Annotated in this window: 54 protein-coding genes; 14 read left to right on the plus strand and 40 right to left on the minus strand. The window is 42.6% G+C overall.

All coding sequences use genetic code 11. The features are described 5' to 3' along the window. Positions 1-418 precede the first annotated feature (418 nt). The 23 genes from J8M00_RS26260 to mioC all read right to left on the minus strand — a co-directional run bounded on the left by J8M00_RS26260 (position 419) and on the right by mioC (position 20,254). Positions 419-1,756 (minus strand): radical SAM/SPASM domain-containing protein, encoded by a 1,338-nt coding sequence (locus J8M00_RS26260; protein WP_211013353.1) that lies wholly within the window; start codon positions 1,754-1,756, stop codon positions 419-421. 46 nt (positions 1,757-1,802) lie between these two features. After that, entirely contained in the window at positions 1,803-1,982 is a 180-nt protein-coding gene (locus tag J8M00_RS26265; protein ID WP_211013354.1) for a hypothetical protein, read from the minus strand. Positions 1,983-2,078: 96 nt separating this feature from the next. Next, complete coding sequence (locus tag J8M00_RS28550) at positions 2,079-2,762, minus strand: helix-turn-helix transcriptional regulator (RefSeq protein WP_211013355.1); 684 nt, start codon at positions 2,760-2,762, stop codon at positions 2,079-2,081. Positions 2,763-3,533: 771 nt separating this feature from the next. Further along, complete coding sequence (locus tag J8M00_RS26275) at positions 3,534-4,085, minus strand: hypothetical protein (RefSeq protein ID WP_211013356.1); 552 nt, start codon at positions 4,083-4,085, stop codon at positions 3,534-3,536. A gap of 226 nt (positions 4,086-4,311) precedes the next feature. Beyond that, entirely contained in the window at positions 4,312-4,458 is a 147-nt protein-coding gene (locus tag J8M00_RS26280) for a hypothetical protein (protein WP_211013357.1), read from the minus strand. Positions 4,459-4,507: 49 nt separating this feature from the next. Then, positions 4,508-4,648 (minus strand): hypothetical protein, encoded by a 141-nt coding sequence (locus J8M00_RS26285; protein WP_211013358.1) that lies wholly within the window; start codon positions 4,646-4,648, stop codon positions 4,508-4,510. A gap of 39 nt (positions 4,649-4,687) precedes the next feature. Next, positions 4,688-4,819, minus strand: a complete 132-nt coding sequence (locus J8M00_RS28555; RefSeq protein WP_282099845.1) for a hypothetical protein — start codon at positions 4,817-4,819, stop codon at positions 4,688-4,690. A gap of 35 nt (positions 4,820-4,854) precedes the next feature. After that, positions 4,855-5,004 carry a hypothetical protein gene (locus J8M00_RS26290; RefSeq protein ID WP_211013359.1) on the minus strand — a complete coding sequence of 50 codons (150 nt, stop codon included), beginning with the start codon at positions 5,002-5,004 and terminating at the stop codon, positions 4,855-4,857. Between the two features lie 477 nt (positions 5,005-5,481). After that, complete coding sequence (locus J8M00_RS26295) at positions 5,482-7,653, minus strand: winged helix-turn-helix domain-containing protein (RefSeq protein WP_211013360.1); 2,172 nt, start codon at positions 7,651-7,653, stop codon at positions 5,482-5,484. Positions 7,654-8,026: 373 nt separating this feature from the next. Continuing rightward, positions 8,027-8,443, minus strand: a complete 417-nt coding sequence (locus J8M00_RS26300; protein WP_211013361.1) for a F0F1 ATP synthase subunit epsilon — start codon at positions 8,441-8,443, stop codon at positions 8,027-8,029. Between the two features lie 13 nt (positions 8,444-8,456). Beyond that, positions 8,457-9,842 (minus strand): F0F1 ATP synthase subunit beta, encoded by a 1,386-nt coding sequence (gene atpD, locus J8M00_RS26305; protein ID WP_023400934.1) that lies wholly within the window; start codon positions 9,840-9,842, stop codon positions 8,457-8,459. A gap of 32 nt (positions 9,843-9,874) precedes the next feature. Further along, the gene (gene atpG, locus J8M00_RS26310) at positions 9,875-10,735 is read right to left on the minus strand and encodes a F0F1 ATP synthase subunit gamma (protein ID WP_023400935.1); all 861 of its coding nucleotides are present in this window, start codon (positions 10,733-10,735) and stop codon (positions 9,875-9,877) included. Positions 10,736-10,784: 49 nt separating this feature from the next. Next, entirely contained in the window at positions 10,785-12,326 is a 1,542-nt protein-coding gene (gene atpA, locus J8M00_RS26315) for a F0F1 ATP synthase subunit alpha (RefSeq protein WP_023400936.1), read from the minus strand. 14 nt (positions 12,327-12,340) lie between these two features. Continuing rightward, positions 12,341-12,874: a F0F1 ATP synthase subunit delta gene (gene atpH, locus J8M00_RS26320; RefSeq protein WP_211013362.1), complete on the minus strand. Its 534-nt coding sequence runs from the start codon at positions 12,872-12,874 to the stop codon at positions 12,341-12,343. A gap of 16 nt (positions 12,875-12,890) precedes the next feature. After that, positions 12,891-13,361 (minus strand): F0F1 ATP synthase subunit B, encoded by a 471-nt coding sequence (atpF, locus tag J8M00_RS26325; protein ID WP_023400938.1) that lies wholly within the window; start codon positions 13,359-13,361, stop codon positions 12,891-12,893. 51 nt (positions 13,362-13,412) lie between these two features. Then, positions 13,413-13,646, minus strand: coding sequence for a F0F1 ATP synthase subunit C (gene atpE / locus J8M00_RS26330; RefSeq protein WP_023400939.1), 234 nt, complete (start codon positions 13,644-13,646; stop codon positions 13,413-13,415). Between the two features lie 66 nt (positions 13,647-13,712). Then, positions 13,713-14,573 (minus strand): F0F1 ATP synthase subunit A, encoded by an 861-nt coding sequence (gene atpB / locus J8M00_RS26335; protein ID WP_023400940.1) that lies wholly within the window; start codon positions 14,571-14,573, stop codon positions 13,713-13,715. Positions 14,574-14,588: 15 nt separating this feature from the next. After that, positions 14,589-14,969 carry an ATP synthase subunit I gene (locus tag J8M00_RS26340; protein ID WP_211013363.1) on the minus strand — a complete coding sequence of 127 codons (381 nt, stop codon included), beginning with the start codon at positions 14,967-14,969 and terminating at the stop codon, positions 14,589-14,591. Positions 14,970-15,107: 138 nt separating this feature from the next. Continuing rightward, complete coding sequence (locus J8M00_RS26345; RefSeq protein ID WP_211013364.1) at positions 15,108-16,052, minus strand: ParB/RepB/Spo0J family partition protein; 945 nt, start codon at positions 16,050-16,052, stop codon at positions 15,108-15,110. 16 nt (positions 16,053-16,068) lie between these two features. Continuing rightward, positions 16,069-16,854 (minus strand): ParA family protein, encoded by a 786-nt coding sequence (locus J8M00_RS26350; RefSeq protein ID WP_023400943.1) that lies wholly within the window; start codon positions 16,852-16,854, stop codon positions 16,069-16,071. Positions 16,855-16,867: 13 nt separating this feature from the next. Next, complete coding sequence (gene rsmG / locus J8M00_RS26355; protein ID WP_211013365.1) at positions 16,868-17,488, minus strand: 16S rRNA (guanine(527)-N(7))-methyltransferase RsmG; 621 nt, start codon at positions 17,486-17,488, stop codon at positions 16,868-16,870. Between the two features lie 15 nt (positions 17,489-17,503). Further along, positions 17,504-19,393, minus strand: a complete 1,890-nt coding sequence (mnmG, locus tag J8M00_RS26360; protein ID WP_211013366.1) for a tRNA uridine-5-carboxymethylaminomethyl(34) synthesis enzyme MnmG — start codon at positions 19,391-19,393, stop codon at positions 17,504-17,506. A gap of 417 nt (positions 19,394-19,810) precedes the next feature. Further along, positions 19,811-20,254: an FMN-binding protein MioC gene (gene mioC, locus J8M00_RS26365; RefSeq protein WP_211013367.1), complete on the minus strand. Its 444-nt coding sequence runs from the start codon at positions 20,252-20,254 to the stop codon at positions 19,811-19,813. Positions 20,255-20,914: 660 nt separating this feature from the next. Between mioC and J8M00_RS26370 the strand changes: the two genes are divergently transcribed. Next, complete coding sequence (locus tag J8M00_RS26370) at positions 20,915-22,474, plus strand: serine hydrolase domain-containing protein (protein WP_211013368.1); 1,560 nt, start codon at positions 20,915-20,917, stop codon at positions 22,472-22,474. A gap of 46 nt (positions 22,475-22,520) precedes the next feature. Here J8M00_RS26370 and mnmE read toward each other — a convergent pair whose 3' ends face one another. After that, the gene (gene mnmE, locus J8M00_RS26375; RefSeq protein WP_211013369.1) at positions 22,521-23,885 is read right to left on the minus strand and encodes a tRNA uridine-5-carboxymethylaminomethyl(34) synthesis GTPase MnmE; all 1,365 of its coding nucleotides are present in this window, start codon (positions 23,883-23,885) and stop codon (positions 22,521-22,523) included. A 126-nt stretch (positions 23,886-24,011) separates the two neighbouring features. Here mnmE and J8M00_RS26380 point away from each other — a divergent pair, with 126 nt between their 5' ends. Beyond that, positions 24,012-26,183, plus strand: a complete 2,172-nt coding sequence (locus J8M00_RS26380; protein WP_211013370.1) for a winged helix-turn-helix domain-containing protein — start codon at positions 24,012-24,014, stop codon at positions 26,181-26,183. On the opposite strand, the gene J8M00_RS26385 is transcribed toward J8M00_RS26380, so the two are convergent. From J8M00_RS26385 to rpmH, 7 genes are all read right to left on the minus strand, one after another. Continuing rightward, positions 26,175-26,927 (minus strand): TlpA family protein disulfide reductase, encoded by a 753-nt coding sequence (locus J8M00_RS26385; protein ID WP_211013371.1) that lies wholly within the window; start codon positions 26,925-26,927, stop codon positions 26,175-26,177. The genes J8M00_RS26380 and J8M00_RS26385 overlap by 9 nt on opposite strands. Continuing rightward, positions 26,927-27,388, minus strand: coding sequence for a TlpA family protein disulfide reductase (locus J8M00_RS26390; protein WP_211013372.1), 462 nt, complete (start codon positions 27,386-27,388; stop codon positions 26,927-26,929). The genes J8M00_RS26385 and J8M00_RS26390 overlap by 1 nt, the downstream gene beginning before the upstream one ends. A gap of 18 nt (positions 27,389-27,406) precedes the next feature. Further along, positions 27,407-28,141, minus strand: coding sequence for a cytochrome c biogenesis protein CcdA (locus J8M00_RS26395; RefSeq protein WP_247687583.1), 735 nt, complete (start codon positions 28,139-28,141; stop codon positions 27,407-27,409). 385 nt (positions 28,142-28,526) lie between these two features. After that, the gene (yidC, locus tag J8M00_RS26400; protein WP_211013373.1) at positions 28,527-30,158 is read right to left on the minus strand and encodes a membrane protein insertase YidC; all 1,632 of its coding nucleotides are present in this window, start codon (positions 30,156-30,158) and stop codon (positions 28,527-28,529) included. 8 nt (positions 30,159-30,166) lie between these two features. Next, positions 30,167-30,430 (minus strand): membrane protein insertion efficiency factor YidD, encoded by a 264-nt coding sequence (gene yidD, locus J8M00_RS26405; RefSeq protein WP_046357238.1) that lies wholly within the window; start codon positions 30,428-30,430, stop codon positions 30,167-30,169. Between the two features lie 149 nt (positions 30,431-30,579). Beyond that, positions 30,580-30,993 (minus strand): ribonuclease P protein component, encoded by a 414-nt coding sequence (gene rnpA, locus J8M00_RS26410; protein WP_211013374.1) that lies wholly within the window; start codon positions 30,991-30,993, stop codon positions 30,580-30,582. Between the two features lie 5 nt (positions 30,994-30,998). Next, positions 30,999-31,133, minus strand: a complete 135-nt coding sequence (gene rpmH, locus J8M00_RS26415; protein ID WP_005492430.1) for a 50S ribosomal protein L34 — start codon at positions 31,131-31,133, stop codon at positions 30,999-31,001. A gap of 693 nt (positions 31,134-31,826) precedes the next feature. Here rpmH and dnaA point away from each other — a divergent pair. The 7 genes from dnaA (at position 31,827) to J8M00_RS26450 (ending at position 41,557) form a co-directional block, all read left to right on the plus strand. Continuing rightward, positions 31,827-33,236, plus strand: a complete 1,410-nt coding sequence (gene dnaA / locus J8M00_RS26420; protein WP_211013375.1) for a chromosomal replication initiator protein DnaA — start codon at positions 31,827-31,829, stop codon at positions 33,234-33,236. 10 nt (positions 33,237-33,246) lie between these two features. Then, positions 33,247-34,350 carry a DNA polymerase III subunit beta gene (gene dnaN, locus J8M00_RS26425; RefSeq protein ID WP_211013376.1) on the plus strand — a complete coding sequence of 368 codons (1,104 nt, stop codon included), beginning with the start codon at positions 33,247-33,249 and terminating at the stop codon, positions 34,348-34,350. A gap of 10 nt (positions 34,351-34,360) precedes the next feature. After that, the gene (gene recF, locus J8M00_RS26430) at positions 34,361-35,449 is read left to right on the plus strand and encodes a DNA replication/repair protein RecF (protein WP_211013377.1); all 1,089 of its coding nucleotides are present in this window, start codon (positions 34,361-34,363) and stop codon (positions 35,447-35,449) included. A 12-nt stretch (positions 35,450-35,461) separates the two neighbouring features. Then, positions 35,462-37,879 (plus strand): DNA topoisomerase (ATP-hydrolyzing) subunit B, encoded by a 2,418-nt coding sequence (gyrB, locus tag J8M00_RS26435; protein ID WP_211013378.1) that lies wholly within the window; start codon positions 35,462-35,464, stop codon positions 37,877-37,879. Positions 37,880-38,063: 184 nt separating this feature from the next. Continuing rightward, a complete protein-coding gene (gene glyQ, locus J8M00_RS26440; RefSeq protein ID WP_211013379.1) occupies positions 38,064-38,963 on the plus strand; it encodes a glycine--tRNA ligase subunit alpha in 900 nt (299 codons plus the stop codon). Positions 38,964-38,965: 2 nt separating this feature from the next. Then, complete coding sequence (gene glyS / locus J8M00_RS26445; protein ID WP_211013380.1) at positions 38,966-41,035, plus strand: glycine--tRNA ligase subunit beta; 2,070 nt, start codon at positions 38,966-38,968, stop codon at positions 41,033-41,035. 60 nt (positions 41,036-41,095) lie between these two features. After that, complete coding sequence (locus J8M00_RS26450) at positions 41,096-41,557, plus strand: hypothetical protein (RefSeq protein ID WP_284138494.1); 462 nt, start codon at positions 41,096-41,098, stop codon at positions 41,555-41,557. A gap of 145 nt (positions 41,558-41,702) precedes the next feature. Here the strand turns inward: J8M00_RS26450 and J8M00_RS26455 are convergent, their stop codons facing one another. From J8M00_RS26455 to fadB, 5 genes are all read right to left on the minus strand, one after another. Next, positions 41,703-41,855: a hypothetical protein gene (locus J8M00_RS26455; RefSeq protein ID WP_211013381.1), complete on the minus strand. Its 153-nt coding sequence runs from the start codon at positions 41,853-41,855 to the stop codon at positions 41,703-41,705. Between the two features lie 555 nt (positions 41,856-42,410). Beyond that, entirely contained in the window at positions 42,411-42,566 is a 156-nt protein-coding gene (locus J8M00_RS26460) for a hypothetical protein (protein WP_211013382.1), read from the minus strand. Positions 42,567-42,747: 181 nt separating this feature from the next. After that, a complete protein-coding gene (gene tusA, locus J8M00_RS26465) occupies positions 42,748-42,987 on the minus strand; it encodes a sulfurtransferase TusA (RefSeq protein ID WP_211013383.1) in 240 nt (79 codons plus the stop codon). 180 nt (positions 42,988-43,167) lie between these two features. Then, entirely contained in the window at positions 43,168-44,334 is a 1,167-nt protein-coding gene (gene fadA / locus J8M00_RS26470) for an acetyl-CoA C-acyltransferase FadA (protein ID WP_211013384.1), read from the minus strand. Between the two features lies 1 nt (position 44,335). Further along, complete coding sequence (fadB, locus tag J8M00_RS26475) at positions 44,336-46,498, minus strand: fatty acid oxidation complex subunit alpha FadB (protein ID WP_211013385.1); 2,163 nt, start codon at positions 46,496-46,498, stop codon at positions 44,336-44,338. Positions 46,499-46,882: 384 nt separating this feature from the next. Here fadB and J8M00_RS26480 point away from each other — a divergent pair, with 384 nt between their 5' ends. The 5 genes from J8M00_RS26480 to J8M00_RS26500 all read left to right on the plus strand — a co-directional run bounded on the left by J8M00_RS26480 (position 46,883) and on the right by J8M00_RS26500 (position 53,352). After that, the gene (locus J8M00_RS26480) at positions 46,883-48,751 is read left to right on the plus strand and encodes a transglycosylase SLT domain-containing protein (protein ID WP_211013404.1); all 1,869 of its coding nucleotides are present in this window, start codon (positions 46,883-46,885) and stop codon (positions 48,749-48,751) included. 106 nt (positions 48,752-48,857) lie between these two features. Then, positions 48,858-50,180, plus strand: a complete 1,323-nt coding sequence (pepQ, locus tag J8M00_RS26485) for a Xaa-Pro dipeptidase (RefSeq protein ID WP_211013386.1) — start codon at positions 48,858-48,860, stop codon at positions 50,178-50,180. Positions 50,181-50,271: 91 nt separating this feature from the next. Then, positions 50,272-50,886, plus strand: a complete 615-nt coding sequence (locus tag J8M00_RS26490) for a YigZ family protein (protein WP_211013387.1) — start codon at positions 50,272-50,274, stop codon at positions 50,884-50,886. Between the two features lie 83 nt (positions 50,887-50,969). Next, positions 50,970-52,421, plus strand: coding sequence for a TrkH family potassium uptake protein (locus J8M00_RS26495; protein ID WP_023400970.1), 1,452 nt, complete (start codon positions 50,970-50,972; stop codon positions 52,419-52,421). A 253-nt stretch (positions 52,422-52,674) separates the two neighbouring features. Continuing rightward, positions 52,675-53,352: a PilZ domain-containing protein gene (locus tag J8M00_RS26500; protein WP_023400971.1), complete on the plus strand. Its 678-nt coding sequence runs from the start codon at positions 52,675-52,677 to the stop codon at positions 53,350-53,352. A gap of 55 nt (positions 53,353-53,407) precedes the next feature. Here J8M00_RS26500 and trkA read toward each other — a convergent pair whose 3' ends face one another. Genes trkA through def form a run of 4 tightly spaced genes read right to left on the minus strand, consistent with a single transcriptional unit; the run spans position 53,408 to position 57,570 of the window. Further along, positions 53,408-54,784 carry a Trk system potassium transporter TrkA gene (gene trkA / locus J8M00_RS26505; RefSeq protein WP_211013388.1) on the minus strand — a complete coding sequence of 459 codons (1,377 nt, stop codon included), beginning with the start codon at positions 54,782-54,784 and terminating at the stop codon, positions 53,408-53,410. Between the two features lie 18 nt (positions 54,785-54,802). After that, positions 54,803-56,086 carry a 16S rRNA (cytosine(967)-C(5))-methyltransferase RsmB gene (gene rsmB / locus J8M00_RS26510; protein WP_211013389.1) on the minus strand — a complete coding sequence of 428 codons (1,284 nt, stop codon included), beginning with the start codon at positions 56,084-56,086 and terminating at the stop codon, positions 54,803-54,805. Continuing rightward, complete coding sequence (gene fmt, locus J8M00_RS26515) at positions 56,086-57,030, minus strand: methionyl-tRNA formyltransferase (protein ID WP_211013390.1); 945 nt, start codon at positions 57,028-57,030, stop codon at positions 56,086-56,088. The genes rsmB and fmt overlap by 1 nt, the downstream gene beginning before the upstream one ends. A gap of 30 nt (positions 57,031-57,060) precedes the next feature. Beyond that, a complete protein-coding gene (def, locus tag J8M00_RS26520) occupies positions 57,061-57,570 on the minus strand; it encodes a peptide deformylase (protein ID WP_211013391.1) in 510 nt (169 codons plus the stop codon). Positions 57,571-57,671: the final 101 nt, after the last annotated feature.

Here is a 57,671-nt window from a genome sequence, read left to right on the forward strand (position 1 = left end):
ATGACAGCCTCCAAGTTATAATTTGTTTTAATATTCATTGTGTTAATCCTTTTTAGTACTGTTTGTACTTAGTCGATGATGATTACGCGTTCTACCATGACAGCCTCCAAGTTATGAGATTATTTATATTCATTATGATGTATCGATAAATCGACTTATCGTAAACATTAAACTACTTAAAAAACTGATAAATATAGCCAGATAATAAAAACAAGATATAAATAAACTTGTTTAAAACATGATAAAAAAATAGCAAACACTTTAACAAATTGTAACTGTAACAAATTACAGAGTTCAAAAAATAAACAATTGAAGCTTGATTATGCAAATAAAAAAACCCAGCCTATGGCTGGGTTTTTTAAAATAAACAACACCAATATAAATACCCATAAAAGGTAATTATATATATTTAGCAACATTATAAATTCAAGGATTTATAACTATTTATAGCACTGGTTTTTTCTTCATTTATCATTGCTATCAAGTCAAGCCCTTCCTCCATCCACCTAGCGGGGACAGAGACATCCTCAATTCTGAACTGCTCAGTATCATGATTGAAAACACACAACTCATCCTGAATGGCAAAAATACCATGATCGAATGCTTTTCCTGGTGCAGCTTGCTTAATGTAAAACCGCTCTCTTTGGTCCTTAGCAGCTTTTTTTAACGCTCTATGGTGGCAATAGGGGTTATTCCCTCGCTTGCCAAAGAAAACATGCGCAGTCCAATGACAACCAGCACGGCAGACTGAAGCAAATTCACACGAGCCACACTCTCCCCATAAATGCCGTGTAGCATCTTCGGGCTCATTAATATCATTTATCCGCATTTGAGGACTATTTTGATAAATATCCTGCAATGTACGCTCTCTAATATTACCTCCGACATATTCGTCAGACGGCAAAGAAGGACACCCTTTAATACTTCCGTCAGCTTCAATTCCGATGGCATTTTGCCCCGCACTACAGCCGCGAGAAAACGCCCATTTGGGATCGATCGCAATCGGTTCTCGTAGCAACCGCTCATATGGACCAAAATATCCGATGTTATTACCCATATGCACCCGGACCCCTTCACTATTACCGCGTTTAGATAGATAAGCCAGTAACGGAAAAACATCGAGCAGCTCATATGGTTGCAATAAGATATGAGAGTTTTCAACTGCATTGCCCATAGGCACAGTTAAAGCAAGCTGCCATGCTGTTACACCAGCATCTCGCAGTACTTCGTACAACATTGGCAGCTCGGCAACGGATTCCCTGTTGACCTGAGAATTACAGGCAACGGGGATCCCAACTTCACGTAAATGCGAGATAGTTTTAAAGCACTGTTGATATGCCCCCTCTCGCCCACGCAGCAAGTCATGACTTTGTTCCAATCCGTCAATGGACAATGAAACAGATGCAATACCGGCTGCTTTCATACGCTTAGCAGTACCAAGAGAAATACCATAACCACCTGTCGTCATGGTGGCCTTCATTCCTTTTTTGGTGATTTCGGCTGCAATAAGCAGCCAGTCAGGTCGCATAAACGCTTCACCTCCAATCAGGGTAACTTCTTTAATACCTAGCTCAGCCATTTGGCAGACTAAGTCAAGCGCCTCACTCGTGGACAATTCATTGACTCTGGCATCCCCTGCTCTCGAGCCACAATGGCTACAAGCAAGGTTGCACTTTAATGTAATTTCCCAAACAGCATATGTTTGCCGAAATTTAGCATTAACCCTAAGGTCTGAACGTTGGTTTAAGTCCGTCATAAGTTGCCCCTAATCAGATGTGAATTAATACGAGTCTGTTTCGTTTTTAGTCGTTGTTAGGTGTGCCGTAAATTTGAACACCAGGGCCACTCGCCTCCATACCGAGTTCATCTTGCTCTTTGCTTTGACTCGGGTAGTTATTGCTTAGAGATGAGCCACCTTCAATTTTTGCCAATAATTCTTCTGCTTGGATAACTGCTTTTTTGTTTTGTTTGCTAGTTTTCATAAAACACCTCGTTAGGTTTGTTGTAGTTAAAGTGAGTAGAAAGACATCCTTGCCCCTTTGCTACCAAATAATCGGTAGCAGTATTCCTAAATCAATCTAAATAAGGTTATTTATTAAACACTTAACGATAGCCTGCTGGCGGTTCGCGCTCTGTGTCTTTTCGATGCAGTTGGTCAAATGGAAATTGACTGTACGCTCTGTAATACCGAGTATTTGGCTAATTTCCCAAGACGTTTTACCTTCGGATGCCCAAAGAACACAATCGCGCTCTCTCTTTGTAATATTGAAGTGGTCTTTTCGACACCGTAATGCCGCATTAAGTAATGAAGGAGACAAGATAGTCCAATACCAGTCGACTTGCTCTACAGTCACTTTATAAGCAAGTTCACATGGAACATTAAACACTAAAGCTCCAATAATGCCTTTTATGCCCCTAAGCGGTAATACGTGTAAAGACTCGGCGATGTTTAGCGCACCAGTGAGCTTTGCAAGCGAACAAAGCCTAATTCCTGATTTTGAATGTGCGAGCACTTTATCGCTTTCAAATAACACCGCGAGCTCTTCTTGGTAGTGTCCATAAACTTGCACAGGCTGAATATGGTTCGGCAGTGGACTATAGTCTACGAATGCCAAACAATCGTACCCTACATCACGAGCGATAGTTTTAAGTGCCTCTTTTAAATCATCTGCATGATGAATTGAATCAAACAAGTCAATGATGCGTCTGATGGACTCTCCATCCTTAAATGGGTTGTAGCTATCTTGTTCGGTAGGTTTCATTTTTTCTTCCTCACATTCAAAGCAATGAGCGCGATTTTTTTATCAAGCTCCCGTGTCGTCATGTGTTTAAATTTATCCCTGAGAGCGTGCCCAGTCAAAAAATCAAATAAAGAAATATAACAATAAAAATCAAAAAGATAACTCCATTTATTAGCAATAAAATTAACTATGTATTGTTTAATAATGAGCTATAATCCACCAGCTAAAAGCAACTTCAAAATTCGATATACATTCTTTAGTTGAAGTCTTAATAAACCGAAGTAGACACATGGAGTATATTTAAAATATCAGCTACGCCCTTCAGGTGCTCCCTATATGCGAAGCCGTTAAAAAGTCCCTGCAAAAGGGAATAACCAGCGATAACATTTCCCCAAAAAGAAACATAGGACCAACACCTTAAAGCAATTCAGAAGTGAAAATACGGCTACACAGGCCATATTATTTCGATGCTGCGAAGACGTAATTGATTGCATAATTCAGAAATAGAACAGGTATTTTCGCGTAACTAAAATTAGTGGCGATAGAAGTTTAGGTTGGTCGCTTTTGCGCAAATAGGTTACAGATTGAAAGCTAGAACCAAAATGAATTCGTGTTTAATGGTGTACGCATTCAAATATCGTCTATGTTCTTATTTTGGAAACTTATTTTTCAGAGTAAAAGATAGCGTTGAAGCGCGTTTAGGACAGATCACAGCTCTGTATCTAGGGGATAACGGAGATTTATAGGTAACGATGTTTGACTTGTGCTTACAGCCCTTTTGAGCAATAAAATCTAATTGGTTACGCAAGCATTTTGATCTGGGTATAATTGAACATTTTCATCGCGAGAAAACTTCAAAAGATCACTATATTTCATTTGACTGAGCTCTACTGAAACCAGCAAACTACTTTCTAGCACACTATCAACCTTGAACTTTACCGGCTTGCGGTCAGTACATAACCACAGGCTTTGGTCTAACTGGCTTACATCATAATTTTTATCAAAATTATAAATGCCAAGCACATGTGAAGACGAGACTTTAACCATTAAATCACCCGACGACAATTGCGACTGAGTGCTGGCTTCTTCACTAATAAACTCCACATACCCATTGGTGTTGGAAATATATACTTTGTCTTCGCCTTTATTGGACTTTGCTTTAAAAGTCAGTAACACCTGTCCTTTTTCAACTAAACTGCCAACCTCCAGCTGGTTGGCACGTATAGCAGTCCCTGTTTCCCTGGTGAAGTAATATTCTACGGCAGGCTCTTGCAGGTACAATTGACCAATCATTGGCGTCTGAAAGGTTGGTAAAATCAAAGACAAAGTAAATAAGCTTTTCATATCAATCCGTAAAAAATAGTTCCTATCAATTGGTGAAATTCAGTCATAAGCCCCAACAAGCACTTCCTGTATATAACGCAATTAAGTACCTATAAATGAAACTTCACCGCCAATTTATTCTGTAAATTTAGTGTCTAGTGCCACATTGTTGGTGAGTATTATTATGTTCTTCTCCAACGGCTATATTACCTAGCTCTGCGCGCCAATTGATAGAAAGCTTCCTTTGCTATTTACCGCTTAAGCAATCAGGTCTAGTATCTGGGCGTGTGACAGTGTCAGTGTTGCCACCACCAATTTGTTTTGTCAGCTGATCGCCGATGACTTCTTTATTCGACAGTGTTTTTAGTTTCTTTGTTTTTAGAGAAAGTAACATGGTCCAGCTCCAATATCATTGTAAGGTTTATAGTTTTTAAATTTATTAATTAGTTATTAAGATCAGGCCTAGTGTCCGGGCGTGTAACTGTGTCCGTATTACCACCACCAATTTGCTTTGTCTGCTGTGCACCCAATGCATCTTTAGATGTCAGTGTTTTTAGTCTTTTGGTTTTTAAAAAAAGCAACATGGCCTAGCCCCTAATATTATTTTTATTTGGTTTGTCTAACTAGTTTTGTATGGTATCTGGACGCGTTACCGTATCCGTATTACCGCCGCCAACTTGCTTTGTTAGCTGTGCACCAATTACTTCTTTGTTTGTCAGTGTTTTTAATTTCTTTGTCTTTAGAGAAAGCAACATGATCAAGCTCCACTATGGTTTGTTGTTGGGTTTAATTATTTAACTTTTAGCTCAGGTTTAGGTGGTTGAATTGGACGTGTAATTGTATCAGTATTACCGCCACCAATTTGCTTAGTTTGCTGTCCGCCTAGCGCATCATTACGAGTTAAAGATTTTAATTTTTTTGTTTTTAGAAAAAGTAGCATAGCTAAACTCCTGTTTATTCCATTACGCTTCTTAGGGCTAATTATTTAATTACTGTTTTTTATTTGCACATCTACGTGTGCTTTGATGTTTCCAAGATAAACAAACTCAGCGTGTAATGGTAGTTATTAAACCTTATATAACCCGCGATAACATTTTGTAAGTTATTGTTTTTTATTGATATAAAAATAACCTTTGAAATATTCGGAATAATAACATTTAGCAATACTACAAATATCATTTCAAAATAGTAAAAAAGTACACACAAGGCCTTTCGAGCGGCAAATTTCTTTTCTAAAAGTACAGCGGCCAATTAGGCACTCACAAGCATGCATACTTTGTTCAATAAATAAAAATTAACTTTCCAATGGAATTAAGCGGGACAATGAAGATGAGTATAGAAGAATGTAGCATGTAGCAATTAATAAAAAGGCAAACACAATAGTGTCTGCCTGTCATATTTCATTTGGTATTTTTGGTTACATGGCCGTGTCAGTCTCTAGCAAAGACACTTTGAGCAGTTGATTTTCAACTACTTCGATCATATCCACTATTAAACTACCTGAGTCTGAACTGCGTACTCTGTCAATGACAAACTTGGATTCGTCTACCGTATAAATAGGCTCAATAATAGACTCTGTCGCGAAGTCTATTTTATGAATGCTCTCTCCATCCGAGTGATAAATATGCCCATTTAAGATAGTGACAGAGTGTTTGTATTTGGCTGGTGGTAACTCCAAATTATGTACCACCTCACCAGTGCGTAAATCAAATGCAGACAAAATATCATTGGATGACAAGGTTACTAACATAGTGTCATTTATTTTATCAAGCCATAGCGTGCTTTGAGTTGGTAGCTCTCGCACTTTTTCATCTAGACTGGAAAGCACATAAGCTTTGCTGTTCACCTTTGTCTCATCAACAACGGTATAGCTTATTTCACTCTCACTCCAATACTCTGCAGATACAATGGTCCCGTTGACAGGCTTAGCCATTTTCAACGTCAAATCATCCAATGTGTAAACTTCGATTTTATTGGCGTAATGGATCAGTAGCTCATCAGCAGCGCGGTTGTATCTGATAGTTTTGTAATCTGAATCGGGTAACCCCAAAGCGGATACTTGACCATCATTAGCCTTAAAATTAATCCGATATAAATGACCAATTCGAGTTAAAAATAAATAGCCGTTGGGCACCTCTATTGCAGCCGCATCCTCTCGAATACTCTTAATTTGAGGACTCAGTATCCTATCTTGAATATCTAGGGTATAGATATCCATAACAAAGGGGTAACTGGTCATCAATAGTTCGCGACTGTTAAGAGTTTCATAGTTGGCATAGGATTGCTCGGTCATTAACTTTTGCGCTTTCACTAGCCTTTTTTCTTCTAGAGAAAAGCTGTAAACAATGTTTTGAGAGTTATCAAACCAAACTAACTGCCCAGACTTATCGTCATAGTTTAAGGTCCAAATACGAGACTGAGACTCATAGAGCTTAACTTGATTACCACCATCAGGGTCAGTCATATAGAGTTCATTGATATCGTATTGACGCCTTTCAAATAAGATAATCTCCTTTTCTGGCACATAGGCTAAAAACCGATCGCCATAAGAGTTCAAGTTTGGCGAGGTGATCTGAAACTCCTCGCCCGTTAATAAATCTCGATTGGTTAATGCCGATAATTCATCGCGATTTCGATAACCACTTTTTGCGTACACCAGACGGTCTTGATTAATACCACCTCCGGTCATGCTATTGAGCTTACAGTCAAACAAAAACTGGTTCCCCGACACAAAGTCAGCACTTAATTGCCATACTTGGCATTTATCGCCATCAACGATTCTATAGTAAATTGTACTTGAGTCCGAAGACCAACCAACCGGGTAATAATTTACCCCCTGCTCACCCAATCGGCGTTCATGACCACTCTTTAAGCTTTTGACAACTAGAGAGTAATAATCTGTATCGCGCTGAATAAATGAATAAGCCACCATGGCATCATTCGGTGATAGGTTGAGTAGGGTATAACGCCCTTGAACCCATGATAAAACACTTTCTTTGATCGGCTGATCGAGTGTCTGTAGCACGCCTTCATCCTTGTTAGCGTAATCTAAATTAAATTGCACAACATCCAAGCTAGCCAAAGTCACAGCACCAAGTACCGCAGCCCCTGCCAACAGCCAACTCAAGCGTTTACGCCGCTGGGCTTTAGGCTGTTCTGGTATCTCGCGAGTTATCGCGTCTAAAGGGGTGGTAATCGTTCTATCGAGGTTTGGTTCAGGAGAAGTACTGGAAGGTTGATCTGGGTGGTAAATAATCTGTGGTTCGAGAAAAAAACTATATCCTTTTCGGTAATGGGTTTTAACTACAATACCACGCTGTTTGTCTGATTTAAGGATTTTGCGCAACTCAGACATAGCACGGTTAATCGCATTATCATCAACAAAATTTTGGTTCCAAACGTCATCTACCAAATCTTGCCGAGTGATAATTTGCTCATTATTAATGATCAAATAGCACAGTAAACGAAATAAAAGCGGCTCCAATTCCCGTGTCGTATCGCCATCAGAGATACACTGACGCTTGGGATCCAGCACCCATTCGCCAAATTTTACTTCCTTTACTTGCCTAGAAAATCTCACTTCATTCATGATGAATTTTACACGAACAGGGTCCTAACAAATCACCATTTTACTTAAAGCAATTTTTTACTCAAGCAAATATGTTAAACGTTGTAACTCATTGCTTTTAATTATGCAATAAAGTGAGTACGGCCTTTAGCGTGCACCCTAACAGTAATTATTTATAATTATTAACCTAAGTTATACGTGAACAGCCATACGCGATAATTAGGTGGCTCATCTAAGCTAAAAATATAACATAACATAGTAAGGGGGAAAAAACACAGTAGTATTGTATTCGCTTTGATAAGCGTTAGGTGAGCTCAGTACTCGTCTCAAACCTGAGGCATAAAAAAACCCACATGCCATTAGCATGTGGGCTTTAAACCAAATAGGTGGTTGGTTATTTGCGCAACTGGCGAATAACGCGTAGCTGTGCAAGCGCTTCTTCAAGCTGTACAGCTGCTCGATCGTAATCAAGGTCAGCAGTAGAACCTGAAGACATTTGCGCTTGAGCTTCACGTCTGGCTTCTTCAGCAGCCTGCTCGTCAAGCTCTTCACCACGGATAGCAACGTCCGCTAGAACAGTTACCGTCTTAGGTTGAACTTCAAGCGTACCGCCTGCAACGTAGATGATCTCTTCAGCACCATCTTCTTTAACCAAACGAACCATACCAGGTTTTAGGCCAGTCAGGAGTGGCGCGTGGCCAGGGTGAATACCTAATTCACCTTCACTACCTGTTACTTGAATCGTTGCAACAGCACCAGAGAAAACACTCTGTTCTGCGCTAACTACGTCAAGTTGTACTGTCATTGCCATAACAACCTCCTAATTACATGTTTTTAGCTTTATCAACTGCTTCGTCGATTGAGCCAACCATGTAGAATGCCTGCTCAGGCATATCATCGTAATCACCGTTTAGGATGCCCTTAAAGCCAGAGATTGTGTCTTTAAGAGATACGTATTTACCAGGTGCACCAGTGAATACCTCAGCAACGAAGAACGGCTGAGATAGGAAACGCTGGATTTTACGTGCGCGAGATACAACTTGCTTATCTTCATCAGATAGCTCGTCCATACCTAGGATCGCGATGATGTCTTTCAGCTCTTTATAACGCTGAAGTACAGTCTGAACGCCACGTGCAGTCTCATAGTGTTCGTTACCGATTACTTGAGGATCTAGCTGACGTGAAGTTGAATCTAGTGGGTCTACCGCAGGGTAGATACCTAGAGACGCGATGTCACGTGAAAGTACTACTGTTGCGTCAAGGTGCGCGAACGTTGTAGCTGGCGATGGGTCAGTCAAGTCATCCGCAGGTACGTATACCGCTTGGATTGAAGTGATTGAACCAGTCTTAGTTGATGCGATACGCTCCTGTAGTACACCCATCTCTTCTGCAAGAGTTGGCTGGTAACCTACCGCTGAAGGCATACGACCTAGTAGTGCTGATACCTCAGTACCTGCAAGAGTATAACGGTAGATGTTATCTACGAAGAAAAGTACGTCACGACCTTCGTCACGGAACTTCTCAGCCATAGTTAGACCCGTTAGTGCAACACGTAGACGGTTACCCGGTGGCTCGTTCATCTGACCATATACTAGAGATACTTTGTCTAGTACGTTTGAGTCGTTCATCTCATGGTAGAAATCGTTACCCTCACGAGTACGCTCACCAACACCTGCGAATACAGAGTAACCGCTGTGCTCGATTGCGATGTTACGGATAAGTTCCATCATGTTTACGGTTTTACCTACACCGGCACCACCGAATAGACCAACTTTACCACCTTTCGCGAACGGACATACAAGGTCGATTACCTTGATACCTGTTTCAAGTAGCTCAACTGAACTTGATTGATCTTCGTATGAAGGCGCAGCACGGTGAATTGACATACGCTCTTCTTCACCAATTGGACCTGCTTCATCGATAGGCTGACCAAGTACGTCCATGATACGACCTAGGGTCTTTGTACCAACTGGAACCTTGATTGGCTCACCTGTGCCTTCTACTGAGATACCACGACGTAGACCGTCAGTAGTACCAAGTGCGATACCACGTACCACACCGCCACCTAGCTGCTGTTGCACTTCTAGTGTCAAACCAGCTAGGTCGCCTTCTGTAACTTTTAGTGCGTCATATACGGCTGGCACGTTGTCTTGTGGGAACTCAATGTCCACAACGGCGCCGATAATTTGGACGACCTTACCTAAACTCATGTCTATTCCTCTCGTTAAACTTTGCCGAAGCGTTATACAGCAGCCGAACCGCCAACAATCTCACTGATCTCTTGTGTGATTGCAGCCTGACGTGCTTTGTTGTAAACAAGTTGCAGCTCATCCATTAGGTCGCCTGCGTTATCAGTTGCGGCTTTCATCGCAACCATACGGGCAGCCTGTTCAGATGCAGCATTTTCTACTACACCCTGGTACACCTGAGACTCAATGAAACGTACCAATAGCGTCTCTAGAATCGCTTCTGGGCTCGGCTCATATAAGTAATCCCAAGCGTGGGCTGATACTTCTTCTTCAGCTTTTGGCAAAGGTAATAACTGTTCGATCGTTGGCTCTTGCTTCATCGTGTTAACGAATTTGTTGTACACAACGAACAAGCGGTCAATTTTACCTTCAGCAAATGCATCTAGCATTACTTTTACAGGACCAATTACATCCTGAATTGAAGGTGCATCTCCAAGACCCGCTTTTTTAGCGAGTAACTCACCGCCAAAACGTTGGAAGAAACCAGCTGCCTTGCTACCTAAAGTAGCAAATTCGGCATCAACGCCTTTATCTTTCCACGCTTTAACGTCTTGTGTGATTTTCTTAAACTCATTTGAGTTCAAGCCACCACATAGACCACGGTCAGTTGAGATAACAATATAACCAACTCGCTTTACATCACGGTCCTCAAGGAACGGGTGATGAAAGTCAAGATTTGCTTGAGCAACACGACCGATCACTTTGCGTAAGTTCTCAGCGTATGGACGGCTTGACGCCACACGGTCTTGTGCCTTCTTCATTTTAGAAGCGGCAACCATTTCCATCGCGCTGGTGATCTTCTGAGTATTCTTAATACTCCCGATCTTGCTTTTTATCTCTTTTCCGCTGGCCATGACTCTCTCTCCGAATCAGTGGTGACCGAAGTCACCATGAATAACTAAATTACCAAGTTTGCGTCGACTTGAACTTCTCTAGAAGCTCTTTAAGTTGCGCTTCAATCTCAGCGTTGTAGTTACCAGTTTCGTTGATTTGAGTCATCAGCGCTGCGTATGTGCTGTTTGCAAAACCAATTAGGCCTTCTTCGAAATCACCAATCTTGTTGATTTCGATGTCTTGTAGGAAGCCCTTCTCAGCTGCAAATAGAGACAGAGACATTTCAGCAACAGACATAGGTGCGTATTGCTTCTGCTTCATTAGCTCTGTTACGCGCTCACCGTGCTCAAGCTGTGCACGTGTTGCATCGTCAAGATCAGAAGCGAACTGAGAGAACGCTGCTAGTTCACGGTACTGAGCTAGTGCTAGACGGATACCACCACCTAGTTTCTTAACGATTTTCGTTTGCGCTGCACCACCTACACGAGATACCGAGATACCAGCGTTAACAGCTGGACGGATACCTGCGTTGAATAAGTCAGTTTCTAGGAAGATCTGACCATCGGTGATTGAGATAACGTTAGTAGGTACGAATGCAGAAACGTCACCACCTTGAGTTTCAATGATTGGCAATGCCGTCAATGAACCTGTTTTACCTTTCACTTCACCATTAGTGAACTTCTCAACGTAATCAGCGTTTACACGTGATGCACGCTCTAGAAGACGTGAGTGAAGGTAGAATACGTCACCTGGGTATGCTTCACGACCTGGTGGACGCTTAAGTAGTAGTGAGATCTGACGGTAAGCAACAGCTTGCTTAGACAGATCATCATATACGATTAGCGCGTCTTCACCGCGGTCACGGAAGTATTCACCCATAGTACAACCAGCAAATGGCGCTAGGTATTGTAGCGCTGCTGATTCTGAAGCAGATGCAACAACAACGATTGTGTTTTCAAGTGCACCGTGCTCTTCTAATTTACGTACTACGTTTGCGATAGTAGATGCTTTTTGACCAACCGCTACGTACACACACTTAACGCCTGTGTCTTTTTGGTTGATGATAGCATCGATAGCAAGTGCAGTTTTACCAGTCTGACGGTCACCGATAACTAGCTCACGCTGACCACGACCAACTGGGATCATCGCATCGATAGACTTATAACCAGTTTGTACTGGCTCGTCTACTGATTGACGCTCGATTACACCTGGTGCAATTTTTTCAACTGGTTCGAAACCATCGTTGTCTAGTGCACCTTTACCATCGATTGGTGCACCTAGAGTGTTAACAACACGACCTAGTAGACCACGGCCTACTGGTACTTCAAGGATACGACCTGTAGATTGTACTTTTACGCCTTCTTTAAGGTCTGCGTAAGGACCCATAACTACCGCACCTACTGAGTCACGCTCGAGGTTCAATGCGATAGCATAACGGTTGCCAGGAAGCTCGATCATCTCACCTTGCATACAGTCAGCTAGACCGTGGATGCGGATGATACCGTCAGTAACAGATACGATAGTACCTTCGTTACGTGCTTCACTTACAACTTCAAACTGCTCAATACGCTGCTTGATCAGTGCAGAAATTTCTGTGGAATTAAGTTGCATGCTCTTTTTCCCAATTACGATTGTAGCGACACTGCTAAGCGGTCTAATTTACCGCGTACGCTACCGTCAATTACGGTATCGCCAGCCTTAATAACCAAACCGCTTACCACGGTTTCATCGATGCTACAATTCAGCTTAACTTTGCGTGCGAAACGTTTCTCTAACGCAGCGCCCAATTTATCTTGCTGCTCTTGCGCAAGTTCAGTTGCAGAAACCACGTCAACGTCAATTTCTTTGTCATAATCTGCTTTAAATTCAGCAAATAATTCAGCAACTGCAGGGACTGCAGATAAACGCTCATTTTCGGCCATCAGCTTGATAAGATTTTGACCTTGCTCGTCGAGTTGTTCAGCACATAGCTTGATAATGATTTCAGACTGTTCAGCCTGAGTAGCGATGCTACCCAGTAACGCCTGAACCTGTTCATCGCTGGTCACTTGACCCGCGAAGAACAGCATTTCATTCCAAGCTTCAACTGTGCCTTTTTCAACAGCAAGTTCAAAAGCCGCTTTAGCGTATGGGCGAGCGATAGTAGTCAATTCAGACATGCTCATACCCTCCTAATTAAAGCTCAGCAACTAGCTTATCAACGATATCGCTGTGTGCGTCTTGATTGATTTCACGCTCTAAAATCTTTTCTGCGCCAACCAAAGCCAGACTAGCTACTTGAGTACGTAGCTCTTCTTTCACACGGTTACGCTCTGTTTCGATTTCAGAGTGTCCTTGAGCAATAATCTTCTCACGCTCTTGTTGACCACGAATAGTTTCTTCGTCAACGATAAGCGCAGCACGCTTTTTAGCTTGCTCAATGATTTCAGCCGCTTGAGTCTTTGCTTCTTTAAGCTGCTCAGCAGCTTTTTCACGCGCTTGCTCAAGATCTTTTTCAGCTTTATCAGAGGCAGCTAAACCATCTTCAATTTTCTTCTGGCGAGCTTCAATTGCACTATTTAGCGGTGGCCATACGTATTTCATACAGAAAAGTACGAATACCGTAAATGCAATTAATTCACCTATTAGAGTGGCGTTTAAGTTCACGACCGCTCCTCCTTACTTGACAGTTGTTCGATTCAGCTATTGTCTAAAAAATTAAAGCGCGAACAACATGTACATAGCGATACCAACACCGATCATCGCTACCGCATCGATTAGACCAGCAAGGATGAACATTTTAACTTGTAGTGAAGGTGCAAGCTCAGGCTGACGAGCACATGCTTCTAGGAATTTACCACCCATGTTACCGAAGCCGATAGCAGTACCGATAGCACCGAAGCCGATAAGTAAAGCAACAGCGATAAGCTTAAGACCTAATACTAGTTCCATTTTTTTCTCCAAAGTTTCATTTGTAAATTAAAGTTAAAGTTAAAAAATCTTTTAAAAATTATATTCTTAGTGGCTATCTTTTGCACTTGCCATGCTCAGGTATACGATCGTAAGCATCATAAATACGAATGCCTGTAGAACGATAACTAAGATGTGGAAAGCAGCCCAGATAAAGTGCAGTGGTAACTGCATTAAGCCAATTGCACCGATCAAGATGAAGATCATTTCACCCGCGTACAGGTTACCGAACAAACGCAGTGCTAGCGAGAAAGGCTTAGCAAATAGCGCGATAGTTTCAAGTAACAAGTTACAAGGGATAAGGAAAATCATACCAATCTTGTTTTTAGTGCTGAACGGGTGAAGTGTTAGCTCAGCAATAAAGCCACCGATGCCTTTGATTTTAATTGAATAACCGATCATCAGAAGGAATACGCCGATAGCCAGTGCTGCCGTCATATTTAAGTCAGTTGTCGGTACAATTTTCATGTATACATCGTGTGAGTCCATACCAAATGCAGTTTCGCCAACAAAGCCAGCAAATGCAGGTAGGAAATCAACAGGAACCAAGTCCATTAAGTTCATTAAGAACACCCAAACAAAAATTGTTAGGGCTAATGGGGCAATCAGCTTGCTGTTACCATGATAAGTATCGCGTACGTTGTCGCCAACGAACTCAACAATCATCTCAATAAAGCACTGAAATTTGCCAGGTACACCAGTAGTGGATTTTTTAGCGGCGCTTCGGAAGATCCATAAAAAAACCAGACCTAAACCGATTGACCATGCGAGGGTATCTACGTGCCATGTCCAGAATCCACTATCCGCACATGCTTTATTGAAGGCAAGACCGGCATCGGTCGAGCACATCTTGGCATTGGTCAAGTGGTGCTGAATATGGCTTGATAGAGTAACTTCTTCTGCAGCCATGTTTTATCCCAAAAGTTAATGATTAAAAAAAATCGGTGCTAGCCACTGCGAGAACATCACTAGTATGTAACAGCAGAAAAATGGCAACGCCATGACACTCAAATGTTTAAACGCCAGTGCAAACATGCAAATGGTTAGCAAAAATTTTAATCCTTTGCCTCGTTTTAACGAGTCATACACTTGATTCGCTTTGCTCGCTCCGACAAATCGAAATGAATACAAAGCAAATACTAAATTGGGAAGCACAATAGCAAAGCCGCCAACCAACGCTGACATACCGGCTTGTACTCCCCAACCTACTAAAACTATTACTGCAGCTACTAATGCTACGATACCCTGAAGCAAGACACCTTTTAATGCGGCGCGTCTATACGGGCCAGCTAACGAATGAGTCACTTTATATTAACCTTAATGACGCTAAAATTTATCAGGGTATAAAAACTGGCGAAATTATACTGATTTCTGCTCAATTTGCAACTTGACGCGACGAAATGAGGTATAAATTAAGCACTCAATCCGCCGCAATTTTGACCTTTAGGAGGGTTGTTGTAAATCTGGGTGGATCCGCCCAAGAATACCGTCTAGTTCATCAAGATCTGCGTAGGATATAACCAGCTTTCCTTTGCCTTTTTGATTGTAGTTGATCTCGACTTTCGCCCCCAAATTTTCTGCAAGCTGTTGCTCTAACAGTTTGACATCGGGGTCTTTTTCCTTTGTTTCTTTTTTAGCCACAGGCTCTTGCATGGCACGAACCAGCTTTTCGGTCTCACGCACAGTCAGTCCTTTTGCAACCGCAGTGCGAGCAGCCTCTGATTGAGCTTCGCCTTGTAGTGATAATAGACACCGAGCATGGCCCATTTCTATATCACCATGTTCTAACAAGATTTTTACATCATCATTGAGATTGATTAAACGTAACAAGTTAGTCACAGTTGTACGTGATTTACCTACAGCATCAGCAACTTGCTGATGGGTTAAATTAAATTCAGTGAGCAATCGATCTAGCGCAACCGCTTCTTCCATGGCGTTAAGATCTTCACGTTGAATATTTTCTATTAACGCAATCGCTACTGCGGCATCATCTTCCACATCTTTGATAATACACGGGACAACGTCCAACCCAGCAAGCTGTGAAGCACGCCAACGACGTTCACCCGCAATAATTTCATACTGTTCAGAACTTAGTTGTCTAACGACAATAGGTTGTAACACCCCCTGCGCACGTATTGAGTTTGCCAACTCTTCAAGCGCTTGTTCTGACATATCTTTACGCGGTTGATACTTACCACGCTGCAAAAATTCGATCGGCAGTCGCTGTAATTCTTGATCTGATGTTTCTGACTGTTGGCTATCAGGGGCTGGTGCCAGCTCTGGAGCTTGCACTTTCGTTTCTTCAGGGGGAGTCATACCTGAAGGTGGCTTAGCAGAACTTAATAATGCATCTAAGCCTCTACCTAATCCTCTTTTTTTCACCGACATGTTGTTTTTTATCCTCTTAAGCTACAGCAGCGGCTTGTTTTTCTTGACGGCGTAACATTTCTCCAGCCAGTGCAAGGTATGCTTTGGCACCACTTGACGCACGATCGTAATACATCGCTGGCGCACCAAAACTTGGCGCCTCAGCCAAGCGCACATTCCTTGGGATCACAGTGCGGTAAACTTTTTCACCAAAATGTTGTTTAAGCTGTTCTGATACATCATTCGCTAATCGATTTCTAGGGTCGTACATGGTACGTAAAATCCCTTCAATTTGCAGTTCAGGGTTAACCAATTTCGACAGCTGCGTGATGGTATCCATCAATGCCGTCAATCCTTCTAATGCATAGTACTCACATTGCATCGGCACCATAACAGAATCAGCAGCAGCCATTGCGTTGACGGTTAGCATATTTAATGAAGGAGGACAGTCAATGAAAATAAACTCGTAGTCGTCTTGAATAGACTCAATGGCGTTACGCAAACGGACTTCACGGGCGAACAGCTCCATCAACTTCACTTCCGCAGCGGTCACATCACCGTTGGCCGAAATGAGGTCATACTCACCAGAAGTGTCTGTACAGATCACCTCTTTGATGGGTGTTTCTTCGATCAGCAGATCATAGATAGTTGCCACGTCACTATATTTATCAACACCACTGCCCATGGTGGCATTGCCTTGTGGATCCAAATCTATCAGCAGTACTTTTCTTTTCGTTGCCGCCATCGAGGCAGCAAGGTTAACCGCAGTGGTTGTTTTGCCAACACCACCTTTTTGGTTTGCAATTGCAATGACTCTAGCCACAGTGTCCTCGAGTTTAGTCTTTAGTAAGAATAATTAAATGACGTTCACCTTCAAGGTTAGGTACCTGCAAGGTGATATTTTGCTCTAAAGAAATGCCTTCAGGCAGACAATTTAATTCATCTTGCGGATACATTCCTTTCAGTGCAACAAATCGTCCTGATGAGTCAATCAAATGTGTACACCATTGCACCATATCTTGCAGGGACGCAAATGCACGACTCAGTACACCGTCTAATTTAACACTTGGCTGATATTCTTCAACACGAGACTGCACTGGTGTCACGTTTTTTAGTCCAAGCGCATGTTTTACTTGGGTTAAAAAACGTACTCTTTTTCCAAGGCTATCAAGCAACACAAATTCAGTGTCGGGCAATGCGATCGCCAATACAATACCTGGTAACCCCGGACCCGTGCCAACATCAATATAGTGTTTGCCAGTAAGGTGTGGTGCAACAACCAGTGAATCCAAGATATGCTTAACCATCATCTCTTTCGGATCACGTACAGAAGTCAGGTTATAGGCTTTATTCCATTTGTCGAGCAACCCGACATAATCGACAAGCTGCTGTTTTTGATTTTCGGTCAGCGAAATCTCTGTTTCAGCCAACAAAGCATTGAGTTGTTCTAATAACACAGTTTTCCATTGCTGTTACGCAGACTTGCGCAACAGCCCTTGCTTTTTCAGATAGACTAATAATAGCGAAATAGCGGCTGGGGTGATACCAGAAATACGCGATGCTTGGCCAATCGTTTGTGGACGCGCATCAGTAAGCTTAGCAACCACCTCGTTAGACAACCCACTTACCTGACTATAATCAAATTCGGCTGGTAGCAAAGTTTCTTCGTGGCGAAGCTGTTTATTAATCTCATCTTGTTGACGCGCTATATATCCAGCATATTTAGTCTGAATTTCAACCTGCTCAAGAGCAGGCCAGTTATCGTGTTCACTGGCTAAGCCGTCAATGGCCATAAGCTCGCGATAGCTCACTTCAGGACGGCGGATCAAATCTTCGAGGCTAGCCTCTCGCGTCAGCGGCGATTTGAGCAGTGCATTGACTTGATCTAACGCTTCATGATCTTTGTGGATCCAAGTAGAGCGAAGACGTTGTGCTTCTTGCTCCATTACTTCTAGCTTGTTATTAAATGCTGCCCAGCGCTCATCATTTACCAAGCCTAGCTCCCGACCTTTTTCTGTAAGGCGCAAGTCTGCGTTATCTTCACGTAGAAGCAAACGGTACTCGGCACGGCTGGTAAACATACGATAAGGTTCTTTTGTGCCTAAGGTTGCTAGATCGTCAATCAGTACACCTGTATAGGCTTCATCACGACGAGGTGTCCAAGGATCCTCTCCTTTAACTTGCAACGCAGCATTCATACCAGCGATTAAACCCTGTGCACCCGCCTCTTCATAGCCAGTTGTACCATTAATTTGACCAGCAAAGAACAGACCATTGATGAATTTGGTTTCAAGAGATTGTTTTAGATCTCTGGGGTCAAAAAAGTCGTATTCAATGGCATAACCCGGGCGACAGATATGAGCATTTTCAAACCCTTTGATCGAGCGGACAATGTCCAACTGAATATCAAAAGGTAAGCTGGTGGAAATACCATTAGGATATAGCTCATAGGATGTTAGGCCTTCAGGCTCAACAAAGATCTGGTGCTTTTCTTTATCAGCAAAGCGCACAATTTTATCTTCAATTGATGGGCAATATCTCGGTCCGACCCCTTCAATAACGCCGGCATACATAGGTGAACGATGAAGGTTTTCACGGATCACATCATGGGTTTTCTCATTCGTATAAGTAATATAACAAGGGATCTGCGTAGGATGATCTGATTGTTTACCCAAAAATGAGAATACAGGTGTCGGTGTATCACCTGGTTGCTCTTGCATAACTGAAAAATCTACAGTACGCGCATCAATACGTGGTGGAGTACCTGTTTTAAGTCTATCTACTCTGAACGGTAATTCACGTAAACGGTGTGCTAGTGCAATTGAAGGAGGATCCCCTGCTCTACCGCCTTTGTAGTTTTCAAGGCCAATATGGATCTGACCACCTAAAAATGTACCTACAGTCAGTACTACGGATTGTGCACTAAAGCGCAAACCCATTTGCGTTACCACGCCTTTGACTTGATCTTGTTCTACGATCAGATCATCACAACTTTGTTGGAATATTTTTAAGTTTTCTTGGTTTTGCAAAGTATCTTGGATCGCTGCTTTGTACAATGCACGATCTGCTTGTGCCCTTGTTGCTCTTACCGCTGGACCTTTAGATGAGTTAAGCGTTCTAAATTGGATCCCGCCTTTATCGATCGCTTGTGCCATAGCGCCACCAAGTGCGTCGATCTCTTTCACTAAGTGACCTTTGCCGATCCCGCCGATCGCTGGGTTACAAGACATTTGGCCTAAAGTATCCATATTGTGAGTTAACAATAAGGTATTCATACCCATACGTGCAGCTGCCAACGCAGCTTCTGTACCAGCATGACCGCCACCAACCACGATTACGTCAAAATGTTCATGATAAATCATTTACGGGATCCTACTTAAAAACAACCAGCAAATTTCGAAAGGGTGCGTATTCTACCTAGAAAAACGCAGAAGTGAAACGATTAAATATTAGCCAAAGCCAAAAATGGATCACTTAAAATATATAAGGATCTTTTTAAAGATCTTTATTGATCTTATATTTAGTCAAGGCTAGATCTGTGAATAAGGTTATATTCCTATTTTGATCCATGGACTTAAGCCAGATCATATAGTGTGAATTAGATCGGATCTAAGGGCGGATAAGCTTTGATCAAATAGCCTATTTATTCACAGCCACAAATCCGATTAAATTTATCCAATGGATAAGTAATGCTAGATCAGCAGTTAGATCAAAGGTTATCCACATACGGTGTTTCAAAAATAAGAAAATGTGGATAACTTATGAAGAACTGATCTTGTTTAGCTATTTACTACCAGCTCACTAAACTGAGGTAACCAAGCTAACGCGGTATCTTCAGGTAATGCTTCATCTAATACATCTATCTTTAGAGTTGGCAAAAGCGCTTGCGCACCTTTTTCAATTAAAAGCTTTTCACTGTTCATGGCTGCATGGTTATAGGTGTCATAGCTTGAGTCGCCTATACCAACAACGGCAAAGCGGACATGGCTTAGATCTGCTTGTTCATCAAGTTGTGAGATAAAAGGCAATAGGTTTTCAGGATAATCACCTGCACCATAAGTAGAGGTCACAAGTAGCCATATATTACTTGCGCATTCAGACAAATCTGGCTGTTCATGTACATTGCATGTTAAAGCGCGGGCATTTAGATCCTCAGCTAATTGCTCTGCAACATATTCAGCTGAGCCCATTTGGCTACCAATAATGATCTCAATATTACTCATCGTTTCTCAATATCTCTCTGTATATGCGGCTCATGATAATAGGGATCAAAAAGAAGTAAAGTGTTACTTCAGCCTTGGGATAAAAATAATTAGATGAAATTTCACTCTTTTGTGGGTTAAACTTAATAAGGTGTTGATTTAAAAGGTGTAAATAAATTATTCCTGCTGCGGTAATTCTTTAATAATTGTGGATAAGCAGGGTGTAAGTAGGTAGTGGGATGCGAAGACTTTGCCTTTCATTGGCTCCTAAAGTTAATGATGTACAGCGAAATGCCAGTGTGTGGATAATTGTGCATGAACAATGATCTTATTTGCGGGGGCGATCTTGTTTTTTTGGATCTATAAAGTTAGATCTATATAAAAAAATATTCTAAAAGATCGTGTTTTTAGTTATTTTTGAGGGCTGAAGTGAGGGTTTTCTGTACTGAGCTAGTAAAAATTGATCGTTTTCCTCTGCAAACTGGGTGTTTTATTAATATGAGTATGTTCATTATGTCCGATATTACTTTGATAGTAGTGTCTGAGATGTACAAACCTTTCTCTGTTATTCATTGCTTTGTATGAAATGTGTACATTCATTCTCACTTTTAAACGAATTCTAGACAGTCTTGCATGCTAATTAGGCACTAAGATCGCTTCATTGATCAAAGGAGCGATGAAATGAAACCAAAAAACTTAGTGTTACCTGGCTTGATTTGCAGTTTATTGGCTGGCTGCAATGACGATAACCATGCACCCAATATTGAAGTTGCGCAGCCAAATCATAGTGCGATTGTCACAACGCAATTGTCATTGACGGCTGTTGTAAGTGATAAAGACAATAATTTACAGGACATTAAATGGCGCCAAATTTCTGGGCCTGCTCAGGCAACTCTTGAAGTTGATGGCAATAAAGATCAATCCATCGAGGTGACTTTACCAGCCAAAGCAGGGGAGTATATATTTGAAATTGAAGCAAATGATATATGGCGTTTGAAGGAAAAGTCGCGCTTTATTGTCACTGCGCAAAGTCTTGAAGAGGCTGTTTTCCCGCAGTTAGACAAATTACTCAGCGACACTTACAGTGAATCGACAGAACTGGTTCCCGGGATGCAAGCACTTATCGATTTTGGCATTGAGGGCCAAGTATGGCGTGGAGCTGTCGGTTATAGAGATAAAGATGATCGAGTCCCTTTATTGGTAGATACACCATTTCGTATTGCAAGTATTTCAAAAACCCTCAGTGCTGGTGTTACTTTTTCCCTGATTGATGAAGGTGTTATTACACTTGATACCACACTTGCTGAGCTAGTCTCAGAATCGGATATGCCCAAGGGTTATCAAGTGGAAGATTTTCATGTCCTCAATGGTGTTAAACGGGGTGGGGCGATCACGGTACGACAATTGTTGGATCAAACTAGTGGTATTGAAGACTTTGTTTCTTACCTATCAGATTTGAACGCGCCAGACACAAGATCTTTTCAAGCTGCGTTGCTAGGCACAGGAGAAGATATTCCTGCTGTATGGCATTCCGATCTGTTAATTGAAGATCTATTGCGACGAGGTATCACGCAGTCGCTTGATAATATGCCGGGTGAGCAGCATCTATATGGCAACAGCAATACGGACATTCTGGCTTGGGCACTAGAGCAATATACTGGAAAAAGCTTCGAGCAATTACTATATGAGCGGGTGTATTTGCCTCTAGGTATGAATAATACTTATATGGATCAACATGAGCCGGCAAGGGGTGATGATAAAATTGTTGAACATTACTTCAATATTTCTGATGTTGAGCATGTTCCACCTGCACTACATGGAAATCACAATATTGTAGCATTAGGCGTGAATACTTCGTTTGCTTGGGCCGGAGGTGGATTAGTATCAACTATTGACGATCTTAATCTGTATTTTACAGCACTCCACCAGCGGACTTTGGTTCAAGATCCTAAACTAAATGAAGCGATTCAATCGCATTGGATGCCTATATTCTCAGGAGAAAATATGTCGCAGTCATATGGATTGGCATTGGCTAAATACCAAATGAATGGCTTTACAAGCGTTGGTCATTCCGGGTTTTGGGGGGTAAATGCTGCGATGGTAGAACCGCTTGGTATTCGAGTGATCACCGCGAATCATCAAGTCGTGTCAGACAGCTTGTATGATTTTGAATACGGCGCAATCCAATTGCTACATAATTTGGGTATTAAAGGTGTAACGCCGCTGGTATCTAGTAAGTAACTTGGTGATAGGATACCCGCTGCTCACGCATCGGGTATCTCATAGGTTATTTGCCGATGCAGAATGAACTGAATATTTTGCCTAGTAGATCATCTGATGTAAATTCTCCAGTAATTTCATTCAGATGTTGCTGAGTTAAGCGCAGTTCTTCGGCTAAGATTTCACCGGCAATATGCATTTCTAACTGTGTTTGACCTATTTCCAAGTGTTCTGCTGCACGCTCTAATGCATCAAGGTGACGGCGGCGCGCCATGAACCCACCTTCATTTGCACCGGTAAATCCAATACACGCTTTGAGATGCTCTCGCAAGGTATCAATGCCAGTATTGGCTTGCGCACTGAGTCTTAAAACAGGGTAATTACCCTGTTGGCACAACCCTTGTTGTTCACCACACAAATCGATCTTATTGCGAATAACTGTGATCTCCATGCCTGTTGGCAGCTTTTCCATAAATTCAGGCCAGATTTTCAGTGGATCGGTTTCTTGGGTATCTGTACCATCGACCATAAATAAAACATGATCTGCGCCGCTGATCTCTTCCCAAGCTCGTTCGATCCCGATTTGTTCGACTTTGTCCGGGCTATCACGAAGCCCTGCTGTATCGATAATATGCAGTGGCATACCATCAATATGAATATGCTCTCTTAAAACATCTCGGGTAGTGCCTGCAATATCTGTAACGATGGCTGCTTCTCTACCTGCTAGCGCATTTAACAAAGATGACTTACCTGCATTAGGACGCCCAGCTATAACAACACGCATACCCTCGCGCATGATACTGCCTTGTTTGGCTTGACGCCGAACCTCGGCTAATTGTGTGATGATTGCTTGTAAGTCGCCAGCTACCTTACCATCAGACAAGAAATCGATTTCTTCATCTGGAAAGTCAATCGCTGCTTCAACATACATGCGCAAGTGGATCACTTTCTCTACCAGCACATTAATATGCTTTGAGAAGTCTCCCTGCAACGAGTGTAGAGCACTCTTTGCTGCTTGTTCACTGGTGGCATTGATAAGATCAGCAATCGCTTCCGCTTGGGTTAAATCTAGCTTATCATTCATAAATGCACGTTCAGAAAATTCACCAGGTTTAGCCAGTCTGACGCCGTCAATTTGGCTGATCTCTTTAAGCAGCATATCAATGACAACTGGACCACCATGGCCTTGTAATTCCAATACGTCTTCTCCGGTAAAGGAATTCGGTCCTTGGAAAAACAATGCGATACCTTGATCGAGTTGCTCTCCAGCTAGGGTATTAAATGGTAAATATTCGGCATATCGTGTCTTTGGGCATTTACCCAAGATTTTTTCTGCAACTAACTTCGCTGCTGTGCCTGAAATTCGAATGATCCCTACACCGCCACGGCCGGGTGCGGTTGCCTGAGCTGCTATCGTATCTTGTGCAATCATGATGACTCTTGCTAAATGAGTGTGTTCTAAGCTCAATTGTACAGCAATTGGCATTTCTCAGGTATAGTGGAAGACAATGAATAAAGTGAATTACTTAAGATATAGAGATTAAGGAAAACCCACTTCGTGTTGTTATTTGGTCCATTTCGATTTGATGCTGAAAAGTTGGTTTTGTACCAACAGCAAGAGCGATACTCCCTGCGGCCTAAAGTACTGCAATTGCTAGCTTATTTTTTGGCAAACCCACATCAAGTGATCAAACGGGAGTCGCTACTTTCAGACTTATGGCAACATGGAGAGTATAGAGAAGCGGCGCTGACCCAAAGCATCAATGAATTGCGTCAAGCTTTAGGTGACAACGCACAACATCCAACTTACATTCGGACATTGCCTCAACAAGGCTATCAATGGATCTGCGATGTTAAAGCCCAAAAGTGCGCTAAAAAACAGCTTAGGTTAGTGTTGGCCATATGTGGTGCTACGGCTATCACGGTTGGTACGTCAATCGTAACATCTGCATTTTTGGAGAGAGCAGAAGTGCAAGAGGTTCAAAAGTCCGCACTTTTGATTTTGCCACTGCGCAATGAAACCGGAGTACAAGCTAACGCTTGGTGGGGTTATGCACTTGAAAGCGTGCTTAAAGAGCATCTGCAGCACACCCATCGATTACTGCCTAAAAGTCAAACTCCAGAACTTTTGACGTTGCCGACAGTGGAGCAGCCGTCACAGTTGAGGTTGACGCTAAAACCGATGCAACAACGCTTTTTATTGCAGGCTAGGCTCGATAGCCGTCATGCTGAAGTGGTGGTCGAACATTTGGATCAGAACTTTACCGAGATCGCACAGCAATTGTTGTTTATGTTGCAAGGCCAAGTGACGCGTCTAGACAATCATATCGATCCAAGCCCGGGACTAGCTGATTATTATCGCGGGCTTCAAGCTTTAAATGAGTTTGGACCTCAATTGGCTAAGCCTTATTTTGAGGCTGCGTTGGTCTTAGCGCCTCATCATTTGCCTTCACAATTGGAGTTGGCTCAAATTGCATGGCATCAAGGTGATATATCACAAGCAAGAGCACGCTTTGCTGCGTTGGACATCACTCATGCATCGGCTGTTTTGCAGGCGCGTTACTACCTTTATTTAGGCGTATTTCAAAAAGCACTTGGTGAGTTTTCGCAAGCAAAGAAAAATGCACAGTCTGCACTCATATTGGCACAGCAAAGCCAGCAAATTGAATTGATAGCCAGTGCTTATCAACTTCGGGCCGATATTGCCTGGCACCTATTGCAATGGCAGGACTACACGATGGCGATGAATGCAGCTTACGCACTCGTTGGTAGTCGGTCATTTGCATACAGTGAAGCACAGCGTTCATTTTATTTGGCGAATCCGCCAGCAGCAGGCCCACAAGGAAAAAACTTGCTCAACCTAGCGCAGAGCAAAAAGGTGCTGAGTCATGCTATTGAGTACTACCGTCAGAGCAAGGATAAAATTGACTTGGCGAAAAGCTTATTCGCGTATGGTCAAAACTATTTAGTTCCGGTGAGCGAAAGTGAAAAGAGTTTATTGGAGGCACTTCAGATTATCTCTGACAGCGGTAATTTTCACCTTAAAACGCAAGTGCTTACTTACTTGGGGTTTTACTATATACAGCTACATAAAGGGGAGAAAGCACTTTATTATCTTAATCAAGTTGAACTAAACGAACAGTTTAACTCAGCTATCGAACAGCTTAATTTGCTCAAGGCGATGGCGTTTATGGACATTGGTCTCACCCACAGTGATATGGATGCTACTCAAGCTGCTCAACGACAATTTAGCGTGCTACTGGCTGCGCCAGATACTTCTGTTATGACACGTACAAACGCGACACTCTTGTTGGCTTGGACTTGGCTAAAACTTGATAATTTAGACAAAGCACAAACACTGACTGAGCGCGCTTTGGCTGATTATCAGCGCTTTTCAATCAGTGAAGCTGCGACTTATGCCGCGTATACTCAGATGTATATACACCTACTGCGCGGTCAACCTGAGCGTGCTATCAGCTTAGTCGACTTGGACAAAAATAAAGACGTACATTTGATGTTGTTTTACTCATCTATAGCGGCGCATATGACACAAAATAAAGCGCTTGAACAAAGAAGCACAGAGCTGTTGAGCGTGCTGAAAAACAGCGCACCTTTGTTGCAGCAGCTCGACGAATATAAACAACAAGCAGGGCACAATCGCATCAAACACATAATGCTATTGGATGCGCCCTACAGTGTATATTGCCAAAGTAAATGGGTTCTAGAGTGATATAAGATCCTTTGTTGGCATATGTGCCCCTCTGTAAATAACTTTGCCCTGAGTGTCGAATACGACCCAGTAAGGCAATTCATTTATTTGGTAGTATTCGAATAGCTGATTGTACGTATCAAATACCATATCATGTTGCACAGCGAAGCGTTTTTGATATGCATAGGCACTATGTTCGTCGACATAAAAGGGTTTGATCACGGTTAAAAATGTTTCAGGTCTTTTTTTCGCCAATTGGTTGTTTTGAGCAATGCGTTTTTCACATGCAGGAATATGCTGGAAGGGGCACAAACTGTCGCTAAAAAATAGCACTTGATAGTCTTGTTGCAAACGTGTTTTTAACAGCGGTTTCCCTGACAAGGTTTGCAAAGGTGAAGAGCGCTTCGGTTTAGAAGTTGTCTTTGCTGTTGAAGTTAAATGCATTTTCGATATAACTTGCTCATTTTCCACCAGCACGCTAGTCGGCGTTTTTCTCACTTGAAACTTGTTCATCAAGTGATTGTGTTTATCTATGGTGAGACCTTGATATATTGGATATGCATCAATAAATAGCTCTACGCTGGCTTTATCTACATTGATGTCTGGTTGTATGAAAATACGTTTTACCTTGGTATTAGGCAGCTGTGTTGTATGCGTATATTCGTCCCATATATTAATGAATACATACTCGACTGTGGTGCTTTGAGCATTATAGGAGAGTAACAAAGCCCCCAAGATTATGAGCCTTTTAACTTGTATATACATTAGTGACTCCCTTGCAACTTACTGAGCTTATCTGCAAGTTCATCTGTAAAGAGGGCACTGCGATATAATTCATTGCCATGCTCGTCTAACAAGATATGTTGAGGCGTTCCTAGGACTTGATATTGGCGTGTAATGCTGCCATCGCTGTCAAATACCGTTGGGAACTGGTAGTGATATTTTTTGAGGTAATTGGTAACGCCACGCAGAGATTGATTAAAACCTATATTAATGGAAATAACCTGATAGCCATTGTTAGCTTGTTGGTAGCTTTGTTCTAAGAGTGGCATTTCTTCCACACAGTATGCACACCAGGTCGCCCAAAATTTAAGATATGTCACTTTTTCTTTGCTTGAAATTTGCTGCTTATCCAGCGTTGTTGCATTGAGTGGAGGATAGGGAGTTGTGGCTGAAAATACGTGTGTTGTGAGTAACATTAATAACGAGAGTAGGAGTTTCATCATAGTTTCCTTTTTGTGATGTTAGAGCCAGCTTTTGCCTGCTTGAATTAAAAAGTACTGCGCCATCGCCACTAAGATGAGCGCTGTGAAGCTATTGATATAAGAGAGCCACTTTCCTGAATTTGGTAGTTTCGAGAGCAGCCTTGTGCTCGTGCCTGCTAGCAGTAGTAACGCGCTCATACCCAGTGCAAAACTAAATAGTAAAATAGCGCCAAGCAGAGGATGTTGATTGGATGCGACGAGTATTAGCAATGCTCCAAGTACAGGAGAGGTGCAAGGTGCTGCAACCAGTGCGCTGGCCATACCGGCTATAAATGGTAACGTGCTGCGCAGTTGCGGTTGATTTGGCAGCGACGGCAAAGAAACGATTCCCTTATTTACAGCAGCAAAATAGAGCAGGGAATTGGCAAACATCAGCAGTATCCAGGGGTTGCTGGCTACTCGACCAAATAAACTACCTGTCAATGCGGCTGCTAAGCCCAGCCCAGTATAAATAAATGCAAAACCTAGGCAATAAAGTAGAGGCGCAATACGCGGGGATTTTCTTTGCGAAAATGTCGCGATGGTAATAGGTAAAATAGGGTAAACACAGGGCGTTAAGCTGGTTAACACCCCAACTAAAAACACTGCGGGAATTAACCAGCCATTTAAATCTAAACTGTTCAAAGTCCCAATAATTTGTTGCTCCATTTCGTGGTTCTCATCTTTTTCTGAGTGTGTACCAGCATGCACATAAGCGTTTAATTGACCTATCAAAGCATCATCAAATCAATATAAAAAATTATCAAGATTTTGTTTTATATGGTTTTATTTGTGTTTTTTTGAAAGTGATTTTAAAGGTGAGTTGAACAAATTCTATGTGGGTCAAGGAGGTGGCGACATCATCGAGCAGATGTTCTGAAGCTGGACACTGTAGGTATCTGGCAAAAAAAGCGCTTTTGGTTGGGGATAACTTTTAGGAGCTCAAACAGAGTCCGGAGTGAATTGTGTAAAAAGCGATAACTGGCTGATAGTTAATTATCTCACTCTATTTTTATAAACGTGAAAACTGCTTTTTTTGGTCTGTTGAATAGGTTGTATGTACAAGCTATATAACAAAAACGCCCGCAAAAGCGGGCGTTTTTTAATATGAGCATTCGCGTTAATCGCGTACTTTAATGCCCTTTTTCTCCATACCACGGTAGATGATAAGCATCTGTGCGATTGAGATTAAGTTAGAGACTAACCAGTAAAGCACCAGACCTGATGGGAACCAAATAAAGAAGACAGAGAATACTACAGGCATATATGTCATCATTTTTTGTTGCATTGGATCTGTGATAGTCATGGGTTGTAGTTTTTGCGTTAGGAACATACTCGCACCAAACAGAATTGGTAGTACGTAGTATGGGTCCATAGCAGAAAGGTCAGTTAGCCATAAACCAAACTCAGCGTGGCGTAGCTCTGTTGACTCTAGGAATACATAGAAAAGCGCTAAGAAGATTGGCATTTGTAATAGCAGTGGGAAACAGCCACCCATCGGGTTCACTTTTTCCTTGCGGTACATTTCCATCATGGCTTGACCAAACTTCTGACGGTCATCACCGTAGCGCTCTTTTAACTGCTGCATCTTCGGCTGTAGTGCACGCATTTTAGCCATAGAGGTATATTGTGCTTTAGTAAGTGGGTAAAGAATGGTTTTCACAATGACAGTGATACCAATGATAGCCAGACCCCAGTTGCCCAAAATGCCGTATAAGAATTTGAGTAATACAAGTAGCGGCTGAGAGATAAACCACAACCAACCGTAGTCAACTGTTAGATCTAAGTGCTCATGAAGCGCTTCTAATGCATTGGTGTCTTTTGGACCCATGTAGTAAATAGCCGACAGCTTGGCTTCAGAGTTTGCCTGAATATTTACCGGCTCGCCCTTTGTACCGATGATACCTTGGTTATTTCTAAGTGAGGTATAAATGGTGTTGTTGGTCTCTTGGCTTGGAACCCATGCACTTACAAAATAGTGCTGGATAAACGCAACATAACCACCTTGGGTATTCTTGTTTAGATTCGCTTCACGCATTTCGTCGAAAGAATACTTTTCATAAGGCTCATCTTGTGTGCCATATGCTGTGCCAAGGAACGTTTGGTCAACCATGCTGTCTTTGTCTTGTGCTGTGCGCTTGATTTGCGTGTACAGCTGAACTTGAACAGGGTTATCTGTTGCGTTTACAACATCGTACTCCATAGAGACATCATATTGGCCTGCTTTGAATACAAATGTTTTAGTAAACTGAACACCTTTACTATCGACAAATGATAAAGGTACGCGCAGTTCATCGCCTGACAAAGTGTAATTGCTTTGTTCTGTTTGATAAACAGGGCGGCCTGCACTCGACGCATCAGGGCCGTTTAGGCCAATTAAACCGCTTTGTGAAAGGTATTGCTTCCCTTCAAACTCACCAAGTAGTAAGTAAGGTATATCGCTACCATGCGTGTCAGCGTGTTGAAGTAATTTAGCTTCAACAATATCACCACCTTTAGTGTCGATTTTAACGGCAAGCACATCAGTCGTTACTGTGATCACAGAACGAACCGCTTGAGTTTGTGCAACCGGTACATCTGCTTCGCTTGAAGCGGGAATATCCGCTTGATCGTTATTTGAAGGTGAAGTGGTCACTTGTGTGACAGCACTGGTCTCGGCCTTGCTCTGAGCTTGCTCTTCTTGCCATTCGCTGAATAACAAAAAAGATACTAAAAGCAATCCGATCAATAAAAACGTGCGTTGCGATTCCATAACAGCTCTTATTTCTCGTGTTGTTTATCTTGATTCGATTTCTCAGGGACGGGGTCATCCCCACCTGCGCTTAAAGGGTGACATTTTAATATGCGTTTAACCGCTAACCAACTCCCTTTTGCAATTCCGTGTAAATTAATTGCCTGAATTGCATAACTTGAGCATGTTGGATTAAACCGGCAATGCGGTCCAAGCATTGGACTGATAAATTTTTGATAGGCTTTGATAAGCGTTATCAAAAACAGACGTATTACCGAAAGCGGATAATCCACCAATCGTTTCCACTCGCTTTTTGTCTTTGAGGCGTGTTTCATAGTCGCGAGGTAGACTCGATAATTGAGTGATTAAAAGGTGAGCTAACCTTACCCTAATTCGCTTAAAATAGCCATGTTAGGACAGTTATAGAAGTACAAAAGCGCTGTTATTTTTTAGGCTTTTTGTTGGTTGGGCGTTTTTTATGATGTTTGGGTTTTGGTGCGCCTGGTTTACAACGCTCGTTCACTTTGCGCCAAAGTTTGTTAAGTTGTTTCGTTAACTCTTCATTGGACTGTTCGTCTACACCGGTTTTGACCATTAACACAATATCGATGTTATCTAGTTTATGGCGGTTAAGGCGAAAGCTTTCACGTGCTAGGCGTTTAATGCGATTGCGTTGACATGCTTTTTTACAGCGTTTTTTGGCAACGGTTAATCCAAGACGTGGGTGACCAACATCATTCGGTTTTGCCAAGAGAGTAAATACAGGAGTCGCTGCGCGTGCAGGTTCTTGAAATATTCGGGAGTAATGCGAGGGAGTTAACAGACGTAACTCCCTGCTGAAGCCTAAACCTTCCACTTATATTAAGCAGATAGTTCTTTACGGCCTTTAGCACGACGACGTGCTAGTACTTTACGGCCATTTTTAGTAGCCATGCGAGCACGGAAACCGTGAGTACGCTTGCGCTTAAGTACGCTTGGTTGAAAAGTTCTTTTCATAACTAATCCATCCGATCGGTTAAAGTTAAAACATCCTATGCAGGTCGCGATCCTGGCACAGGTGCCATTGCGAGCGCGAGATATTAAAGCCGACGCGCGTGAAAGTCAATCATAATTGTGTTGTTAGGCTTATTTTATAGGCAATCTGGGTGAAAAAACCAGAAATGAAAGGTTTTATACCCTAATAAGGTATAAGTAGAGATTGTGCTGTGCCTTTAAATCGAGCGCTTTTTTATAGCTACATATATGAAGGATCATTTATTGGGATCTATCTATATAAGATCCAGATCTAAGTTGTGGATCAAGTTAATTGATCTTTGAAGGGTTTTCCACAGCGCTTGGGTGAAAATTGCCAACAACCTTTGGAAAACTCAAATTGATCTTAATTTTATGGTGAGATCTTGCTCTTTTTTTGATAAGATCTTTGGAAATATATAAAATTAAAATGTCTTATAAAACATTGGGTTGTGTTTTTTGTTTAGTGAGATCTTAATTTTTTAAAAAGTCAATATTGATGTTGTGGATAAGAACACTTCATAATATCCGGCTTCCACCTGTGAATAATTGATAATATACAAACATTTCCGTAGATCTCTGAGTTAGCTGTGAATAACTCTGTTGGTTATTTTGTGAATGAATGCAAAAGGCCGACATTAAAGATGTACGGGAATAATAACTAGTTCGGAGTGCAATGTGTATCTGTCGGTTTGGCAAAGTTGTTTATATGTTTTGCAAGATGAGCTGCCATCGCAGCAGTTCAATATGTGGGTTAGGCCACTACAAGCAGAAAGTACCGAAGATACTTTAACCATCTATGCACCTAATCGATTTGTGTTGGATTGGGTTCGAGAAAAGTACTTAAATAGAATAAATGAGCTCCTGATTGAGATCTGTGGAGATGAAGCGCCTGAGTTGCGCTTCGATGTTGGTAGCAAACCAATGGCGCAGGTACAACCTCAAGTAACAGCGGACACTTCTGGCGGTGAAACACATGCGCCAAGTGCGGCACAAGTGTCGTCAAAAAGCACGGCCCATATGCCTGTCAATGAAGTGAAAGTTGAACCGGCTCCGAAATCTAGCGTTAAATCAAATATCAAAGAAAATTATACTTTTGATAATTTTGTTGAGGGTAAGTCTAACCAACTGGCAAAAGCGGCTGCGACACAAGTTGCTGACAATCCTGGCTCGGCGTTTAACCCTGTATTTATATACGGTGGTACTGGTCTAGGTAAAACGCATTTATTGCACGCAGTTGGTAACGGTATTATTGATAAAAAGCCAGACGCCAAAATTGTCTATATGCATTCAGAGCGTTTTGTTCAAGATATGGTTAAAGCGCTGCAAAACAATGCGATTGAAGATTTCAAACGCTATTATCGCAGTGTAGACGCGTTGATGATTGATGATATTCAATTCTTTGCCAACAAAGAGCGTTCACAAGAAGAGTTTTTTCACACCTTTAATGCTCTGTTAGAAGGGAATCAGCAAATTATCCTGACATCAGATCGCTATCCTAAAGAAATTGAAGGCGTTGAAGATAGATTAAAATCCCGATTTGGCTGGGGCCTGACAATTGCGATTGAACCGCCTGAACTAGAAACTCGGGTGGCGATTTTGATGAAAAAGGCTCAGCAAAGTAACATAAATTTACCACATGAAGTGGCATTTTTTATAGCCAAAAAACTACGTTCAAATGTACGCGAGTTGGAAGGGGCTTTAAATCGCGTTATCGCAAATGCCAACTTTACAGGCCGTCCTATTTCAATTGAATTTGTCAAAGAGGCACTCAGAGACTTATTAGCGCTACAAGATAAGTTGGTTACGATAGATAATATTCAAAGAACAGTAGCAGAGTATTATCGCATTCGCGTATCCGATTTACTTTCCAAGCGACGCAGTCGATCTGTCGCACGACCTAGGCAAGTAGCCATGGCACTATCCAAAGAATTAACTAACCATAGTTTGCCAGAAATTGGCGATGCGTTTGGTGGCAGAGATCATACAACGGTACTGCATGCATGTCGTAAAGTAAAAGAGCTTCGTGAAGAGAGCCACGAAGTAAAAGAAGATTATCAAAACTTGATCAGAACATTGTCATCTTAAGGGTTAAGTGATGCAAATAACGATAGTAAGAGAACAATTTTTAAAGCCGTTAATGCAAGTGTCTGGCGCTATTGAGCGTAAACACACACTACCTATTCTGTCTAATGTGCTTTTAGAGGTAAAAAATGGTGTGTTGTCTATGACGGGCACCGACCTTGAAATTGAGTTAGTTGCATCTGTGACGTTAGATAATGACACCGCAGATACAAAGTTAACGCTGCCTGCGAAAAAGCTGTTAGATATTTGTAAGAGTTTACCTGATAACTCAGATCTAAACTTTAGCACTCAGGAGCATCAAGTATTATTAACCAGTGGAAAGAGTCGCTTTTCTCTTACGACCTTAGCTGCAGAAGACTTTCCAAATCTGGAAGAGTGGCAAGGTGAAGTGGAGTTTAAGATAACACGCTTAGAGCTGCGCAAGTTACTTGAAGCAACTCACTTCTCTATGGCTAATCAAGATGTTCGCTATTACCTAAATGGTATGTCGTTTGAAGTGGACGGCAATGAAATAAAAACCGTTGCGACTGACGGGCATCGCCTCGCCATTGCACAGAAGCAACTTGAGCAATCCCTAGGTGCACAAAGGCAATTGATCATCCCTCGCAAAGGGGTGTTAGAAATAATGCGTTTGTTACCTGCTGATGATGAAGAGTTGACTATACAATTTGGTGCAAACCATTTTCGTATTATTGATCAGGAAGTTATATTTACGAGTAAGCTTGTCGATGGTCGTTTTCCTGACTACCGTCGAGTGCTACCACGCGGCGGTGATAAATTAGTTATTGCCAACAGAGAATGGCTGCGTAGTGCGTTTCAACGTGTTTCCATCTTATCCAACGAAAAGTTCAGAGGGGTTCGACTTAACCTCAGTAGCGGCGTATTGAAGATAAGTGCAAACAACCCAGAGCAAGAACAAGCAGAAGAAACGGTAGAAGTAAACTATCAAGGTGATGACTTGGAAGTTGGGTTTAACGTTTCATATCTGTTAGACGTATTAAATACTTTGAAAACAGAGGATGTTCAGTTTACGTTAGCGGACTCGAACAGCAGTGCCTTAATTGAAGGCAGTGGTGAGGATGATGCGATGTACGTTGTAATGCCAATGCGCCTATAGAAGGGCGCTTATGAGTTTGACACATTTTAGCCTCAATGATTTTCGTAACATTGAGGCGATTTCTATTTCCCCTTCAAAAGATCTAAATTTAATTCTGGGCCAAAATGGCAGTGGTAAAACTAGCCTATTAGAAGCCATTTACTTTTTGTCTAGCGGCCGCTCTTTTCGTACCAACAAGCACAAATTAATGATCCGCAGTAGCCAAGAAAAATGCATTGTTCATGGTAAAAAACAATTACATAACTTGTCTATACCAATTGGAATTAGCAAAGATCAAAGCGGTGATACCCAGCTTCGTATTCAAGGCCAAGCCAGTAGACGAATAGCTGAATTAGCACAAATTTTACCTGTGCAGGTTATTACACCTGAAAGTTATGAGTTGTTTTTTGGCGGACCAAAAGAGCGAAGAAAGTTTTTAGACTTGGGTGTGTTCCACGTGGAACATTTGTTTTTTGATGTTTGGAAAAGCTTCAATAAAGTACTCAAGCAGAGAAACGCTTTGTTAAAAAGTAAGCCTGCAAATTGCGTAGAACAAATTAAGTTTTGGGACAAGCAGTTTGTTGAAATGGCTGAGCAAATAAATATCTATCGAAAAGCGTATATAAGTAGGTTTGAAGGCTATTTTTTTGATAAGATAGGGGGGATTAGCCCTGTGTTTGAAGGCCTTGAAGCTCGTTACGATGCGGGTTGGAAAGGGGAACTGGCAGAAGTACTTCAATCACAGCTTGAGCGAGATTTAAAACTTGGTTATACAAGCCGAGGTCCACATAAAGCGGACTTTAATTTTAAAGTGCATGGTCACAATGTTGAAGGGATCATGTCTAGAGGCCAACTTAAGTTGTTACTTTATGCGCTCAAGATTACACAGAATAATTTAATTGAACAAGAGACTGAAAAACAGTCAATATTGCTAATCGATGATTTACCATCTGAATTGAGTTCTGAAACATTGGAGTGTGTTGCTAAGCTACTTGCGAGTTGCAACTCTCAGCTATTTATTTCAGCAATCAGTTCAGACAGTTTAACGCCTGTTGTGGAACAGCTCGATAAAGATATTGAGATGTTCCACGTGGAACATGGTCGTTTAATAACAAATTAATTGGAATTAACCATGTCTGATAATTATGATTCATCCAGTATTAAAGTACTGAAGGGATTGGACGCCGTACGAAAGCGTCCAGGAATGTATATCGGCGACACTGATGATGGAACTGGATTACATCACATGGTCTTCGAAGTTGTTGATAACTCAATCGATGAAGCTTTAGCTGGGTATTGTGACGACATCTTCGTTACTATTCACACTGATGGCTCTGTTTCTGTACGAGACAATGGTCGTGGGATACCAACTTCAATTCACCCTGAAGAAGGCGTATCAGCTGCTGAAGTTATCATGACTGTACTACATGCTGGTGGTAAGTTTGATGATAACTCATATAAAGTATCTGGTGGTTTGCACGGGGTAGGTGTTTCTGTTGTTAATGCACTTTCTGAAAAACTACAATTAACTATCCGCCGAGATGGCCAAGTGCATCAACAAAAGTACACAATGGGTGTACCAGATGCTCCTTTAGCAGTGATTGGTGAAGCTGAATCAACTGGAACTGAACTGAGATTTTGGCCAAGCCCGGAAACATTCTCAGATATTAACTTCCATTATGACATTCTTGCAAAACGTCTTCGCGAGTTATCATTCTTAAACTCTGGTGTCAGTATCATTCTGACGGACGAGCGTGAAGAAAATAAGCAAGACCACTTTAAATACGAAGGTGGTATCCAAGCTTTTGTCGAATACCTTAACCGTAAAAAAACACCAGTACACCAGAGTGTTTTTCACTTCACAACTGAACGTGAAGATGGCATTAGTGTTGAAGTTTCGATGCAATGGAACGATGGTTTCCAAGAAAATATCTACTGCTTTACCAACAATATTCCACAAAGAGATGGTGGAACACACTTAGCAGGTTTCCGTGCAGCGTTAACAAGAACGTTAAACACCTATATGGAAAAAGAAGGCTTCAATAAGAAGAATAAAACCAGTGCAACTGGTGATGATGCTCGTGAAGGCCTGACAGCGGTTGTAAGTGTTAAAGTACCTGATCCTAAGTTCTCTTCTCAAACTAAAGATAAGTTGGTTTCAAGTGAAGTCAAAGGTGCTGTTGAGCAAGCTATGGCTGAAAAGCTTAATGAATTCTTACTTGAAAACCCACAAGACGCAAAAACGGTTGTAAATAAGATTGTGGATGCGGCGAGAGCTCGAGAGGCAGCGCGTAAAGCCAGAGAAATGACGCGCCGTAAAGGTGTGATGGATTTGGCAGGCTTACCAGGCAAGTTGGCGGACTGCCAAGAAAAAGACCCTGGGTTATCTGAACTATACATCGTGGAGGGTGACTCGGCAGGTGGATCTGCTAAACAAGGTCGTAATCGTAAAAACCAAGCTATCCTGCCTCTGAAAGGTAAAATCCTAAACGTTGAAAAAGCTCGTTTTGATAAAATGCTTTCTTCACAGGAGGTTGCGACACTTATCACAGCGTTAGGTTGTGGTATTGGTCGTGATGAATATGACCCTGAAAAGCTGCGTTATCACAGTATTATTATCATGACCGATGCGGATGTCGATGGATCACATATCCGTACACTATTACTGACTTTCTTCTATCGTCAAATGCCTGAAATCATTGAGCGCGGATATGTTTACATTGCACAACCACCGCTTTATAAAGTGAAAAAAGGCAAACAAGAGCGTTATATTAAAGACGATCACGCTCTGACAGAGTACTTAACAACATTAGCTCTGGATGGCGCTGCGCTATATTCAAATGAAAGCGCTGCTGCAATTGAAGGTAATCGTTTAGAAAACCTAGTACACGACTATCAAAAGACTGTTGATGTAATTGGCAGACTGCAGCGTAAATACCCGGCTGCAATCATGAACCGTTTAGTCTATCAACCTGAATTGGCAGAAGCTGAGTTAAGTGATGAATCGAAAGTAACAGCATGGAGTGAAGCGCTAGTTGCTGACCTTATCAAACATGACGATGATGCGACGATATTCTCTGCATCTGTAAGCTATGATGACGAGCGTCACATGTATTATCCGGTTGTGAATATTCGCCAGCATGGTGTAGATAAAGCACATACCTTAAGTTATGACTTCATCACTTCTAAAGATTACACACGCATTGCCAACACTGGTAAGCAAATTGCGCATATTGTTGAAGAGGGTGGCTATATTCAACGTGGTGAGAAGACACAACCAATTAGCAGTTTTGTAGAGGGACTGGACTGGTTGATCAATGAGTCAAAACGAGGCTTGTATACACAACGTTATAAAGGACTTGGGGAGATGAACCCAGATCAGTTGTGGGAAACAACCATGGATCCGGATGCACGTCGTATGCTACGTGTAACCATCGAAGATGCGATTGCTGCTGACCAACTATTCGCAACCTTAATGGGTGATCAAGTTGAGCCGCGTCGTGACTTTATTGAACAGAATGCGCTGAGAGTAGTAAACCTAGACGTTTAAAACTGAATCTAAGCCGATGTATAAAAAAGGAGGGGAAACCCTCCTTTTTTTCGTTTTAACGCTTAATTCTGTGCACTGCACACGGTATACTGAGCATAATTTTCAATCATTAAAACTCATTCTTGCGCCGTATCTCATAGCGCTGATTTGAGTCCCATGTACCAAATAAATATAAAAGCCAACTATGCAAAAATATGACATCAAAACCTTTCAAGGGTTGATCCTGGCTTTACAGGACTATTGGGCACAGCAAGGCTGTGTAATTGCACAACCACTGGATATGGAAGTTGGTGCGGGCACATTCCACCCGATGACTTTCCTGAAATCAATTGGCCCAGAACCAATGTCGAGCGCGTATGTTCAACCATGTCGTCGCCCAACCGACGGTCGCTATGGTGAAAACCCGAATCGTCTTCAACACTACTATCAATTCCAAGTTGTACTGAAGCCATCACCGGATAACATCCAAGAGCTTTATCTTGGTTCATTAGAAGCATTGGGTATCGATACTTTGACCCACGAAGTGCGCTTTGTTGAAGACAACTGGGAGTCACCAACCCTGGGTGCTTGGGGTCTAGGTTGGGAAGTGTGGTTAAATGGTATGGAAGTGACACAGTTCACTTACTTCCAACAAGTTGGTGGTATCGAATGCTCGCCAGTGACAGGTGAAATCACTTATGGTTTAGAGCGTTTAGCCATGTATATACAAGGTGTCGACAGCATTTATGACCTTGTGTGGACAGATGGTCCTATGGGCCGTGTTACATATGGTGACGTGTTCATGCAAAACGAAATCGAACAATCAACTTATAACTTTGAATATGCAGATGTAGACGCGCTATTCAAGCAGTTTGATCAGTGTGAAAAAGAAAGCCAAAAATTGATTGAAGCGGGCTTACCATTACCTGCATATGAGCAAGTAATGAAAGCTTCTCACGCATTTAACTTACTAGATGCCCGTCACGCAATTTCTGTGACAGAGCGTCAACGATATATATTGCGTGTAAGAGCGTTATCTAAAGCATGCGCGCAATCATATTTTGAAGCTCGTGAAGCACTTGGTTTCCCGCTTTGTAAGGACTGATCATGACAACTGAAAATTTACTAGTAGAAATTGGTACTGAAGAGTTACCACCAAAAGCATTGCGCAAGCTAGCAGAAGCATTCGCTGAAAACGCAGCTGCAGAGATAGATGCACTAGAGCTGGCTCACCAAGGTGTGAGTTGGTATGCATCTCCTCGTCGTTTAGGTATCCAAGTAAAGCAACTTGAGACACAGCAAAAAGATAAAATTGTAGAGAAGCGTGGTCCAGCGATTAAAGCCGCGTTTGATGCCGATGGTAACCCAACTAAGGCTGCACAAGGTTGGGCTCGTGGTTGTGGTATTGAGGTTAACGAAGCTGACAAACTTGAAACAGAAAAAGGCGCGTGGTTACTTCACAAGGCGACTGTAAAAGGTCAACAAGCATCAGCATTACTGAGTGACGTGATTGGCAAAGCGCTCGCCAAGCTACCTATCCCGAAGCCAATGCGCTGGGGAGCAAATAAAACACAGTTTATTCGACCTGTTCACACAGTTGCTGCATTACTTGGTAATGAAATCATTAAAGGTGAAGTACTAGGTAAACAGATCAGTAATGAGTTGCAAGGCCACCGCTTTCATCACCCTGAGCGAATTACATTAGCCCATGCCGATGAGATATTTGACACGTTAAAGCAGGCATATGTCATTGCTGATTATGATGTGCGTAAAGCACAGATCCGTGCTCAGATTGAAGCGGAAGCTGCAAAGCTTGGTGCGGTTGTTGCAATGGATGAAGACTTACTTGAAGAAGTAACGTCGTTAGTTGAATGGCCGGTAACCTTGACCGCATCATTTGATGAAGCGTTCTTGTCTGTACCAGATGAAGCCCTCATCTATACGATGAAAGATGACCAGAAGTACTTTCCGTTATTGAATGACAAAGGCGAGCTGATCAACAAGTTCTTATTTGTATCAAACATTGAAAGCAAAGATCCAAGTGTGGTTATCTCAGGTAACGAAAAAGTTGTTCGTCCACGCTTAGCGGATGCACAGTTCTTCTTTGAAACGGATAAGAAGAAAACCTTAGAAAGTCGTTTAGAGTCTTTAGGCAGCGTATTGTTCCAAAAACAACTGGGCACTTTAAAAGATAAATCTGAACGTATCGCAGCATTAGCGGGCTACATTGCAAAACAATTGGGTGCTGATGAATCTTTGGCACAAAGAGCTGGCTTGCTAAGTAAAACAGACTTGATGACCGAAATGGTCATGGAGTTCACCGATGTACAGGGTGTAATGGGTATGCATTATGCGCGTATTGACGGTGAGGCTGAAGAAGTTGCGGTTGCGCAAAATGAACAATACATGCCGCGTTTTGCTGGTGATGCATTACCGTCAAACCCAATTAGTTTTGCAGTTGCGCTGGCAGATAAGTTCGATACCCTAGTAGGGATTTTTGGAATTGGCCAAATTCCCAAGGGCGATAAAGATCCATTTGCACTTCGCCGTGCAGCCATCGGTGCGCTGCGTATAATGGTGGAGAAAGAGTTACAACTCGATATCTTAGATATCGTGGCAAAAGCACAAACCCTATTTGGCGATAAGCTGACGAATGATCAGGTCGCCGAAGATGTGTTTGAATTCATGTTGGGACGATTCCGTGCCTGGTATCAAGATGAAGGGATCAGCGTAGATGTTATCCAAGCTGTATTGGCCCGTCGTCCAGCTCAACCAGTAGATTTTGATCGTCGTGTTAAAGCGGTTAGTCACTTCCGTACACTCGATGAGGCAGAGGCACTTGCCGCTGCCAATAAGCGTGTGAACAATATTTTGGCGAAAAATAACGTCACGAGTGACGCTGCTGTCTCAACAGAGTTACTTATTGAAGAAGCTGAAAAGCAACTTTCAGAGCAGGTTGCTGCGTTGACTGAAGAACTTGCACCTGTCTATGCACAAGGTGATTACCAGCATGCATTAACACGTTTGGCGAGTTTGCGCGAAGCGGTAGATAACTTCTTTGATAATGTCATGGTTATGGCTGATGATGAGGCTGTTAAGAATAACCGCCTTGCACTGTTAAGCCAGCTAAGCCGACTGTTTTTAAATACTGCAGATATTTCAGTATTACAAAACTAAGTGTATTGACTAAACATATTAAGCCAGCAAGCATGCTGGCTTTTTTATTTAGGATGATAGGTGAGAAAATTGCAAAAAACGATAGCGTTATCAATCTTAGTTGCACTGGGTTTAGTCGGGTGCACTTCACCACAAATAAGTGGGCAATCAAGCACACAAATTTCAGCGCCCGTTGCAAAAGTAATAGATCGACCAATGTATTTACGTGGTGATTTTAGTCTTTGGGATGCTGAAGAAATTTACCAGCTTCAGCCTCAAGGCGATGGAACTTATTCAGTACGTGCACGATTTATGAGTCCAGGCAAGGTGCATGAATTTAAAATTGCCGATGGGTCATGGAGTCAAGGGTACAATTGTGGATATCGCTTCCATAGTGTTTTAAAGCTCGGTCAACCACAGGCTGCTGATTGTCACACCATCTACAACTACTTTAGTTTTATCCCCGATAAAAAAGGTTGGTTTCGCATCACATTTGATTATCGAGAGCCTAAAAAACCAATGGTATTAATTCAGAGGGATTAGTATCAATCTATGATTATCTATACTCGTCAAATGTATAGCAGCAAAGGCTTGCACCGTGTAATGTGACTTGAGGCTACTGGATCTGGATATGAAAGGGCTTTAGGTTAAAACGGCAAGTATTTACTTGCCGAAAAATGAGTGACTGTTATTCAGGCTTGCAAGGGTAATCACGAGATGCGCATACGTTTAAAGAGTTTCCAAACTTATCATTACCGCCTGCAATGGCATTTGTTTGTGCTGGTTTAATTGCTTGAAGATCTAGGTTTTTAATTTTTTTTGTTTTGAGTTTTAATTTCATACTATATTTCCTTTTACTTTATGGTTTACCTATTTTGTAAACTACCTTATTACTCCATGAAATAGTTCATTGTATGTTTTTTATTACTTCTTTGTTTAATTTGTGTTTCTCTCCAAGTCGTTAGTGCTCGCGGCAGGGTGATGAAGGTGATTAGGCTGTTAAGTTAGCTAAGCCGCCTGTTTTTAAATACTGCAGATATTTCAGTACTTCAAAATTGATTAGTGAATAAGTGGCTTTTTTATTTTAATACATCCATTCTGTCTATGAATTACCAAACCTCGAGACTATGGTATTTATTGCGTGAGAGTACCATTTATGAGTCTAGGAAAAGTGCAGGAATTAAAACTAGGTGAAAAGTCGAATCAAAGATATAACTTTGGTTTTATATTTGATGGATGATTGCTGGTGGGTAAACCTAAACTAGCAGGCTCACTACTTCAACCTTCTACCCAATAAAAAGGGGAAAAGAACACTCGAAGTCTGCGGTAAAAAGCACCTTATATTATGACCTAAGTGGGAAATAGCAAGGTATAAACTTGCTACCTCCCTCTCTGTTTAATTTTCTTTCTTTAAGTTTGGCCCACTGCACCAAGAGTTGATGCTGTTTTCACCATCGTTGCCACCGCCATAAATATGCTGTGTTGCCTGTTGGTTAAGTGTATTTCCAGTTAGCTTGATAAGTTTTTTCTTAGTAAAAGAAAGTTTTTTCATGGTCGCTATCCTTATTTATTATTATCTTTTGTTTTGTATGCGAGTGCTTATTAAAGCATCTCACTTGTCTAATTTGACATAAAAACATCAAGAATATCAAGGTGTATAAAAGATAAATGAGAGAAAGGGCTGTAATAAAGTTTTATGATAGGAACGCAGTGAATTCAGCTTCAATGCAAAGCTACTTGCCCTTTTTTAACAGGTATCGATAAGGTGATGAATCTACCTCTTTCGCGACTAAGGTATGATCCATAAACTCGCAAAAGCTGGGTATATCTCGAGTAGTTGATGGGTCGTCTGCCAATATCAATAACGTTTCGCCATGATTCATCTTTCTAACCATACCTCTGATCATCATAACTGGTTCAGGACAGCGCAGCCCGACGGCATCTAAGGTATGATCTGTATTATCAAAATTCATAAAGCGCCTCTGGCCAATATCAAAACATCTATTCTAACGTGGTACATACGCCGATTTAAAGGGGTTAAGTTAAAATGTTGCGGATTCTTTGACGTAGGATAGATAATAAAAGGCAAAGCCACTGTTCATGACTTTGCCTTGGTCACCAAGTTGAAATTGGCTATGACAACAACAAGCGTGTTAGCTCACGCGCTCAAATACTGTCGCAATACCTTGCCCTAAACCTATACACATCGTAGCCAAGCCATACTTGGCATCTTTCTCTTCCATGATATGAATGAGTGATGTGCTTATCCGCGAGCCCGAACAACCAAGCGGGTGGCCCAGTGCAATGGCCCCTCCGTTTAGGTTCACTTTTTCGTCTGCGACGTCGAGTAGGCCAAGGTCTTTCATGACTGGTAGCGATTGGGCTGCAAATGCTTCATTGAGTTCAATCACATCCAAATCTTCGACACGGATGCCTGCTTGCTTCAAGGCTTTTTGACTGGCTGGTACTGGACCATAACCCATAATTGAAGGGTCACAACCAGCAACTGCCATTGATTTAACTCGAGCGCGAATAGTCAAACCAAGCGCTTTGGCTTTGCTTTCGCTCATGACTAACATGGCCGATGCGCCATCCGACAGCGCCGAAGATGTACCTGCTGTCACTGTGCCACTGGCTGGATTAAATACCGGACGTAATTGGCTTAAACCTTCAAGGCTAGTTTCTGGGCGGATCACCTCGTCATGTTCTACCAATACAGGAACGCCATTTTCGTCATGTCCTTCGGTCGGTAGAATTTCTTTTGCAAAACGACCTTCAACACTTGCCGCGTGTGCACGTTGATGTGAACGCACAGCAAATGCATCTTGTTGCTCTCGATTAATGCCGTGAAGCGTTGCAAGATATTCAGCTGTCAGACCCATAACACCTGCAGCTTGGGCAACAGAGGTTGAAAGGCCAGGATGAAAGTCTACGCCATGTGTCATGGGGACATGGCCCATATGCTCGACACCACCGATAAGATATGTGTCACCGGCACCTGTCATAATTGCGCGGGCAGCATCGTGCAGTGCTTGCATTGATGAGCCACATAGTCTGTTTACGGTAACAGCTGGTACTGAGTGAGGAATACCAGCGAGAAGCGCAGCGTTACGAGCAACATTAAAACCTTGCTCTAGTGTTTGCTGAACACAGCCCCAATAAATGTCATCAATGGAGTCCGGCGCAACTTGCGGGTTGCGATCAAGTAAACCTTTCATAAGGTGTGCACTTAGGTCTTCAGCACGACGATGTTTAAATACACCACCTTTGGAGCGACCCATTGGGGTGCGAATACAATCTACGATAACTGCATGTTCCATGTTACTGGCCCTCCACTTGATAGAACACTTTGCCTTCTGCCGCCCATGTGCGCGTTTGCTCAGAAACCTGATAGATTTCACCTAGGTTGGCATATTTGTCTGCCATGGCAACAAATTCACTTAATCCCACTTGGTCTAAGTAGCGGAATACACCGCCTCTAAATGGAGGGAAACCAATACCATAAATTAACGCCATATCAGCTTCTTGTGGTGAGGCAATAATGCCTTCTTGCAAACACAACAGTACTTCATTAATCATTGGAATCATGCAGCGTTCAATGATTGTTTGCTTGTCAAACGGTTGAGTGTCGTCACAAATTTGCGTTAATAATGCAAGAGCTTCAGGGTCTTTGCTTTTCTTCAGGCGGCCTTTTCTGTCAGGAGCGTATTGATAAAAGCCTTTTTGATTCTTTTGACCAAAGCGCTTGGCATTGGCTAGTAGGGCAACAGGATCTTTATCTTGGCGTGTCATACGTGTTGGGAAGCCATCAGCCATGACACCTGTACAGTGGTTTGCAGTATCTATACCGACAACATCGAGTAGGTAAGCTGGACCCATTGGCCAACCAAACACATTTTCCATGACTTTATCGATTTGACTGAAATCAGCACCTTCGACGACTAACTTGTTAAAGCCTGCAAAGTAAGGGAATAGCACCCGGTTTACAAAAAATCCTGGGCAGTCATTGACAACAATTGGTGATTTACCAAGTTTCAATGCGTAGTCCACAACTGCAGCAACCGTGTCATCGGAGGTTTTTTCACCACGGATAATTTCAACCAGAGGCATCTTTGGCACTGGATTAAAGAAGTGCATACCGCAGAAGTGCTCAGGGTTTTCAAGTGCTGTTGCTAATTCGTCAATGCGGATAGTAGACGTATTTGAAGTCAGTACTGTGCCTTTGGGTAGCTGTTTCTCTAACTCTGCCAGTACGGCTTTTTTAATTTGTGGGTTTTCGACAACAGCTTCAACAACGATGTCCGAGTTTTCTAAATCGCGCTCGTTTAAAGTGGGTTTAATTTTTCCAAGCGTGGTGACCATCTTTTCTGTTTTCATATGACCGCGCTTTACTTTTTTACCCAATAAACTTGCGGCTTCACCCATGCCTAAATCAAGCGCACCTTGGTCAATGTCTTTCATGACAATCGGCGTACCTTTGTACGCAGATTGGTAGGCGATACCGCCTCCCATTATTCCCGCGCCTAATACCGCGGCTTGTTGAATATCAAGTTGGCTGGCTTTTGCTTGTTTTTTTGCAACACCTTTAATGTACTGATCGGCCAAGAAGATACCGGTTTGCGCAGCAGCTTCTTGAGTTTTAGCTAATTTAGCAAAGTTTGCGTTTTCAATTGCCATTGCCTCGACTCGGGTATGATTGGCTGCCGCTTTGATGGTTTTAACCGCCATCACAGGCGCAGGGTAATGACCTTTGGTTTTAGCCATAACCATGCCTTCTGCCATCGCAAAGCTCATACCTTGTTCAACGCGATTCATTTTCAGAGGTTCAAGTTTAAGCTGGCGCTTAGCTTGCCAATTTAACTTGCCATCAATGGCCTGTTGTAATGTTTTAACGGCGGCATCTAGGAGCTTATCAGCTTCGACTACAGCATCTAATGCGCCCACTTTGAAGGCATCTGGCGCGCGGTTTTCTTGACCTGTTGAAATCCAAGTCATGGCGTTATCTGCACCGATAATTCGCGGCAATCTCACTGTGCCACCAAAGCCCGGCATGATCCCAAGCTTAACTTCTGGCAAGCCAATTTTAGCATTCGGCGTTGCGATACGGTAATCAGTAGCAAGTACCCACTCACAACCACCGCCAAGTGCTAAGCCGTTTATGGCTGATAAGGTCGGAAATGGTAAGTCTTCAATTGCATCGAAGACATCGGTTGCTTCTTTGATCCAAGTGACGAGCTCTTGCTCTGGACGATTAAAAGTAGGTAAAAATTCATAGATATCAGCACCAACAATAAAGTGGTCTTTATCACTGGTAAAAATTAGGCCTTTTACATCATCACGTGTGCTGAGTTCAGCTAGTGCTTTAGCACAATCTTGTAGGGTTTGCTGAGATAGTTTGTTGACCGAACCGGGTAGACAAAACTTAAACTCAGCGATGTTGCCTTTGCAAAAATCAACGACAAAGGACTCGCTCTTGATTAACATACTTGTTCTCCGTGACACTGGTACGATGAGTTGTCATTTCATCCAGTGTGGCGTCTTTATTTGAAAATTGCAATGAAAAATTTACCGCAGATTTACTGTAAAGCATAAATTGGGATGTTAAGGTGGCTAAGTGCATAGATTGGGCTAAGGTGTTTTAAGGTTTGCGCATTCAGTTTATTTAAACCTTCAATCATGCATAACTTGATTTGAGCAGAGCTAGCGCTCTGCTTCTCTCTGCTATAAAGCAGTAAAGTTAAGGAATGAACTCAGTTTATTGTATTTAAGTCATGATATTAAAAATATGCTGGGTCTAGATATACAACGCATTTATGTAAAGCATAGGTCGCCATGAAATTACGGATCTCTCGGTTTATTAGTACGGGTATGTGCGCTTTTTTCACTTTGTTAAGTGCCCAAGGGTACGCGCAAAAACCCCATCAAGATTTTATTCAAGCAGAACGTGTTGCTTGGTCAGGAAACTATAAAAAATTCAAACAGACACTCGATGAACTCGAGCACCCTTTGAAACCCTATGTTGAGATGACATTTTATAAACGTCATCCAAAACTAAAGTATCAAGAAGAAATTTCACGCTTTTTATCTGTTTATGATCATACTCCGCTAGATTGGCCACTTCGCAAAAGCTGGCTTAACTATTTAAAGCGTCGCGGTAAAAAAGCACTATTTATTGAACATTATCAAGACACCAGTAATGCAGAGCTAAAATGTACTTACTTGCAATTTCAACTGGATCTGGGGGCGCCCAAAAAAGCGATTTTAGATCAGGTAGCGCCATTGTGGGTGGTAGGAAAGTCTCAACCAAAAGCGTGCGACAGGCTTTTCTCCCAGTGGCAAAAAGCTGGTTATCGTGACCAAACGCTAATTTGGGAACGCATTACCAAGGCGGCGCAAGGTGGGCAGACGTCACTGATAAAATATCTCAAAACCTTATTGCCAAGGCGAGAGGCATATCTCGCCGATCTATACGTGGCTGTACGCAGAGACCCCAGTGCGTCAGCGGGGTTATACCGTTATAAACATCGCAATCAAAAGGAAAGTGAGATAGCGGTATATGGTGTGCGCCGATTGATCTGGCGCGACCCTAAGTTGGCGCTGCGCGCGTGGGATAAGTTACAGGGGATGTTTGAGTTCAGCCAGGCACAAAAAGATAGCGTCGCATATCGATTTGCTCTGGCGTTGGCGTCAAAGGGCCATGAAGAAGCCCGATTTTGGCTCAATAAAGTACCCACTGAGCAGCAAGATGTTAAGTTACGCCAGTGGTTAATGAGTAACATGTTAAAAGAGCAAGATTGGGCAGGTATAGCGGCGCTGTTTACTGGCATGGATAATTTGAGTAACGGGCAAACCTATTGGCTCGGCTATAGCTATTTCAAACGTGGTGATAATGCTAAAGCAACCGCGTTGTGGCAGGCATTAGCTACTAAACGAGATTACTATGGCTTTTTAGCCGCTGCACGATTAGATTTGCCTCCTTCAATGAACACTCAATCTCTTGATGTCAATGAACAAACCTTGGCGAATGTGTCGCAGGCCCCAGGTTTTAAACGAGCGAAAGCCTTGTATGAGCTGGAGCGTTTTACACAAGCGCGCAGAGAATGGAATTATCTAACCAATACATCCAGTACAGAGGAAAAGCTTGCTGCATCAATGCTGGCCGCTGAATTAGATTGGTACGATAGCACTATCTATACCTTGGCACAGATCAAGGCATGGAATTATGTCGACCTACGTTTTCCTATGGCGTTTGATAACCTATTCGAACGTTACAGTGAAAGAAACCGTGTCGATTTAGCATGGAGCTATGCAGTTGCCCGTCGCGAAAGTAGCTTCGCTCCGGATGCGAGATCTTCGGCTGATGCCTACGGATTGATGCAACTTTTACCGAGTACTGCGCGATATGTAGCGAAAAAGCGTGTGACTAAAAAACAACTGATGAAGCCCGCGACGAATATTCGCCTTGGTACTGACTATCTAGAGTATCTTAAGCGTAAAACTAAGGGGAATGAGATATTGGCAACAGCGTCATACAATGCGGGTTATCACCGCGTAAAGCGCTGGATCCCCAGTGAAGCGATGCCAGCAGAGCTATGGATCGAACTGATCCCTTATCGTGAAACTCGAGATTATGTCAAAAATGTCATGGCATATCGTCAGGTGTATCACACTAAATTAGGGCGAGATGGGAACGTATTGGCAGGGATCTTGGATATGAATATAGGCGGCAAACGTTAAACTTGACGGTTAAAGGCGTCGCTTCAAAGGGTTGACATGGCATCGTTTTTGCGACGGTGCTATGTTAGACTCAGTTATAAATAATTTGAATAAATATGGGTACACCGTGGACACATTAGCAAACTTGTATGCAGAGCATATCACCACGCTTCAGGCGCGCACAAAAACCATCGTTGAACGTGAGGGCTTAGATGGTCTTGTCATTCATTCAGGCCAAGCTAAACGTCAGTTTTTGGACGACATGTATTATCCATTCAAGGTTAACCCACAATTTAAGGCCTGGTTACCGGTCATCGATAACCCGCACTGTTGGCTGGTGGTCAATGGCACAGATAAACCAAAATTGATCTTCTACCGCCCAGTGGATTTTTGGCACAAAGTACCGGATGAGCCAAATGACTTTTGGGCCGACTATTTTGATATTACGCTATTAGTGCACCCGGAGCAGGTCGAAAAATTACTCCCTTACGATAAAGAAAAGTTTGCTTATATTGGTGAGTATTTAGAAGTTGCGCAAGCATTGGGCTTTGGTCAAATGAATCCAGAGTCGATACTGAACTATTTGCACTATCATCGAGCATACAAAACCCAATATGAAATGACGTGTTTACGTGAAGCAAATCGAATTGCTGTACTTGGTCACAAGGCGGCAAGAGATGAGTTTTATGCGGGCGGCTCTGAGTTTTCTATTCAGCAAGCTTATCTGAATGCAACATCACACATGGAAAATGACACTCCTTACGGTAATATTGTTGCGCTGAATAAACATTGTGCGATTTTGCACTACACCCATTTTGAACGCCAGACGCCGAGTGAGCATCTATCATTCCTGATTGATGCTGGTGCAAACTTTAACGGCTATGCATCAGATATTACGCGAACATATGACTTTGCAAAACAGGGTCAATTTGCTGAAATGGTCGATGCCCTCAATCAACATCAGATAGCGCTGGGCAATGCACTTGAGCCTGGTAAATTGTACGGTGATCTACATATTGATTGCCACCTGCGCATGGCGCAGATCTTGGCAGACTTTAAAGTGGTTAATCTAAGTGCTGAACACATCGTGGAGAAGGGGATTTCTTCGACTTTCTTCCCACATGGGTTAGGGCATCATATTGGATTACAAGTGCATGATATGGGTGGGTTTATGGCTGATGAACAAGGCACACATCAAGCGCCACCTGAAGGTCATCCATTCTTGCGTTGTACAAGACGTATTGAAGCGGGCCAAGTGTTTACTATTGAGCCTGGTTTATACTTTATAGACTCTTTACTTGGTGATTTAGCGAAGAGCGAGCATGCTCAGCATGTAAATTGGGACAAGGTTGAGGAATTCAAACCATATGGTGGGATCCGTATTGAAGATAACATCATTGTTCACCAAGACCGTTTAGAAAATATGACACGAGCATTGAACTTAGATTAATCATCAGAGTTTGTCTTTTTGCGAGTGAATGGCCACTCAAGCTGTTTTATCAAGAGGAGTCGTGAGGCTCCTTTTTGTTAGAAAATAATTTATGTCTGAATATAAAATCCCCACTGAAACCATCTCTCATCACGAAGAGATTAAAAAAAGTACTTTTTTGGTACATGTCGCACATACGCCTACTGTTGAAGCCGCCAAGGCGTTTATTCGCAGTATTAATGAAGCATACCCTGATGCGCGCCACAATTGTTGGGCACACGTGGCTGGTGCACCAGGGGGGAGTCATGTATTGGGTTTCTCTGATGATGGTGAGCCAAATGGTACTGCTGGTAAACCTATGTTGAATGTATTGATGGGTTCTGGCATCGGTGAAATTACTGCGGTGACAACACGTTACTTCGGCGGTATCAAACTTGGTACAGGCGGGCTGGTTCGCGCTTATGGCGGTACACTTAATAATGCTCTAAGTGTATTGCCTACAGCTTTGAAAGTACCTGCTGCGTTATTAGTAGGAAACTCTGATTATGCATTGCAAGGTGTGATAGAACAACACTTGGCCAGCCACTATCAGATATTGAGTATTCAACATCAGTTCACCGCAAACATTGGTTGGAGAATTGAGATTGACGCACGTGAAGCTAAAGCGGCAATACAATCTATTTTCGACCTTACTCATGGCAGTGTGGCAATGAAGATACAAAAGTAATTGCTTTGTAGGGTTATGAGGTTTACTAACGCCTAAGTGTATTAGACAATCAGATCTAATCATAACAACAAGCGATCTGCGTTATGCAATTTCGTACCATCATAAAAATACTCGGTCAATTAGTCGCACTGTTTAGCTTGACTATGGTACCACCGGCACTGGTCTCTTTGATTTATAAAGATGGTGGAGGTGTACCATTTGTTTTGGCCTTTATCTTTAGCGTGCTAATTGGCTTAATGGCCTATTACCCAAACCGTAAAGAGCGCGGAGAGCTCAAAGCCCGAGAGGGTTTTTTAATCGTGGTTTTATTCTGGTTAGTACTGGGCTCGTTTGCCTCTGTACCCCTGATTTTCCTCGATGAACCTAATTTATCCTTTGCCGATGCTGTTTTTGAAGCCTTTTCAGGGCTGACAACGACAGGTGCAACCGTTTTGACCGGGATTGAATACTTACCCAAGTCGGTGCTGTTTTATCGTCAGCAATTGCAATGGCTTGGCGGTATGGGGATCATTGTACTTGCGGTTGCAGTGCTGCCTATGCTTGGTGTCGGTGGTATGCAGCTCTATAGAGCCGAAACACCGGGCCCAGTCAAAGACTCAAAAATGACGCCGCGTATTGCCGATACGGCAAAACACCTCTGGTATATTTATGTGGCGTTAACAGCAGCATGTACGCTGGCGTATAAGGTTGCAGGCATGGGGTGGTTTGACGCGATTTGCCATGCGTTTGCGACCATTGCCATCGGTGGCTTTTCGACTTATGACGCTTCAATCGGTCACTTTGACAGCCCGATGATAAACTTTATTTGCGTCGTCTTTTTGTTGATTGCGGCCATTAACTTTTCCCTTCACTACGCCGCAGTTGCTAGCCGAAGTGTCCGTGCTTATTTACGCGATCCTGAATTCAAAGTCTTTTTGTTTATTCAGCTTGCGCTGGTGGTGATCTGTTTTGCTGTGTTGTCATCTAACCAAGTCTATAGTGATGGTGATGAAACCTTAGATCATGCGCTATTTCAGGCGGTATCAATTAGTACCACAGCTGGATTTGCGACGGATAGTTTTTCCGCTTGGCCATTGTTTTTACCAATTTTATTGATTTTCTCGAGTTTTATTGGGGGATGCGCAGGGTCAACTGGTGGGGGAATGAAAGTAGTTCGCGTATTCTTACTTTATCTACAAGGGATCCGGGAGCTAAACCGATTGGTACACCCCAGAGCGATTTATTCAATAAAGTTAGGCAGAAAAGCGTTACCTGATAAAGTCGTTGAAGCTGTATGGGGGTTTTTCTCAGCTTATGCTTTGGTATTTGTGATCATTATGATAGCACTCCTAGGTACAGGACTTGATAACATTACAGCGTTCTCTGCGACAGCAGCGTGTCTAAACAACCTTGGCCCCGGGTTGGGTGATGTAGCGGCTCACTATGGAGATATCACTGACACAGCTAAATGGATATTAACTCTAGCCATGGTGTTTGGTCGTTTAGAAATATTTACTCTACTGGTGCTATTTACACCAACGTTCTGGCGTGGTTAGACGGACCATTTGCCTTTTGTTTTACCAAGGCGAGAAGTGCCTTGGTAAAACAATATTGTTTAACCCTCTGTAAAGTTATGCCCCGCCCAAAAGTCTGACTGCGTCAGTGCAAACCCATTATCTAGTGTGAAACCATACGAGAAAGTTAAAGTTTTTGATTGTGGAGACGATAATTCATAGTAATTGTGCGATGGCGTCATAATTTGGCGTCATACTGCTAAAATAAACAATGGAAGCGTTAGAGGTATTTGGCATGACTATAAATGAGCTGGCAGAGAATCGTTTGCAGGTATTACAGATGCGAGCGGGCAGTATTGTAGATATGGAGATTGTATTGCCAGCAAATCGCAAACGGATAAAAACCGAGTTTGTAGGTGCACTTGAAAATCAGTTTATCATTCTAAATCAACCTAGCCATCAACGCTTAGGTGCTGCTTTGGACTACGTTAAAGAAGGCACTGAAGTGATTGTCCGTGCTTTGCCTGAAGAAGGTGAGGGGCAAATCATCGCTTTTAAGGAGACTATAAAGGCGGTAACGACTCACCCAGCTCGACTCATCTATCTTTTTTATCCTAATGAGGTTCAAACTTATAAGTTGAGAGCACAAACTCGCATTCCGACTTTGATCCCTGCGGTACTCAGTGTTGAGGGAAAAAGTGAGGTGGGTGTGATCAAAGATATCTCATTGGCTGGGTTGATGTTTGATGTACAAAAAACGCATTTGCCGGATGATTTAAAAGAGCTGACTTGTGAAATTTTAATCGAAGGAAAAGGTGCACAAAAATCGACGTTGACTGGTAAAGTTTGCCGTGTCAAAGAAAGTAATGAAGACACGGTATCACTGGGTATCCACCTAGAAAGTCAGGATGAAAAAGTGCAAGCGATACTAAAAGACTATTTGATTGATATCTCAGCACTGGGTCATGAATAATAGACAGAGGGTGATGGCATTACGGAGCATAACCGGGAATGCCATAAAGCACCAATTAAACAAATAGTGCACTGACTTGGAAGAGCTTTTCTACAACGCCAATTTGCTTTTTATCAATCAAGAACATGATCACATGGTCGCCAGATTCAATAACAGTATGGTCGTGCGCGATCAATACCTCTGAGTCTCGGACAATGGCACCTATGGTTGTACCATGGGGCAGTTTAATATCTCGGATCGCCCGCCCCACGACTTTGGACGTATTTTCGTCGCCATGTGCAACAGCTTCAATGGCCTCCGCCGCGCCCTTACGAAGAGAGTAAACATTGACAATATCGCCGCGACGCACATGTGTCAGCAGTGCTGAAATAGTGGCTTGCTGCGGCGAAATGGCAATGTCTATTTCGCCCCCTTGGACGAGGTCAACATACGCACTTCGCTGGATAAGCACCATGGTTTTTTGTGCTCCCATGCGCTTTGCGAGCATAGCTGCCATAATATTAGCTTCATCGTCGTTAGTGACGGCGATAAAGACATCTACTTGCTCAATATGTTCCTCAGAAAGTAGCTCTTGATCAGAGGCATCACCACAGAAAACGACGGCATTGTCGAGCATCTCAGAAAGTTGAGATGCACGGCTGTGATTGCGTTCAATGAGTTTAACACTATGGTTTTTCTCTAGTGATCGAGCCAAACCTGCACCGATATTACCACCGCCGGCAATCATAATTTTTTTGTATGACTGCTCAAGTTTTTGCAGTTCATTCATTACGGCGCGAATGTGCTTTGTTGCGGCGATAAAAAACACTTCATCATCTGCTTCAATAACTGTGGTACCTAGGGGCTTGATAGCTTTACCCTGACGGTAAATTGCCGCCACGCGAGTATCTACATTGGGAATATGCTCTTTCAAAGCTGAGAGCGCATAGCCAACGAGTAGGCCGCCGTAATAGGCTTTCACGGCCACTAAAGAGAGCATGCCATCGGCAAATTGCAGTACTTGTAATGCGCCAGGATAATCAATTAGGCGACGAATATACTTGGTCACCAGTTGCTCAGGAGCAATATAATGATCTACAGGTAAATCGTCGTTATGAAACAATTTTTCGCGATAGTCCAAGTATTGCTCGGAACGGATCCGAGCAATTTTTGTGGGCGTATTGAAAATACTATAGGCGACTTGGCAGGCAACCATGTTCACTTCATCTGAACTGGTTACGGCAATGATCATATCAGCATCTTCGGCACCTGCCTGCCTGAGCACTTCAGGGTGGGCACTGTGTCCATTGACACCTTGCAAATCATACTTGTCTTGTAACTCTCGAAGGCGTTCGCCATCGATATCGACAACGGTGATTTCGTTTTGTTCACCGACTAAGTTTTCTGCGAGGGTGCCGCCGACTTGCCCTGCGCCTAAAATAATGATTTTCATAGCTCAAACTTACAACGATTATTGTTTTTGTATCTTGGCGTAATAGAAGCCATCCGTGGTACCTGGCAATAATTGTAAGCCGGGTTGTTCAATCTTATCTTCAGGGTGCAGTGCAATATGTTGCGCATCACCAGTACGACTTAAGAAAGCGCTGATCTGCTGGTGGTTTTCTTGCGGAAGTACTGAGCAAGTGGCATACACTAAGGTCCCTCCCGGTTTAAGCAGTGGCCAAATTTCATCGAGTATTTTTGCCTGTAAGGCTGCCAATTCATCGATATCAGTCGCACGTCGGAGCCACTTTATATCAGGATGACGACGGATCACGCCAGTTGCAGAGCAAGGCACATCCAAGAGGATACGATCAAATAATTCGCCTTGCCACCAGTTGTTAGGTTCGTCAGCGAGGCCGTGTACACAGTCTGCTTCCAAAGAGAGCCTATTGAGGTTGTCTGCAACACGCTCCAAACGTTTTTCATCGGCATCTAAAGCGGTTACTTTGGCATCCGCGAGCTCTAAAATGTGGCAAGTTTTACCACCTGGTGCTGCGCAGGCATCGAGAATGTTATCGCCATCTTGCGGTGCTAATAATCGCGCTGCCATTTGCGCTGCTGCATCTTGAACGGAGCATGCGCCATGCGCAAAATCAGGTAGCTTTGTGACATCGACCGGGTGCGTTAGTAAAATGCCATCTTCGTATTCATTGCAAAGGATATGGTCGATTTCAGCCTGATCAAGGCGTGCAGAATATGCTTGAGTATGATCGTGGCGCTGATTGACTCGCAGCCACATTGGTGCTTGCTTTTGGTTTGCTTCCAGGATCTCAGCCCAAGAGTCCGGATAAGCGGCTTGTAGCTTTTTAATGAACCAACTAGGGTGATTATACTGACATACTAAGATGTCATTGGCACTTTGTTCTATGGTTGCTTGCTGGCGTTGAAAGTTACGCAGCACAGCATTGACTAGGCCTTTCATGCCGGGCGCACCCAAAGGTTTAAGCGCGTTCACCGTTTCTGCAACTGCAGCATGTGCAGGAACACGCATATGCTGAAGCTGATAAATTCCCACGTATAGCAAAAACTGAAAGACCCGGCGCTTACCGCGCAAAGGTTGCTCTAGCAATTGCTGGCAGTAGTTTTCAAGGCTAGGTAAATAGCGCAGTACGCCATAACATATTTGCTGCAGTAACGCGCGGTCCTTGAGTGGTAGCTTTTGGCTAGCGTAAGGAAGTTGTGTACTGAGCGAGTTGCCTTTATCAACTACTTGGAATAGCGTTTGTGCCGCTAATGCACGTACATTCGCCATTATGCACCCACCTTGTTACCGGGAGTTACCCAGTCAGCACGACCATTTAAAAAGTCTTGTGCAGACATTGGTTTTTTCCCCTGCGGTTGCAGCTGGGTTATTTGCAAAGCATGGGTACCACACGCAATAACAATACCTTGTTTATCTGCACGTAATACTGTGCCTGCTTCACCTTGCATATCGACGACATTGGCCTGCCAGATCTTTACCGTTTGAGACTGCATTTGTGTAAAACACATAGGCCAGGGGTTAAACGCGCGAATGTTTCGCTCAATTTGTATCGCGTCCATATCCCAGTCGATATCAGCTTCTTGTTTTGAAAGCTTTTGTGCGTAATTTGACAGTGCGTCGTCCTGCACCTCAGGTGTTACTTTTCCGGCTGCCAAATTATCTAGGGTTTCAACTAATGCTGAAGGGCCTAATTCCGCTAGTTTTGCATACAAGCTGGCACTGGTTTCATTTACGTCGATTGGACATGTGGCGATATGCAACATATCTCCTGTGTCTAACCCTTCATCCATTTGCATGATGGTCACACCGGTTTCGTTATCACCAGCCCAAATTGCGCGTTGGATAGGAGCGGCGCCTCGCCATCTAGGCAAAATGGAACCATGCACATTGAGACAACCTAACTTAGGTGTTTCAAGAATGGTTTTTGGTAACAAGAGACCATAGGCGACAACAACCATGACATCCGCGTTTAGCGCAGCCAATTGTGCTGCAGCTTCCTCATTTTTGAGTGACGCAGGCTGAATAACTGGCAGCTCATGCTCTAAGGCGAGTGTTTTGACTTCACTAGCTTTAAGTTTTTTCCCGCGACCCGCTGGTTTGTCTGGTGTGCTGTAAACTGCAACGACTTCGTGATGAGAGTCGAGCAATGCTTGAAGGTGGCGTGCAGCAAAATCTGGCGTGCCCGCAAATACTATACGCAAAGGGTTATTCACGAATAAATTGTCCAATTAATATTTGAATGATTATGCTTTTGCCGCAAGGCGGGCTTCTTTTTCTATTTTCTTTTTAATGCGCTGACGCTTAAGTGGCGATAAGTAATCAATAAAAAGTTTGCCTACAAGGTGGTCTAATTCATGTTGCACACAATTAGAAAGCAGCTCTTGTGCGTCAAACTGATATTCCTCACCGTGCTCATTAAGTGCTTTGACGGTGACTTTTTCAGCACGATCAACTTTTGCATATGAATAAGGAACAGACAGACACCCCTCTTCGCATACCATGTTCCCTTCAGATGCGACAATTTCAGGGTTTATTAATACGTACGGCTCGTTGCGCTCTTCTGAAACATCGATAACCACAATACGTTGATGAATATCAACTTGTGTTGCTGCTAAACCAACACCATTTTCATCATACATGGTCTCTAACATGTCTTTGACGATTTGACGGATTTCATCATTTACTTCTTCAACGGGCTTTGCAACTGTACGCAAACGCTCATCTGGAAATTTAAGCACTTCTAACTTTGCCATGGATACCTTTTACAGTCGTTATAAATGGGGTAATGTATGCTCTTATTTTAGCCATTCACGTTCCCCTTTAACAGGTTTTGGTGGATAATATCTAAAAATAA

Origin of the sequence: Pseudoalteromonas luteoviolacea, from assembly GCF_018100925.1 — a bacterium.
In the GTDB taxonomy this organism is placed as follows: Bacteria; Pseudomonadota; Gammaproteobacteria; order Enterobacterales; family Alteromonadaceae; genus Pseudoalteromonas; species Pseudoalteromonas obscura.

Coding starts and splice junctions, on each gene's coding strand:
- J8M00_RS26260 (WP_211013353.1), bottom strand. CDS start 1,756: ATGACGGACTTAAACCAACGTTCAGACCTTAGGGTTAATGCTAAATTT.
- J8M00_RS26265 (WP_211013354.1), bottom strand. CDS start 1,982: ATGAAAACTAGCAAACAAAACAAAAAAGCAGTTATCCAAGCAGAAGAA.
- J8M00_RS28550 (WP_211013355.1), bottom strand. CDS start 2,762: ATGAAACCTACCGAACAAGATAGCTACAACCCATTTAAGGATGGAGAG.
- J8M00_RS26275 (WP_211013356.1), bottom strand. CDS start 4,085: ATGAAAAGCTTATTTACTTTGTCTTTGATTTTACCAACCTTTCAGACG.
- J8M00_RS26280 (WP_211013357.1), bottom strand. CDS start 4,458: ATGTTACTTTCTCTAAAAACAAAGAAACTAAAAACACTGTCGAATAAA.
- J8M00_RS26285 (WP_211013358.1), bottom strand. CDS start 4,648: ATGTTGCTTTTTTTAAAAACCAAAAGACTAAAAACACTGACATCTAAA.
- J8M00_RS28555 (WP_282099845.1), bottom strand. CDS start 4,819: ATGTTGCTTTCTCTAAAGACAAAGAAATTAAAAACACTGACAAACAAA.
- J8M00_RS26290 (WP_211013359.1), bottom strand. CDS start 5,004: ATGCTACTTTTTCTAAAAACAAAAAAATTAAAATCTTTAACTCGTAAT.
- J8M00_RS26295 (WP_211013360.1), bottom strand. CDS start 7,653: ATGAATGAAGTGAGATTTTCTAGGCAAGTAAAGGAAGTAAAATTTGGC.
- J8M00_RS26300 (WP_211013361.1), bottom strand. CDS start 8,443: ATGGCAATGACAGTACAACTTGACGTAGTTAGCGCAGAACAGAGTGTT.
- atpD (WP_023400934.1), bottom strand. CDS start 9,842: ATGAGTTTAGGTAAGGTCGTCCAAATTATCGGCGCCGTTGTGGACATT.
- atpG (WP_023400935.1), bottom strand. CDS start 10,735: ATGGCCAGCGGAAAAGAGATAAAAAGCAAGATCGGGAGTATTAAGAAT.
- atpA (WP_023400936.1), bottom strand. CDS start 12,326: ATGCAACTTAATTCCACAGAAATTTCTGCACTGATCAAGCAGCGTATT.
- atpH (WP_211013362.1), bottom strand. CDS start 12,874: ATGTCTGAATTGACTACTATCGCTCGCCCATACGCTAAAGCGGCTTTT.
- atpE (WP_023400939.1), bottom strand. CDS start 13,646: ATGGAACTAGTATTAGGTCTTAAGCTTATCGCTGTTGCTTTACTTATC.
- atpB (WP_023400940.1), bottom strand. CDS start 14,573: ATGGCTGCAGAAGAAGTTACTCTATCAAGCCATATTCAGCACCACTTG.
- J8M00_RS26345 (WP_211013364.1), bottom strand. CDS start 16,052: ATGTCGGTGAAAAAAAGAGGATTAGGTAGAGGCTTAGATGCATTATTA.
- mnmG (WP_211013366.1), bottom strand. CDS start 19,393: ATGATTTATCATGAACATTTTGACGTAATCGTGGTTGGTGGCGGTCAT.
- mioC (WP_211013367.1), bottom strand. CDS start 20,254: ATGAGTAATATTGAGATCATTATTGGTAGCCAAATGGGCTCAGCTGAA.
- J8M00_RS26370 (WP_211013368.1), top strand. CDS start 20,915: ATGAAACCAAAAAACTTAGTGTTACCTGGCTTGATTTGCAGTTTATTG.
- mnmE (WP_211013369.1), bottom strand. CDS start 23,885: ATGATTGCACAAGATACGATAGCAGCTCAGGCAACCGCACCCGGCCGT.
- J8M00_RS26385 (WP_211013371.1), bottom strand. CDS start 26,927: ATGTATATACAAGTTAAAAGGCTCATAATCTTGGGGGCTTTGTTACTC.
- J8M00_RS26390 (WP_211013372.1), bottom strand. CDS start 27,388: ATGATGAAACTCCTACTCTCGTTATTAATGTTACTCACAACACACGTA.
- yidC (WP_211013373.1), bottom strand. CDS start 30,158: ATGGAATCGCAACGCACGTTTTTATTGATCGGATTGCTTTTAGTATCT.
- rpmH (WP_005492430.1), bottom strand. CDS start 31,133: ATGAAAAGAACTTTTCAACCAAGCGTACTTAAGCGCAAGCGTACTCAC.
- dnaN (WP_211013376.1), top strand. CDS start 33,247: ATGCAAATAACGATAGTAAGAGAACAATTTTTAAAGCCGTTAATGCAA.
- recF (WP_211013377.1), top strand. CDS start 34,361: ATGAGTTTGACACATTTTAGCCTCAATGATTTTCGTAACATTGAGGCG.
- gyrB (WP_211013378.1), top strand. CDS start 35,462: ATGTCTGATAATTATGATTCATCCAGTATTAAAGTACTGAAGGGATTG.
- glyQ (WP_211013379.1), top strand. CDS start 38,064: ATGCAAAAATATGACATCAAAACCTTTCAAGGGTTGATCCTGGCTTTA.
- glyS (WP_211013380.1), top strand. CDS start 38,966: ATGACAACTGAAAATTTACTAGTAGAAATTGGTACTGAAGAGTTACCA.
- J8M00_RS26455 (WP_211013381.1), bottom strand. CDS start 41,855: ATGAAATTAAAACTCAAAACAAAAAAAATTAAAAACCTAGATCTTCAA.
- J8M00_RS26460 (WP_211013382.1), bottom strand. CDS start 42,566: ATGAAAAAACTTTCTTTTACTAAGAAAAAACTTATCAAGCTAACTGGA.
- tusA (WP_211013383.1), bottom strand. CDS start 42,987: ATGAATTTTGATAATACAGATCATACCTTAGATGCCGTCGGGCTGCGC.
- fadA (WP_211013384.1), bottom strand. CDS start 44,334: ATGGAACATGCAGTTATCGTAGATTGTATTCGCACCCCAATGGGTCGC.
- fadB (WP_211013385.1), bottom strand. CDS start 46,498: ATGTTAATCAAGAGCGAGTCCTTTGTCGTTGATTTTTGCAAAGGCAAC.
- J8M00_RS26480 (WP_211013404.1), top strand. CDS start 46,883: ATGTGCGCTTTTTTCACTTTGTTAAGTGCCCAAGGGTACGCGCAAAAA.
- J8M00_RS26490 (WP_211013387.1), top strand. CDS start 50,272: ATGTCTGAATATAAAATCCCCACTGAAACCATCTCTCATCACGAAGAG.
- J8M00_RS26495 (WP_023400970.1), top strand. CDS start 50,970: ATGCAATTTCGTACCATCATAAAAATACTCGGTCAATTAGTCGCACTG.
- J8M00_RS26500 (WP_023400971.1), top strand. CDS start 52,675: ATGACTATAAATGAGCTGGCAGAGAATCGTTTGCAGGTATTACAGATG.
- trkA (WP_211013388.1), bottom strand. CDS start 54,784: ATGAAAATCATTATTTTAGGCGCAGGGCAAGTCGGCGGCACCCTCGCA.
- rsmB (WP_211013389.1), bottom strand. CDS start 56,086: ATGGCGAATGTACGTGCATTAGCGGCACAAACGCTATTCCAAGTAGTT.
- def (WP_211013391.1), bottom strand. CDS start 57,570: ATGGCAAAGTTAGAAGTGCTTAAATTTCCAGATGAGCGTTTGCGTACA.